Raw genomic sequence first — 57,671 nt, forward strand, 5'->3', positions numbered from 1 at the left:
ATCGTCCATGATGCGGCGTCCAGCGCCCTGAAGGCCGATCCTGCGGTACTCGAACGCTATCTTGGCGTCGCTGGCGCCGCAGCACACTAGATAATCCCTGGGAGTAAGACCATGCAGCGAACCAAAGCCCCGTTCCGTGCCGACGAGGTCGGCAGCCTGTTGCGGCCGCAGCGCATCAAGGAAGCGCGCGCCAAACTGGAGAAGGGTGAGATCACGGCCGAGGACCTGCGCAAGGCCGAGGACATGGAAATCGAAAAGGTCGTGCACAAGCAGGCCTCGCTCGGCCTCAAGCTCGCGACCGACGGCGAGTTCCGCCGCTCCTGGTGGCATTTCGATTTCCTCAAGGACCTGACCGGCTGCGAATTGTTTCATCCCGACCAGGGCATCCAGTTCGCCGGCGTCCAGACCAGGCATGAAGCCATCCGCGTCATCGGCAAGCTCGACTTCCCCGACGACCATCCGATGCTCGATCACTTCAGGTTCCTGAAGAAGCATTGCGACACCGCGCATGTCACCGCGAAGATGACGATCCCGTCGCCCGCGGTGCTGCATTTCCGCGGCGGCCGCAAGGCGATCTCCAAGGACGTCTATCCCGATCTCGAAGCGTTCTTCGAGGATCTCGGCAAGACCTACCGCAAGGCGGTGAAGGCGTTTTATGACGCCGGCTGCCGCTATCTGCAGTTCGACGACACCGTGTGGGCCTATCTGTGCTCCCAGGACGAGCTGCAGAAGGCGCGCGAGCGTGGCGACAATCCCGACGGCCTGCAGGAGATCTATGCCCGCGTCATCAACTACGCGCTGGCCGAGCGGCCGGCCGACATGATCGTCACCACCCATGTCTGCCGCGGCAATTTCCGCTCCACCTGGATTTCCTCCGGCGGCTACGAGCCCGTCGCGGAGACCATGCTGGCCGGCACCAATTACGACGGCTACTTCCTGGAATATGATTCCGACCGCGCCGGCGGCTTCGAGCCGCTGCGTTACCTGCCGAAGGGCAACAAGGTGGTCGTGGTCGGCGTCATCACCTCGAAGTTCGGCGAGCTCGAGAACAAGGAAGACATCAAGCGCCGGCTGTCGGAGGCCGCGAAATTCGCGCCGCTCGAGCAGCTCGCGGTATCGCCGCAATGCGGCTTCGCCTCGACCGAGGAAGGCAACATCCTGTCCGAGGAAGAACAGTGGGCCAAGCTGAAGCTCGCGGTCGATGTCGCCAACGAGGTGTGGGGGAAGTAGCTAAGCTGTCATTGCGAGCGCAGCGAAGCAATCCACAGAACCGCACAAGGGATGGATGGATTGCTTCGTCGCTTCGCTCCTCGCAATGACGGATACAGTACGGCTCCACCAACGGTGTCGTCCTCCGCGAAAGCGGGGGACCCAGTACGCCGCGGCTTCTCGGTTCTATCATCGGCGTCTCTGGGATACTGGATCGCCCGCCTTCGCGGGCGATGACACCTGAATATGTGTTAGCGTTCTCGCGGCGCATTGCGCCCGAGCTTTGCCAGAAACTTCCCGCCCACTTATCGAGAGGGCGCAGGGAAGACCGGGTGCGCGCTGCACCCGCGGTCCCGTGTGCGGTTTGCACTAAGTAGGCTGCACACGAGCATACAGGGCAGCGGAGAACACCCGGCCTTCCCTGCGCAATGGCTTTACGGCTTATGCCGTGCTCTCCCCGGAGACGAGTTCTTGGTTGACTCCGTCGCTGTCGTTTCCGCTCACGCTTCTCCGACAGCTTGACGCCGGCAACGGGCGCCAGGACCACACGGTTTTGCCGTACGCTTAGTCCACGCCGTCGTCAGACGTGAACAAGCGTCCACCGCATCCCGCCGCGCGTTCGTGACGTGCGCACGCCCCTCTTGTCGGGCGGGACGCGACGATTCAAACCGCTGATTTGCCCGACGAGGGAAGCGGAATTTTGCCCGTCGGGTTAATTTGTCGCATCTCCGTCCGCCGTCATTCCCCGATGCGCAATTGCGCATCTGAGGGCGTGCGAAGCACGAGCCCGGAATCCATCGGGCGACAGTCCATGCGGACAAATGGATTCCGGGCCCGCGCCAAGTGGCGCGTCCCGGAATGACGAGAGAGAGCCTACAGGCTCAGCCCCACGGGCCGCGCGAGGTCGAGGGGCGACCCCACGGACCGCGGCGTGGCGTGTTGCGACCGGCACCGACGGAAGCCGTGCCGCCCGCGCCCATTTCCGCGGCGAGCTGCTGCAACGCCGCGACGCGGTTCTCGGTCGAGGGGTGCGTCGTGAACAAATTGTCGACGCCGCGTCCCGACAGCGGGTTGATGATGAACATGTGCGCGGTCGCCGGATTGCGCTCGGCCTCCATGTTCGGCACCTGGTGCGCCGCGCCGGCAATCTTGGACAGCGCGGAAGCGAGCCACATCGGCTGACCCACGATGCGCGCGCCGAGATCGTCGGCGGCGTATTCGCGCGTCCGGCTGATCGCCATCTGCACCAGCATGGCGCCGAGCGGGGCCAGGATCATCATCGCGATCGAGCCGACGATGCCGGGACCGTGGTTGTTGTCGCGATTGCCGCCGAAGAACGCGCCGAACTGCGCCACCATCGAGATGGCGCCGGCAATGGTCGCGGTGATCGTCATCAGCAACGTGTCGTGATTCTTGATGTGCGCGAGTTCGTGCGCGATCACGCCGGCCAGTTCCTCGCGGCTGAGCGAGTGCATCAGGCCGGTGGTCACGGCAACCGCCGCGTTCTGCGGGTTACGGCCGGTGGCAAACGCGTTGGGCTGCGCCTCGTCCATCACGAAGACGCGCGGCATCGGCAGGCCGGCGCGCCCGGCAAGCTCGGCCACGAGGTTGTAGAGATCAGGCGCGGTTTGCCGGTCAACCTCATGGGCCCCGTACATCGACAGCACCATGCGGTCCGAATTCCAGTAGGCGAAAAGATTGGTCGCGGCGGCGATCACAAGCGCGATCATGGCGCCGGTGGCGCCGCCGAAGAGATAGCCGACACCCATGAAGAGGCCGGTAAGACCGGCCAGGAGAATGGCAGTCTTGAAATAGCTCATTGTCGTCTCCCTGCCTCCGCGGCCGCATGCCGTGGCAGACATGACAGGATGTATGGAGCCTACTGGCCTCCCTTCAAGAAGCCATGGTGCGTCGAGGCGCCGCGGATTACCCGGATGTAATCTGGCGGATAGCGGACGGAATCGATTGGTTAATGGCTTGAGCCTTCCAGCAGGTATTCTGGCGAATTAGTGATCCAGCCGAGGTTCCCTTGGTGGCCGGAACGTGAGAAAATGCACGGGTGAAAATATCGTTCCATCTTTCCCGGCTGCTGGCGATCTTGGTGATCGCAGGGCTCATGTTTGCGCCGCTTTCCCGGCCTGCGAATGCGGGCAGCGGGATGGCCATGGCTGCGCCGGTGGCGGCGGAGATGGCTGAAATGGCCGCCGACATGCCATGCTGCCCGGACAACTCCGTGCCCATGGATTGCGACCAGTGCCCGCTGATGGCGCTCTGCATGGTCACCAATTTTCACGCGCCATCGCCGGCCGGAATGATTGAAATTCGGCCCGTCACGGTCCGGCTGCTGGTGCCCGGCAGCGACCCCGAAGCCGACAGCCTCGGCCAACATCCCCCGCCAAGACCTCCCCGACTCCTGGTCCATTCGGCTTAACGCCTGATTTTGCGCGGCGCTTTGGTGCGCCGGTGATCCATGCCGCCAGAGCGGCAGATCCAGGACAATCGAGGATATAGAAAATGAAGACGTTCACCCACGCGCGCGCCTTGCGGGCCGCGCTGATCGCTGCCGCCATCGCCGGCGCAAGCACGGCCGCGCTCGCTGACATCAAGGACTACAAGTTCGAACTCGTCGATCAGACCGTCCAGGCCGGACCCGACAAGACCATCACCGTTCGGCTGATGAACACGAAAACCGGAAAGCCGGTACCGGATGCCGTCATCTTCGCCACCCGCCTGGACATGGCTCCGGACGGCATGCAGGAAATGGCGACCAAGCTCACGCCGGTGCCGGGTGCCGAGCCAGGTACCTACAAATTCAAGGCGACATTCGGCATGGCCGGCCGCTGGCAGCTTTCGCTCGGCGCGAAGGTCCAGGGCGAGACCGGTACCGTCGACAACAAGCTTGTCATCACGGCGCAGAAATGAACCGCGCCATCATCGCAAGCGCCACCGCCGTGTTGATCGCGGCGGCGGGTGCCGGGCTCGTCCTCGCCGGCGCGCAGGGACTGCCCGCGCGGACCATCGCCATGATCACGCGCGCTGCGGCCGACGAGAGCCGCGCGCCGATCTATTTTCAGGATCCGGACGGCAGCCCGTCGTACTCGCTGACGCCGAAAAAGACGCCCGACGGCCGCGACTATCGCGCCGTTCCCGCCGGGGCCGACGTCAGCTTCGATCCGGACGCCGCCGGCACGACGATTTCGGCCGCGCCATCAGCCGCTCCGGCCGATCGCAGGATCAAATACTACCGCAACCCGATGGGACTGCCGGACACCTCCCCCACCCCCAAGAAGGACTCGATGGGGATGGACTACATCGCCGTCTATGAGGGCGAAGACAGCGATGACGGCTCGGTAAAGCTGTCGCCGGGGAAAATCCAGCGCACCGGCGTCAGGTCGGAGCCCGCGGCGCCGCGCACCATCCGCAGCACGATCCACGCGCCGGGCACCATTCAGCTCGACGAACGCCGCGTCTCCGTGATCGCGATGCGGGCCGAAAGCTATATCCAGAAGGTCGCGAACGTCACCACCGGGAGCCACGTCGCCCAGGGCCAGCCCTTGATGGAAGTCTACAGTCCGGCGGTTTCGTCGGCGTCGGCCGAGTACATTTCAACCATCAACTCCAAGGCCATCGGGACCGACGCCACCTATGGCAAAGGTTCACGGCAGCGGCTGATGAATCTCGACGTGCCGGAAGCGGCCATCGCTGCGATGGAGAAGAGCCGGACGGTTCCGATCGGCATCGAATGGACTTCGCCACGTGACGGCATCGTGCTCGAACGCAACGCCATCGAGGGCGCGCGCGCGCAGCCGGGCGAAGTGCTGTTCCGGATCGCCGACCACAGGCAGCTCTGGGCGATCATCGACGTCGCCGAACGCGACATGGGGATGCTCGCGCTCGGGCAACCGGCGACCGTCAAGGCGCGCGGTTTTCCGGGCCGCACATTCACCGGGACGATCAGCGTCATCTATCCGCAGATCAACAAGGAGACGCGTACCGGGCGCTTGCGGATCGAGCTTGCCAATCCCGACCTGGTGCTGATCCACGACATGTATGTCGATGCCGAGATCGACATCGGCAGTTCCGCGCCGGTGCTGACAATCCCGGAGAGTGCCGTGATGGACACCGGCCGGCGCCAGGCGGTGTTCGTCGACAAGGGCGAAGGCCGCTTCGAACCCCGCGAAGTCAAGCTCGGCCATCGCGGCGACGGTTATGTGGAGGTGCGCGACGGCGTCAGCGAAGGCGAGCCGGTGGTGGTTTCGGCGAACTTCCTGATCGATGCGGAAAGCAATCTGAAGGCCGCGCTGAAAGGCTTTGCCGACGGAGCGCAGCAATGATCGCGCGCCTGATCGCGTGGTCGGCGCGCAATCTGCTGCTGGTGCTGTTCGGCGCCGGTTTCGCCACCGCCGCCGGCCTGTATGCGCTGGCGCATCTGCCGCTGGATGCCATTCCCGACCTCTCCGACACCCAGGTGATCGTCTATACCGAGTATCCCGGCCAGGCGCCGCAGGTGATCGAGGACCAGGTCACCTATCCCTTGACCACGGCGATGCTGACGGTGCCGCGTTCAAAGGTGGTGCGCGGGTTCTCGTTCTTCGGCGTATCGTTTGTCTACGTGATCTTCGAGGACGGTACCGACATCTACTGGGCGCGCTCGCGCGTGCTCGAATTCCTCAACAGCGCGGCCTCACGCCTGCCCGCGGGCGTGACGCCGACGATGGGACCGGACGCCACCGGCGTCGGCTGGGTCTACCAATACGCCGTCATGTCGAAAGAGCTGAACCTCGCCGACACCCGCGCGATCCAGGACTGGAATCTGAAATTCGCGCTGGCCAAGGCGGAAGGCGTCGCCGAGGTCGCCAGCGTCGGCGGCTTCGTCCGGCAATACAACGTGGTGCTCGATCCGCAGCGGATGCGCGACCTCGGCATCACCATGCCCAAGATGCGCGACGCGATCCGCGCCAGCAATGCCGACGTCGGCGGCCGCACCGTCGAATTGTCCGAATTCGAATACGTCATTCGCGGCAAGGGCTACATCAAGGGTATCAACGACCTCGGCAATATCGTGCTCAAGAGTAGTGGCGGCACGCCGGTGCTGCTCAAGGACATCGCCCGCGTCGAGCTCGGCCCGGACGAGCGGCGCGGCATCACCGAACTCAACGGTGAAGGCGAAGTCGCCAGCGGAATCGTGCTGCAGCGGTTTGGCGTCAATGCGCTGGACGTGATCCAGAACGTCAAGAAGCGGATTACCGAGATCGCCAGCAGCCTGCCGAAATCGGTCGAGATCGTCGCGGTCTATGACCGCTCGGAGCTGATCGTTGCTGCGATCGATACGCTCAAGCGCACCCTGTTCGAAGAGAGCGTAATCGTCGCGCTGGTGTGCATCGTGTTCCTGCTGCATGTCCGCAGCGCCCTGGTCGCGATCCTGATGCTGCCGGTGGGCGTGCTGATGGCGTTCGGCGCCATGAAGCTGCTTGGCCTCGGCTCCAACATCATGAGCCTCGGCGGCATCGCGATCGCGATCGGCGCCATGGTCGATGCTGCCATCGTGATGATCGAAAACGCGCACAAGCATCTGGAGCGCGCGGAGCCCGGACGATCGCGCATCGATGTGCTGATCGAGGCGGCGTCACAGGTGGGGCCCGCGCTGTTCTTCAGCCTGATGATCATCACCGTTTCGTTCATGCCGATATTTACGCTGGAATCCCAGGAAGGCCGGCTGTTCAGCCCGCTCGCCTTCACCAAGACCTTTGCGATGGCGGCGGCGGCCTTGCTGTCGGTAACGCTGGTGCCGGCGTTGATGGTGATCTTCGTGCGCGGCAAGATCATTCCCGAGCACAAGAACCCGATCAACCGTTTCCTGATCTGGGTCTACCGTCCCGTCATCAAGGCCGTGATGCGCGCCAAGGTGCTGGTGATCCTTCTGGCGGTGGCCGTGCTCGCCGTGACGATCTGGCCGGCGCGGCAGCTCGGCACCGAGTTCATGCCCAACCTCAACGAAGGCACTTTGCTCTACATGCCGACGACACTGCCCGGCATATCCGTCACCAAGGCCGGTGAATTGCTGCAGACCCAGGACCGGATCATCCGAAGCTTTCCGGAGGTGGCTTCCGTGTATGGCAAGGCCGGACGCGCCCTGACGGCGACCGATCCCGCCCCCTCCGAAATGTTCGAGACCGTGATCAATCTCAAGCCAAAGGCGGAATGGCGGGCCGGCGTCTCCGTGGAAAGCCTGACCGCCGAGATGGACCGGGCGCTGCAGTTTCCGGGCGTTTCCAACGCCTGGACCCAGCCGATCAAGGCGCGCATCGACATGCTGTCGACCGGCATCCGAACGCCTGTTGGCGTCAAGGTGATCGGCACTGACCTCAACGAGATCGACCGGCTCGCAAAACAGATCGAACAGGTGCTCAAGGCGGTGCCCGGCACGTCATCGGCCTATGCCGAACGCGGCATCGGTGGCTATTACCTCGACATCGTCCCCGACCGCGCGGCCCTGGCGCGCTACGGCATCATGGTGCAGGACGTCAACGACGTGATCGCGACCGCGCTTGGCGGCCAGACCGTCACCACGACGGTCGAGGGACGCCAGCGCTTCGGCGTCAACATGCGCTATCCCCGCGATCTGCGCGGCGACACGCAATCCATCATCCGTGACGTGCTGGTGCCGATGCCGGGCGGCGGCGCGGTGCCGCTCGGCGAAGTCGCCAAGGTGACGCCATCGCGTGGGCCGACCTCGATCCGTACCGAGAACGGGCAGCTCGCGGTCTACATCTACGTCGATATCCGCGACCGCGACATCGGCAGCTATGTCGCCGACGCGCAGGCCGCGGTGAAGGCCAGCATCGAGTTCCCGCCGGGCGCCTACGTGATGTGGAGCGGGAGTTACGAATACCTCGAACGCGCCACCGCGCGGCTGAAGATCGTGGTGCCGGTGACGCTGATGATCATCTTCCTGCTGCTCTATCTCAACTTCCGCTCGCTGACCGAAACCATGATCGTGATGCTGTCGCTGCCGTTCGCGCTGGTCGGCGGGCTCTGGCTGATGTGGTGGCTGGGTTTTAATCTATCGGTCGCCGTCGTCGTCGGCTTCATCGCGCTTGCCGGCGTCGCCGCCGAGACCGGCGTCGTGATGCTGATCTATCTCAACCAGGCGCTCGACGAGATCAGGGCGCGCCGGGCGGCCGAGGGCCGCGCGCTGACCAAGCAGGACCTTTACGATGCGATCATGGAGGGCGCGGTGGAGCGGGTGCGGCCGAAAATGATGACGGTCGTCGCCATCATGGCGGGGCTATTGCCGATCATGTGGAGCACCGGCACGGGTTCTGAAATCATGCAGCGCATCGCGGTGCCGATGATCGGCGGCATGATTTCATCGACGCTGCTGACCCTGATCGTGATTCCCGCGATCTATGCGCTGGTCAAAGGCGCGCGGCTGCAGCGGATGCTCCGCCCGGCGATGAATCTCAATGGCAAGCCGGGCGAGGCCGGAATATGATGTTGGCTCCCCGCAGCGCGGAGGAAGGACGCGATGGAAAGCGAAAGCCGCCAGGCGCACTGGGAGAAAGTCTACACCAGCAAAGGCGAGAACGAGGTCAGCTGGTTTCAGGAAAGCCCTGCCCCGTCGCTGGCGCTGATCGCCGAGATCGAGGCTGCGCCCCATCAGGCGATCGTCGACATCGGCGGCGGTGCGTCACGGCTGGTCGATCACCTCATCGATCGGGGATTTTGTGACGTCACCGTGCTCGATCTCTCCGCGGCGGCACTGGAGGCCGCCAGAGCCCGTCTCGGCCAACGCGCGGCGCGCGCGCACTGGATTGTGGCCGACGCCACCACATGGAGGCCGTCGCGGGCGTATGACATCTGGCATGACCGGGCGGCGTTTCACTTCCTGACCGAGGAGAGTGACCGCGCGGGCTACATCGCGCGGCTCAAGCAGGGTTTGAAGATCGGCGGCCACGCCATCATCGCGACCTTCGCGCTGGACGGACCCGAGAAATGCAGCGGCCTGCCGGTGATGCGCTACGATGCGGCGCGCCTTGCGCAGACGCTGGGACCGGGGTTCAGGCTGCTGCAAAGCCGGCAGAGCGACCATGCCACGCCCTGGGGATCGCAACAGCACTTTCAATTCAGCGTCTTTCAGCGCGTCGAGTAATTCTGACGGGACTTTGATGAACGCCCACCAGCGGGACTGTTAAGATTACGACGCACAGCAGGAGATATTCATGAAAGCCATTGCCACCGCCATCACCGTCCTCGCCCTCGCTTCGACCGCAGCAATGGCGCAGTCGCCCTATGCGGGGATGCAGGGCCGCTCGATCAAGGCGCTGTCCGCGCAGCAGATCGATGATCTCAGAGCCGGCAGGGGCATGGGCCTGGCGCTGGCGGCCGAACTGAACGGCTACCCCGGCCCGATGCACGTGCTGGAATTGTCCGACAAGCTGGCGCTGTCGGTGGCGCAGAAGCAGCGAATTCAAACACTGTTTGAAACAATGAAAGCGGAAGCGACGCCGATCGGTCTCAGCCTGATCGAGCAGGAAAGCGCGCTCGACCGGCAATTCGCCGACCGTTCGATCACATCAGACGCGCTGAGGGAAGCGACGACGAAGATCGGCCAAACGCAGGCGGAACTACGCAACGCGCATCTGAAATATCACCTCGAAACGGCGCAAATCCTGCTCCCCGATCAGATGAAGCAATATGCCCAATTGCGGGGATACGCATCCGATTCCCCGGCGCGGCATCACCGCATGCATTAGCGGCAGGGCGCTGCGCGCGGAGCCTCGTCCCGCTTGTGCAGGGACCGCGCAGGCGTCTAGATTGCGGCCCAACAGGCGCGTTCCAAAGATTATCCGCAGAATGGAAAACGCCGCATGGGAGGACCCTGATGAAACACGCCTACATCCCGCGAACGACGACCTACAATCTCAATCCGGGCGAAGAGCTCAATGATCTCCGGATGTCGGACGAGGTCCGTCCGCTCTACGAGCACGTCAAGAAGTTCATCCGCGAAACCGTCGACCCGATGTCGGTCGAATTCGCAAAGCTTGGCGAGAAAAAGACCGACCGCTGGAGCTTTACGCCGGAACAGCTTGCGTGCCTGCAGAAGGCCAAGGACAAGGCCAAGGAAGTAGGCTTGTGGAACTTCTTCCTGCCCGACGACGAGACCGGCCAGGGCCTCAAGAACCTCGACTACGCCTATATCGCGGTTGAGCTGGCGAAAAACCCGATGGCGTCGGAGACCATGAACTGCTCGGCGCCCGACACCGGCAACATGGAAGTGCTGGAGCGCGTCGGCACCAAGGCGCAGAAGGAGAAGTGGCTGAAGCCGCTGCTGGCAGGTGAAATCCGCTCGGCCTATGCGATGACCGAGCCGAACGTCGCCTCCTCCGACGCCAAGAACATCTCGACCTCGGCAAAGCTCGTCGGCGACGAATGGGTGATCAACGGCGAGAAGTACTACATCTCCGGCGCCGGCGATCCGCGCTGCAAGATCATGATCGTGATGGTGAAGACCAATCCGGACGCGCCGCCGAGCAAGCAGCAGTCGCAGATCCTGGTGCCGATCGATACCCCCGGCGTCGAAATCCTGGGCCCGATGCACGTGTTCGGCCACGACCACGCGCCGCGCGGCCACATGCACCTGCGCTTCAACAATTGCCGGGTGCCGAAGGAAAACATGCTGCTCGGCGAAGGCCGCGGCTTTGAGATCTCGCAGGTCCGCCTCGGGCCGGGCCGCATCCATCACTGCATGCGCACCATCGGCAAGGCGGAAAAGGCGCTCGACCTGATGGTGTCGCGCGGCCTCACCCGCGAGGCCTTCGGCAAGAAGATCGCCCATCTCGGCGGCAACCTTCAGATCATTGCCCAAGCGCGCTGCGAGATCGAGGCGATGCGCCTGATGGTGCTCAAGGCCGCCAAGGCGATGGACGTGCTCGGCAACAAGGAAGCGCGTATCTGGGTCAGCATGGTGAAGGCCATGGTGCCCGAGCGCACCTGCAGGATCATCGACCAGGCGATCCAGATGCACGGCGCCACAGGCATTTCGCAATGGAGCCAGCTCGGCGAAATGTACCAGGACGTCCGGCATCTGCGCTTCGCCGACGGTCCGGATGAGGTGCACTGGATGGTGGTCGGACGGCACGAACTGAGCATGCCGTAAGGTTGGTTGGACGCATCACTGGGAATCCCCGTGGGGCCGCCCCCACCCTGCCCTCCCCCGCAAGAGCGGGAGAGGGAGACGAGCACCGCGCGTGACGAGCAGTGAGCTCAATCTCGACCATTGTTATTCTCGATCGTTCGACAAACACCAGCGCGCCCCCTCTCCCGCCCTTGCGGGGGTCGAGACGAGCAAAGCTCGCTCTTGGGTTGGGGTGGGGGTGCCTCCGCAAATTCGCTCGCAGTGAGTCCCCACGCGCGCCCGACGCGTCAAACAGGAAACGCAGAATGGAATACGCGCCTGAAAACCTGCAACCGCGCGAGCGCTACAAGCTGCTCGCAGGTTTCGTGCTGCCGCGGCCGATCGCCTGGGTAACTTCAGTGGGCCCGACCGGCGTGGTCAACGCGGCGCCGTTCAGCTTCTTCAACGTGTTCTGCGAGGACCCGCCGCTGTGCATGTTCGCGGTCAATCTGCGGCCCGACGGACGCATCAAGGACACGCTGGTCAACATCCAGCGCACCGGCGAATTCGTCGTCAACCTCACCGACGAGCCGCTGGCGCGGGCAATGCACGATTCCAGCGGCGACTTTCCGCCCGATGTCGGCGAGCCCGGCTATCTCGGCTTGAAACTCGCGCCCTCGACCCGGGTCGCGGCGCCGCGGCTGGCTGACGCACCCTGGGCGATGGAGTGCAAGATCTGGAAGACCATCGACGTCAATGGCGACCGCACGCTGATCATGGGCGAAGGCATCAATTTCTACATCCGCGACGAATTGTGGGATACGCAGACCATGCGCGTGCACATGGAGCGCTACCACCCGATCGGCCGCATGTTCGCCGACCGCTATTGCCGCACCGACGACCGCGTCGTGTTCCCGCCGGCGCCGGAACTTCCGGCGAAGTAAAGCGTCATTTCGTAGGGTGGGTTAGCCGAAGGCGTAACCCACCGCCGATGCAAAGAACGAAGATGGTGGGTTACGCTGCGCTAACCCACCTCACGCACCGAATTTGGAGCGCGCATGACCGAGCATTTCCGCGACAACGAAACCAGCAACCGGTTTGAACTCGACGTCGACGGCGCCATCGCCTTCGTTACCTACCGCAAATCGCCCGATACCATCACGCTCGAACACACCGTGGTGTCGCCGGAACTCGGCGGCAAGGGCATCGGCTCAAAACTGGCGCGCGCGACCCTCGAAGCGGTGCGCGCGCAGGGACGCAAGCTCACCGTCGAATGCGAGTTCATCCAGGGCTACATGAAGAAGCATCCGCAAGATAACGATCTGCTGGGCGCTTCGTAGGGTGGGCAAAGGCGCGCTTGCGCCGTGCCCACCATCTTCATGCAAAGCGAGGCTGGAATGGTGGGCACGCTTCGCTTTGCCCACCCTACAAGCTACGCCACCGGCCGGTGCGCGCGCAGGAACGAGCGGATCTGGCGTACCGCCAGCGGTATCCGCTCCTTGGGCTCCTTCCACGGAAACATGCTGACTTCGGCGTTCGGCGCCAGCATCGCCGACTCCATCGCGACCGCATAGGGGTGCGCCGGGATATCGTCGGGCAGGATCAGTACCGGTGTCCGGCACTGGCGCACGAAGTCGCGCGTCACCGTGAAGACGAAGTCGGGATTGGTGCGGTACATTTTGGTCAGGAATTTATCTGTTGTCTCCGCGGTGATGTCGGGCCGCTGCTTCAGGAGCTCCGGCGCCCAGCCTTTGGTATTGTTGTCGTAGAACAGGTCGCGCATCTCGGGCCGTGAGCCTGACGGCTGCGCCAGCACGGCGGCGACGATGCGATCCGGCGCGCGCTTCAAGAGATTCCAGATCAAGGGGCCGCCGATGCAAAAACCCAGCACCATGAACTTGTCGATGCCGAGGTGATCCATCAGGCCGAGATGATCGTCGGTATGGGAATCCCAGGGCCGGTCGATTTCGAGCGGGCCGGAAGACCGCCCGGTATTGGCGTTGCGCAAATCGGCTGCGATGCAGCGGTATTCGCCCTTGAACTCCTCGAAGGAATCGAACGGCGGGTAACTGCCCGACAGGCCCGCGATCGTCGAGTTCAATCCGCCGCCGGCGATCATCAATAGCGGATAGCCGGAGCCCGCCTCCTCGTAATGGATGCGAACGGCGCCTTTTTCGAAAGTCGGCATGCGGTTTCCCCGGTTCGGATTTTTTTGATTGTAGGGTGGGCAAAGCGAAGCGTGCCCACCATTGCGCGTTCGAGCAAGAATGGTGGGCACGGCGCTAGGGCGCCTTTGCCCACCCTACAAGATTAGGTCTTCGCCGGCTCGCCGATCTTGTCCTGCGTCTTGGTGTCGAAATCGCTGGCCTCATGCCGCTCGTGCAGTTGGCTGGCCGGATCGCCCGAGATCCGGTTGACCATGCGGCCGCGCTTCACCGCCGGACGCTTTGCGATCTGATCGGTCCAGCGCTGCACGTTCTTGTATTCGTGCACCGACAGAAATTCGCCGGCGCCATACACCAGACCCTTCGCCAGCGCGCCGTACCATGGCCAGGTGGCCATGTCGGCGATCGTGTATTCGCTGCCGGCGAGATATTCATTGTCGGCCAGACGCCGGTCGAGCACGTCGAGCTGACGCTTCACCTCCATGGCGTAGCGGTCGATGGCGTATTCGATCTTGGTCGGCGCGTAGGCGTAGAAATGCCCGAAGCCGCCGCCCAGAAACGGCGCGCTGCCCATCTGCCAGAACAGCCATGACAGGCATTCCGCGCGCGCCTCGCCGCCGGCCGGCAGAAAGGCCCCGAACTTTTCAGCCAGATGCATCAGGATCGCGCCTGACTCGAACAGCCGGATCGGCGTCGGTCCGCTGCGGTCCATCAGCGCCGGAATCTTGGAGTTCGGATTAACGGCGACAAAGCCGCTGCCGAACTGGTTGCCGTCGATCTTGATCAGCCACGCGTCATACTCGGCGCCGCTGTGACCGGCGGCCAAGAGCTCCTCGAACATGACAGTGACTTTCACGCCGTTCGGCGTCGCCAGCGAATAGAGCTGAAACGGATGACGGCCGACCGGCAGTTCCTTGTCATGCGTGGAGCCTGCGATCGGCCGGTTGATGCTGGCGAAGCGGCCGCCGCTTTCCTTACTCCAGCTCCAGACTTTAGGCGGCACATAGGCGGTGGGGTCGGTAACAATTTCGTTCATTCGTGTTGGCTCCAGGCTTCTTGTCGGCCGTGTGATCGAGGCGATCTGCCGCGCGGCGGAATTACAATGCGTCTGTCTGGTATACCTTGGGGCTGCCGTCGCCAACCGCAAGATGCTGCATGGCAGCCCAACAATTCCCGTGGCGGTCCGCGTCAGGTCCATGTTACGGTTTCGCATCGGCACCGCAAGACAACAAAAATGCGGGCCTCTCAGGGGAGGAATGCACCATGCTGCAAGGCAAGTGGTTTTCTGCGCTCTTTGGGATTGTCTTCGCGATCGCCGGCGGCGGTCATGCGCTGGCACAGGGCACCATCAAGGTAGCCTACACCGACCCGCTTTCAGGACCGTTCGCGCAAGTCGGCGACGCCAACCTGAAACAGATGCAATACATCATCGACTACATCAACGCCAAGGGCGGCGCGCTCGGCAAGAAGTTCGAGCTGGTGCCGTTCGACAACAAGTCGCAGCCATCGGACGCGCTGATCGCGCTGAAGAGCGCGACCGACCAGAACATGCCCTTCATCATGCAGTGCAGCGGCTCCAACATCGCCGCCGCCTTGATCGACGGCGTCAACAAGCACAACGACCGCAACCCTGACAACCGCATCATCTATCTGAACTGCGGCGCTGTCGCCACCGAGCTGACCAACGAGCAATGCAGCTTCTGGCATTTCCGCTTCGACCTGCATGTCGGCATGAAGGCCGAGGTGATGGTTCGCGCGCTGCCCAAGGACGTCACCAAGGTCTATCTGATCAACCAGGACTATCTGTTCGGTCAATCCGTGCAGCGCGAGGTCAAGAACTACCTTGGCAAATTGCGGCCCGACGTTCAGGTCGTGGGTGACGAATTGATCCCGCTCGGCAAGATCAAGGATTTCTCGCCCTACCTGACCAAGATCAAGGCTTCGGGCGCGCAGGCGCTTTTGACCGGCAATTGGGGGCCGGACATGAACCTCCTGATCAAGGCCGGCGTCGATGCGGGCGCGGACCTGCGCTACTACACCTTCTATGCGCATCTGGCCGGCGGCCCGACCGCGATCGGCGTCGGCGGCGACAACCGCGTGCTGGCCGTGATGTCGTTCGGCGAAAACGTGGCGCCGGAGATCGGCAACAAGGAAGCCGAAGCGTTCACCAAGGGTTTTCGCGACAAGCACAAGTTCGACTTCTCCGCGGCCGGCTTCCGCACCATCTTCGAATATCTGCAGGCCGCGGTGACCAAGGCCAATTCGGTCGACCCGACCAAAATCGCGCTTGCGATGGAAGACCTGCAGGTCAAGGACTTCCTCGGCTTCGACACCAAGATGCGCAAGGAAGACCACCAGATCATCTCTGAGTACTTCGTCGGCATCTTCAAGAAGGGCGTCAAGTACGAGGCCGAAGGCACCGGGCTCGGCTGGGCCACTTCAGCGACGATTCTCGCCAAGGACGTCGATCAGCCCAACACCTGCAAGATGAAGCGTCCGAGCGCCTCCTGACCAACACGTTAGTCGCCTGCTTCCCTCCCCGGGGAGCAGGCGTCGCCTTTGCGATGGTCGGGTGCAATGGAAGTCTTTGTCGTCTCCCTCCTCAACGGTCTCGTCTACGGCATGCTGCTGTTCATGCTGGCGAGCGGGCTCACGCTCATCCTCAGCATGATGGGCGTGCTCAACTTCGCCCATGCCAGCGCCTACATGCTGGGCGCGTATTTCGCCTACACGATCAGCCAATATATCGGCTTCTGGCCGGCTTTGATCATTGCGCCGGTGCTCTGCGGCCTGATCGGCGCAGGCATTGAAATGTGGGGGCTACGGCGGGTCCATCAGAACGGCCACATCGCCGAACTGCTGTTCACCTTCGGCCTCGCGCTGCTGATCGAAAAGGGCGTGCAGATGACCTGGGGCCTGCTGCCGGTGCCCTATCGCGTTCCGGAGCTGCTCGATTTTCCACTGTTCAAGATCTACGGCACGCAATTCCCGGCCTACCGCGCCTTCATGCTGTTGATCTCGGCGTTGATGTTCGGCGCGATCTGGCTCGGCCTGACCCGCACGCGGATTGGCCTCGTGATCCAGGCCGCCCTCACCCATCCCGACATGGCCTCCGCGCTCGGCCATAACGTGCCGCGCATCTTTACGCTGGTGTTCGCCGCCGGCACCGCGCTGGCGGGCCTCGCCGGCGTGATCGGCGGCAACTACCAGGTCACCGAGCCTGCGATGGCCTTCACCATGGGACCGATCGTGTTCGTCGTGGTCGTGTTCGGCGGGCTGGGTTCGTTGTCCGGCTGCTTTATTGCATCCATTCTGATGGGGCTGATCCAGACCTTTGCCGTCGTGTTCGACGTCTCGCTGGCGGATCTGCTCGCAAAATTCGGCTTCGTGGTGACGTCGAGCACGCCGTTCGCCGAAATCCTTACCGTCACGCTGCCAAGAATCGGCGCGCTGCTGCCGTTCCTGATGATGGTGCTGATCCTGGTGTTTCGTCCCCGTGGCCTGATGGGGACACGCGATACATGAACATGCTTCGCCGCCACTGGCCCTGGCTTCTGGTCCTCGTCATCCTGCTGGCGTTCCCGTTCCTGTTCTACGACTGGACCAAGGGGCGCCATTCCGGCTTCGTGCTGACGCTGATGAGCGAGATCGGTGTGATGGCGATCTTTGCGCTGTCCTACAACATGCTGATGGGCCAGGCCGGCCTACTGTCGTTCGGCCACGCCGTGCTGTTCGGCTTAGGCGCCTACTGCGCCGCGCATGTCGTGAATATGGTGAAGGCCGGCACGATCTGGTTGCCAACGGAGCTGATCCCCCTGGCCGGCGGGCTCGGCGGGCTGTTCTTCGGCTATGTCTTTGGCTGGCTGGTGACCAAGCAGCGCGCCACCGCCTTTGCGATGATCACGATGGGGCTCGGCGAGCTGGTCTCGGCCGCCGCCTTGATGTTCATGGCCTTCTTCGGCGGCGAAGGCGGCATCACCATCGACCGCGTGATGGACACCAGCCTGGTCGGCGTCCGCTATACCTCGCCATGGCAGGTCTATTGCCTGGTGCTGGCCTGGGCCTTCATTGCCGCGGCCCTGATGCGGCTGCAAACCCAGACCGCGCTCGGCAAAATGGCCAACGCCACCCGCGACAATTTCGAGCGCGCCCAGTTCGTCGGCTACGATCCGCGCATGGTGCGGCTGATGCAGTTCACGCTGTCCGGCTTCTTCGCCGGGATCGGCGGCGGGCTCTACGTGCTGATCTACGAGATCGTCACCTTCGACACGGTGTCAGCGGCGAAATCGGCCAACGCGCTGCTCGCCGTTTACATCGGCGGCGCCGGCGGCTTCTTCGGACCGATCCTCGGCACCATCGTCGTGGTGCTGCTGCAGAGCGGCGTCAGCCTGCTCAGCAACGCCTGGCTGCTCTATGTCGGCGTGCTCTTCATCGTCATGGTGATGTATGCGCCGGGCGGGCTGATCGGGCTGATCTTCATGCATCTGCCGATCTGGCGCGCGGGACGGATGCGCGAGCTGTTGCTGCCCTATGCGCGGGCGTTTCCGCCGGCGCTTTTGGTCCTGCTCGGCTTCGTGTTCATGGTCGAACTGGCGTCCTTCACCACCATCGGCGCCGCCCAGGGCAAGCGATTCACCATCGGCGGCCAACTGATTGATACCACAGCGCCGATGCCGTGGGTGATCGCGATCGCAGCGCTGGTGCTCGGTGCGCTGTGGCTCCGCCATGAGGCGCGTGGCTTCCGCCAGCGCTGGGATGAACTGATGGAAGGCAGCAAGCGCGCCCAGGCGACGGCAGCTCCCAAGCCGCAGGAGGCCGTGGCATGAGCGTATCAGCCGTCGAACTCGTGGACGTGCGCAAGAATTTCGGACGCACCGAAATCATCCGCGGCGTCAACTTAAGCATTCCCCGCGGCGAACGCCACGCCATCATCGGCCCCAACGGCGCCGGCAAGACCACGCTGTTCAACCTGATCTCGGGACGGTTTCCGATCACCGCAGGCTCGATCACGGTCAACGGCCAGTCGACCGCCGACCTCGCGCCGCAGGAGATCAACCGGCTCGGCCTGTCACGCAGTTTCCAGATCACCTCGATCTTCCCGCGCATGACCGTGTTCGAGAACATCCGCTGCGGCCTCCTATGGTCGCAGGGCTATCGCTATTCGTTCTGGCGGCTGCTGGGCACGCAGAAGGAATTGAATCGCGCAACCGACCAGTTGCTGGAGCGGCTGAAGCTCGCCGACCGGCGCGATCTCCAGGCGGGCCTGCTCTCCTACGCCGAGCAGCGCGCGCTGGAGATCGGCATCACCATTGCCGGCGGCGCCGAGATCATCCTGCTCGACGAGCCGACCGCCGGCATGAGCCACAGCGAAACCGAAAGCGCGGTCGCGCTGATCCGGTCGGTGTCGGAAGGCAAGACGCTGATCATGGTCGAGCACGACATGAGCGTGGTGTTCGGGATCGCCGACCGCATCACCGTGCTGGTTTATGGCGAGGTCATCGCGTCGGATGCGCCGGCCGCGATCCGCGGCAACGCCGCCGTGCAGGAAGCCTATCTCGGAACGGTGGCGGCATGATGCTCGAGGTCCGCGATCTCCACGCCTTCTATGGCAAGAGCCATATCCTGCAGGGCGTCGACCTCAGCGTCGACCAGGGCGAGATCGTCAGCCTGCTCGGCCGCAACGGCGTCGGCCGCTCCACCGCCTGCAAGACCATCATGGGGCTGGTGCCGCCGGCCGGGCAGATCAATTTCAAGGGCCGCGCGATCGCGGGCCTGCGGCCCGACCAGATCGCCCATCTCGGCATCGGCTATGTGCCCGAAGACCGCCAGGTTTTTCCCGGCCTCACCGTGCGCCAAAATCTCGAACTCGGGCTGAAGCGCGCCGGCGTCGTCGGGCGCTGGAAATTCGAGGACGTGTTCAAGCTGTTTCCCAATCTTGGGGAACGGCAGGACAATCCCGCCGGCGTGCTGTCGGGCGGCGAGCAACAGATGCTGACGATGTGCCGCACGCTGATGGGCGATCCTGATCTGGTCATCATCGACGAGCCGACCGAGGGGCTCGCGCCAAAACTGGTCGAACAGGTCGGCACCCTGCTCGACGAAATCGCGCGCCGCGGCACCGCGATTCTTCTGGTGGAGCAGAAGCTCACCATCGCGCTGAAGATTTCCCGCCGCCTCTATGTGATGGGCCACGGCCGCATCGTGTTCGAGGGAACACCGGCGGAGCTCGCGGCCAACGCCGGTGTGCGCAAGGAGTGGCTGGAGGTTTAGGAGCTTCCCGCCGGCCGGACTATCCGAACAGCCAGGACTTCGGATTAGCGATCGGTTTATGCTCGATGCTGAGCAGGCCGCCCTTGACGATGCGGATGAGCGACCAGATGAACCACCAGGCAACAATCGGCAGGCCGATCAGCACCAGGGAAAATGGAATGCCGATCGGCGACGATATTGTCCGAGGCGATGGGTCGCTGGGTCTCGTAAGAAAGTGACATGGCTGCCTCTGTTGCCACTGAGATCGTGGAGCTCTGCGAACGCCCTTTGGTCGCGCCTGCCATGGCCCAGGTTCAGCAAATAAAGTCATAAGGCGCGGCAGAGTTGTACTCGGAGCAATGCCTTTGTGGCTGGCCCGGCCGGGATCAGCCATAATGGACGGGTCACCACAAGAGAGACCTTCCGGATGCTTGCCTCCCAACGCGCTTTGTTCGATATCCCGCGCGAGATCTGCTACCTGAATGCCGCCTCCTACAGCCCCTTGCCGATCCGGACTCAGGAAGCCGCGCGCGCGGCTGTGGGACGCAAGGGAATGCCCTGGAAGCTCCCGGCTTCCTTTGCCAACCAGCAGAACGAACGCGCGCGCGCGGCTGCTGCCCGGCTGATCAATGCCGATCCTTCCGATGTCGCTCTGACACCCTCGATCAGCTACGGCGTCGCGACGGCGGCAAAGCTTTTGACCATTCCCCGCGGCACGCGCGTGATCGTGCTGGAAAGCGATCACTCCTCCCCGGTGCTGGAATGGCACGCGCGGGCGGAGGCACAGGGGTTCACGGTCGAGACGGTCGGACAACCCGGCGACGGCGACTGGACATCCGCAGTGCTCGCCGTCATCGAACGATCGGGCGCGCCACAGGTTAGCCTCGCCTCGATCTCATCGGTGCACTGGTCGGACGGCGGGCTGGTCGACGTCGACAAGGTGAGTGCGGCGCTTAGGGCATGCGGCGCGATGTTCCTGATCGACGCCACGCAAGGCGTCGGTGTGCTGGCGATGGACGTGAAGCGCCTCGATCCGGATTTTGTGCTGTTCCCGACCTACAAATGGGTGCTTGGGCCTTACGGCCGCGCCTTTCTCTATGTTGCCAAACGCCATCAGAACGGCGTTCCGCTGGAACAGATTTCGGCCGCCCGCCGCGACGTGCGCGCCGAGAATTCGGTCTATTTCACCGATCTCAATTACGTGCCCGATGCGCGCCGCTTCGACATGGGCGAGCGCGACTATTTTATTTCGATGGAGATGGCGTCCATCGGCATGGAAATGCTGGCCGAATGGAGCGCCTCGGCCGTGGTGCAGCGCCTCGCGATGCTGACGGAGCGGATTGCAGAAGGCGTGCGCGGCATCGGCGTCAGCGTGCCGGATGCGCGGCTGCGCGCGCCGCATATTTTGAGCCTGGCGTTCAAGGGCGGGATGCCGGCGGGACTCGTCGAAGGTTTGGCAAGCGACGGCGTCTACGTCGCGCCGCGTCTGGGACGGCTGCGGATATCGCCGCATGTGTATAATGACGAGGCGGATGCGGATCGGTTTGTGGAGGTTTTGGGCAGGCGGTTGCGGGGATGATCCGCTGATCTACCCTCCGTCATGGCCGGGCTTGTCCCGGCCATCCACGTCTTTGCAACAACACAGAAAGCAAGGCGTGGATGCCCGGGACAAGCCCGGGCATGACGGATAAAACTCATGACGAAACCGCCATCTTCCTCGGCTGCTCCGCACCCGTCAGCGCAAAGCCCTCATACCCCTTCGCCGCAACGTCGTCGCAGATCTGACGGTACGGCCCGACGCCGCCGATATAGGGCATGAAGATCCGCGGCTTGCCGGGGACGTTGGCGCCCATGTACCAGGAATTGGCCTGCGGATAGAGCGTGGTGTAGGCGACCTCGTTGACGTGGGCGACCCAATTATCCTCGGCGTCCTTCTTGGCCTCCATGGCCTCAAAGCCGCGGTCGCGCATATAGCTCACGCAGCCGGTGATCCAATCGACATGCTGCTCGATCGAGACGATCATGTTCGACAGCACCGATGGGCTGCCGGGACCGGTGATGACGAAGAGATTGGGAAAGCCGGCGCTCATCAGGCCGAGATAGGTGCGCGGCCCCTCGGCCCATTTCTGGTTCAGCGTCTGTCCATTGCGGCCGCGAATATCGATTTTTGCGACCGACCCCGTCATCGCGTCGAAGCCGGTCGCCAGCACCAATGCATCTACTTCGTAGTCCTTGCCGCCGGTGCGCACGGCACTCGCCGTAATCTCCTCGATCGGATTGGACTTGATGTCGACCAGCGTCACGTTCGGACGGTTGAAGGTCGCAAAATACTCGGTATCGATGCAGATGCGTTTTGAACCGATCGGATGATTGTTCGGCTGCAGCAATTTTGCCTTCTCGGGATCCTTGACGATTTCGGCAATCTTCTCGCGGACGAAGTCGGCGGCGGTGTCGTTGGCGGTCTGGTCCAGCGCCAGGTTGTTGTAGACGGACATGAAGGTAAGCCCGCCGCGGGTCCAGCGCGCTTCGTATTTCGAGCGACGCTCGTTGTCGCCGTCATCGAGCGCGCCGCGGTCGGGCATCTCGGTATAGATGCCGTTGCGCGATTCCGTGCGCGCAAACTGCCTGACTTCCGGATATTTGGCGCGGAACGCCTGCCGCTCCTCCTCGGTCAACATGGCGTTGCGGGCGGGAATCGAGAAGTTCGCGGTGCGCTGAAACACCGTGAGGTGGCTGGCCTGCTCGGCGATCACAGGCACTGACTGGATGCCCGACGATCCCGTGCCGATAACGCCGACGCGCTGGCCGGTGAAATCGACGATTTCATGCGGCCAGTGGCCGGTGTGATAGACCTTGCCTTCAAAGCGATCGAGGCCCTTGATCTCCGGCATCCGTGCGTTCGACAGGCAGCCGGTGGCGAGCACGACGAATTTTGCGGTCACAATCTTGCCGTCGGAGAGCGCGACCGACCACAGATTGGTGCGTTCATCGAACTCGGCGCGTTCGACTGTTGTGTTGAACTGGATGTCGGGACGGAGACCAAAACGGTCGGCGACGTGGTTGGCGTATTTCAAAATCTCCGGCTGCGGCGCGTAGCGTTCGCTCCAGTCCCATTCCTGCTGCAGCTCTTCGGAGAACGAATAGGAATACTGCATGCTCTCGACATCGCAGCGCGCGCCGGGATAGCGGTTCCAGTACCAGGTGCCGCCGACGCCATCGCCCTGCTCATAGACGCGCGCTGAAAACCCCTGCCCGCGCAGTTTATGCAGCATGTACATGCCGGCAAAGCCTGCACCGACCACGACGACGTCGTAGCTCTCGGAAGCTTTTCCGGAAACGGATGGCGATGCGGACATGAAAACTCCCTTGCGAATTCTTGATTTGCCGGACAGCATTCTCTCGATAGCGCCAAAGCGCAAGACACAAATCGGCGGCCTTGCTTTGCATATTTTGTGACGTGGAATGTTCGCTGCCCCTCATGGTGAGGAGCGCGTCTTCGCGCGTCTCGAACCATGAGGCCCCAGACGGGCCTGCATCCTTCGAGACGCGGCGAAGACGCCGCTCCTCAGGATGAGGTCGAAGAGCGCTTGGCATCCCAGCCCCTGATGGGCTAGCGTCGGGTCAGCACGGCAAACAAAAACCAACAACGAGCGGCGTCAAAGCCGCCCCAAGGAACGGATACGACCATGAAATCGCCGATCTGCGACATGCTGGGAATAGAGTTTCCGCTGCTGGCCTTCAGCCATTGCCGCGACGTGGTGGCGGCCGTCAGCCGTGCCGGCGGATTTGGCGTGCTGGGCGCGACCCGCTTCTTGCCGGAGACGCTGGAGCAGGAACTGAAATGGATCGACGACCACGTCGACGGCAAGCCCTACGGCATCGATGTGCTGATCCCGGAAAACATTTCGACCGCCGGCGAGAAGAACCTCACCTGGAAAAGCCTGGAGAAGCGAGTTTCGCAAGAGCACCGTGATTTCACCCGCAACCTCCTGAAGAAATACAACATCGAACTCACGACCGAGAGTGTCGCCGACAACCAGCCGCAGCCGTTTGACGCCGAGATCGCGCTGGAGTTGCTCGACGTTTCCTTCCGCCATCCGATCAGGCTGATCGCCAACGCGCTCGGCGTGCCGCCGAAGGCGATGATCGAGATGGGCCGCAAGCACGACGTGCCGGTCGCGGCCCTCATCGGCTCCAAGGAGCACGCGCTTCGGCAGGTCGCAGCCGGCGTCGATATTTTGGTGGCGCAGGGCACGGAAGCCGGCGGCCATTGCGGCGAAGTTTCGACCATGGTGCTGGTGCCGGAGGTGATCAAGGCGATCAAGCCGATCCGCAACGTGCCGGTGCTGGCGGCGGGCGGCATCATGACCGGACACCAGATGGCCGCTTGCATGGCGATGGGCGCGGCCGGGGCCTGGACCGGTTCGGTGTGGCTCGCGACGGTGGAGTCCGAGACCTCCGAAATTTTCCGCGAGAAGATGATCGCGGCGTCCTCGCGCGACGCGATCCGCTCCAAGGGCCGCACCGGCAAGCCCGCCCGGCAGTTGCGCTCGGTATGGACCGATGCCTGGGACCGCGGGCCGGACAGCCCCGGCGCGCTGCCGATGCCGCTGCAAAGCATCATCAGCCGCGACGCCTTCAACTCGATCGACCGCGCCGCGGCTGCCGGCAACGTCCAGGCGCGCGACCTCGTCAGCTATTTCGTCGGCCAGGGCGTCGGCCTGATCGACAGCGTCAAATCCGCCGGCGCGGTGGTGCAGGAATTCAAGGAAGATTTTGTCGACGCGGTCGAGCATATGAACGCGTTGATGGAGGAGTGATATCTATTCCTCATGGTGAGGAGCGCGTCTTCGCGCGTCTCGAACCATGAGGCCCGTGGCCCATCCTTCGAGACGCCGCTGCGCGGCTCCTCAGGATGAGGTCGGAGTTCGTGTCCCGAAAAGCAAAGCAAGAAAAAATGCCAACATCCCTCCCCGAAGACCGCATTCCCGTCATCGTCGGCGTCGGCGAAATCGTCGACCGGCCGAAGGACATTGCCGCCGGGCTCGAACCGCTCGCGCTGCTGGAACAGGCGCTGAAGCGCGCGGAGGCGGACAGCGGCGCTAACCTGCTCGGCGAACTCGGCTCGATCGACGTGGTCAATTTCCTGAGCTGGCGCTACCGCGATCCGGAGAAACAACTCGCCGAGCGGCTCGGCGCCACGCCGGCGCATTGCTATTACGGCCCGGTCGGCGGCGAGAGCCCGATCCGCTATCTGCATGAAGCCGCCAAACGCATCGCGCGCGGCGAATGCAGCGTCGCGGCGGTGTGCGGCGCCGAGGCGCAGTCGACCGCGACCAAAGCACAGCGGGCAAATATAGACCTGCCATGGACGCCATTCGCCCATGACGTCGAGGAACCGAAGCGCGGCGCAGCGTTCCAGAAGCCGATGGCGGTGACGCTCGGCGTGTTCCGTCCCATCACCGTCTATCCCTTGTATGAGTCCGCGACGTCAGCGCATTGGGGCCAGACGCCGCGCGAGGCGCTGGCCGAATCCGGACAACTGTGGTCGACCTATGCGCGCGTGGCGTCGGAGAATCCCAACTCCTGGCTGAAGAAAAACTTCACGCCGGACGAGATCACAACGCCGACGCCGGAAAACCGGCTGATCGCCTGGCCCTACACCAAGCTGATGGTGGCCAACCCGACCGTCAACATGGGCGGCGCGATCCTGATGACGTCGCTGGCAAAGGCGCGCGCCGCCGGCTTGCCCGAGGATCGGCTGATCTATCCGTTAGGCGGCGCGTCGGCGGAAGAGCCGCGCGATTATCTGCTGCGCGACCAGTTCTTCGAGAGCCATCCGCAGAATGCCGTGCTCAACGCCGTGATGGACCTCGTCGAGGGCGACGGCAAAAAATTCGACGCGATCGAATTGTATAGCTGCTTTCCCTGCGTGCCGAAGATGGCGCGGCGGACGCTCGGCCTCGGCCCGGACGTCAGGCCAACCGTCACCGGCGGCCTCACCTTCTTCGGCGCGCCGCTCAACACCTATATGACGCATGCGGCTTGCGCGATGGTGCGCAAGCTGCGCGAGGGCGGAACGCTCGGCCTGCTCTACGGCCAGGGCGGCTTTGTCACCAAGCATCATGGCCTGGTGCTGTCGCGGCAGGCGCCGAGAGAGGCTCTGGCGCAGGACACCAACGAGCAGGCCGAGGCCGACCGCCGTAAGGGCGCCGTGCCCGAATTCGTCACGGAAGCCACCGGCAAGGGCAAGGTCGAGAGCTTTACCGTGATCTATGGCGGCAAGGGCGACGTCGAGCACGGCGTGGTGATGATGCGCACGGCGGGCGATGCACGGGCGCTGGCGCGGGTGCCGGCGAGCGACAGCGCGACGCTCGCGTACCTGCGCAACATGGACCGCACGCCGGTCGGTTCGGTTGGGGAGATCGTCACCGCCGGGGATGGCGTGCTGGAGTGGCGGGTGGGGTGACTCTTTCTGCTCCCTCGCCCCGCTCTTCGCGGGGAGAGGGTCGGGGTGAGGGGCTCTCTCCGCGAGCAATGACTGCTGAGGGACCTGTACCCCCTCACCCGGCGCTACGCGCCGACCTCTCCCCGCAAGCGGGGCGAGGTTAGGGAAGAGCCCTACCCCTTCACGTCCTGCTTTTCCGACGCCGTCGTGGGCTTGCCCTTGGCAGCGGCGCCGACGACGCGGACCGGATCGCCGTCGGCGATGCCGTCGGGTGGCGCGGTGATGATGCGGTCGTCGGGGGTGACGCCCGAGGCGAGTTCGATCTCCTTGCCGAGATCGCGGGCGATGGTGACGGTCTTGAACAGCACCTTGTCGTCGGGGCCGACGGTCGCGACCCGCAAACCGTCCTTGTTGAAAATGAGAGCGCTGGAGGGAATATGCAACGGCACGGCGTCGCGTTCCAGCGGCAGGCGTACATTGGCGTAGGCGCCGGGCATCAGTTCGCCGCCGGCATTGTCGAGCGCCAGCTGCATGCGCGTCGTCCCCGAGGAGACATCGACCGACTGCGAGGATGCTTCCACCGTCGCCGCAAAAGTCCGATTCGGATATTCCGGCATCGTCAGCACGGCTTTCGCACCGATCCTGACGGCGGGAACGTAGCTCTGGGGCACGTTGACATAGACGCGCAGCTTGGTGATGTCTGACACCACGAACATCGCAGGCCCCGAACCGCCGCCGGCATTGATCAGCGCACCGACATCGGTTTCGCGCGCGGTGACCACCCCATCGAACGGCACGGTGATCTTCTTGTAACCTGCCAGCGCCTCCAGCCGCTCGACATTGGCGGTGCCGGAATTGACGGCGGCTTTCTTGTTGGCGAGGTCGGCGGTGCGCTCGTCGATTTCTTGCATCGAGACGAAGTTCGAGGCGAGCAGCGTCTTGCGCCGGTTCAGCGTGGCCTCCGACAGCCGCGCGCTCGACTGCTGGCTCACGAGATCGGCCCTAGCCTGCAGCAATTGCTGGTCGAGGTCGGGCGCCTCGATCTCGGCGATCACCTGGCCTGCCTTGACCTTGGCGCCGATATCGGCGCTCCAGCTTTTCAGATAGCCGCTGACGCGCGCGAATATCGGCGCGCGCGAATAGGCTTCGAGCCGGCCCGGCAGATCGATGGTGGGGTTGAGTGCGCGGGCATTGGGGAACGCGACGGCGACGCTCGGAACCGCCTGATTGTCGGTCCATTCGCGCAGCTTCGAGCCGGATTCCTCGCGCGCCCGGATGCCGGTGGCGACGATCAGCCCCGCCCCGATCAATGCCACGACCCCGAATAGGCCCAATTTCCGGCGCGATACCGGCGGGCGTTGTTCAGTGGACATGCGACGTCTCCGGTGCGGCGTCGGCGATGACGCCCTGTTTCTTGTGTACCATACTGAATACCACGGGAACAAACATCAGGGTGGCGATGGTGGCGAAGATCAGGCCGCCGATCACCGCCCGCCCGAGCGGCGCGTTCTGTTCGCCGCCCTCGCCGAGCCCGAGCGCCATCGGCGTCATGCCGATGATCATCGCGAGCGCCGTCATCAGGACCGGGCGGAAGCGGACGAAGCCGGCTTCCAGCGCCGCCGCGATGGGATCGCCGAGTTCCTCGTAACGCTCGCGCGCAAAGCTGATCACCAGCACGCTGTTGGCGGTGGCAACGCCCATGCACATGATGGCGCCGGTCAGCGCCGGCACCGACAGCGTGGTCTGCGTCGTGAACAGCATCCAGACGATGCCGGCAAGGGCCGCGGGCAACGCCGTAATGATCACGAACGGATCGGACCAGGACTGGAAGTTCACCACGATCAGGAAATAGATCAGCACCACGGCGGCGAGCAGCCCGAACAGCAAGCCCGAAAACGCGCTGTTCATGGTCTGCACCTGGCCGAGCAGCACCACCGAACTTCCTTTTGGCACATCCTTTGCCGTCTCCGCCATCGCGGTCCGGACGTCGGCGGCAACCGCGCCGAGGTCGCGGCCCTGCGGCGTCGCGTAGATCTGCACCATCGACTGGATGTCGTATTGCGAGACGACGGCACTGGAGGCCGAGCGCTTCACGTCCGCGATGCCGCCCAGGATCGGCGCCTGCGGATTGCCGGTCGCCGTAATGGGTAGCGCCTGCAGGGCGCTGAGCGAGTCCATCTTGTATTGCGGCGTCTGCATCACGATCGAATAGGACACGCCATTGTCGGGGTTGAGGTAGAAGGTCGGCGCGACCTGCGAACTGCCGGCGAGATTGACCACGAGACTGTTGGTGACGTCGCGCTCTGTCAGACCGACATATTGCGCCCGGGTGCGGTCGACATCGATGTTGAAGGTCGGAGCATTGGGCGATTGCTGGATGCGCGCGTCCGCGATGCCGGGAATGCGGCGAATCTTGCTCAGCAGCTTGTTGGCATAGTCGAAGTTCGCCTTCATGTCCGCGCCGCGGATCTGCAGATCGATCGGCGCCGGCGCGCCGAAGTTCAAGATCTGGCTGACGATGTCGGCGGGCAGGAACGAAAAGTTCATGCCGGGAAACAGCCGCGGCAACTGTTCGCGCAAGATCTGGACGTACTCGTCCGTGGGCCGGTGGCCTTCCCTGAGCTTGATCTGGATGTCGCCGTCGGCCGGTCCGATCACGCCGGTGTTGTTGTAGGTCATGTTGATGCCGGAGATCGGCATGCCGATATTGTCGGTGAGCGTTTCGATCTCGCCGGGCGGAATGATCTTGCGGATCGCCTTCTGCACGTCGGCGAGCTGGTTGGCGGTCTCCTCGACGCGGGTGCCGACCTGGGTGCGGACATGCATCAGGATGTTGCCGGCATCGACCGCCGGAAAGAAGTTGCGGCCGAGATACGGCACCAGCAGGAACGAAAGCGCGACCACGGCGAGAAAGCCGGTGACGAACAGCGGCCGCCGTCCCAGCGCCATCGACAACAGATCGTGGTAGCCGGCGCGAATCCGCTCGAACCGCGCCTCGAAGGCGCGCTGGAAGCGCACCAGCGGGTTGCGCGTCGGCGGCCGCCCGCCCTCATGATGGACATGCGGCTGGAGCAGATACTTCGCCATCGTCGGCACCAGCGTGCGCGACAGCAGGAACGACCAGATCATCGCGAACATGACGGCTTCGGCCATCGGCACGAACAGGAATCGCGCCACGCCCTGCAAAAAGAACATCGGCACGAACACGATGCAGATGCACAGCAAAGAGACAAAGGCCGGCGTCACGATCTGGTTGGCGCCGTCCAGAATGGATTGCTCGACCGGCTTGCCCCGCTCCAGATGGTAGTTGATGTTCTCGATGGTCACGGTGGCGTCGTCGACGAGGATACCGACCGCCAGCGCCAGCCCGCCGAGCGTCATGATGTTGAGCGTCTCGCCGATCGCCGACAAACAGATGATGGCGCCCAGCACTGACAGCGGAATCGAGACGGCGATGATGACGGTCGAGCGCCAGCTGCCGAGAAACAACAGGATCATGACGCTGGTCAGCAGCGCGGCGATCACGCCTTCAACGGCAACGCCCTCGATGGCGCCGCGCACGAACACCGACTGGTCGCCGATGAAGCCGATCTTCAGCGCGTCAGGCAGTGAACCCTTGACCTCGGTCACCTTCTGCTTGATGCCGGCGATGATATCGAGCGTCGAAGTCGCGCCCGCCTTCAGCACCATCATCAGCACCGAACGGTTGCCGTCGACGTGCACGATGTTGGTCTGCGGCGGATTGCCGTCGCGCACGGATGCGACGTCGCGGACATAGACCATCGCGCCGTTCACCGCCTTGATCGGCAGGTCGCCGAGTTCTTCCATTCGAAGCGGCGAGTTGTTGAGCTGGATGGTGTATTCGAACTGGCCGATCTTCTGGGTGCCGACCGGCGTGATCAGGTTCTGCGCGGCGAGCGCGTTGGCGACGTCCTGCCCGGACAGGCCGCGGGCCTGCAGCGCGGCAGGATTGAGGTCGATCTGGACCTGCCGCTGCTTGCCGCCGAACGGATAGGGAATGGCCGCGCCCGGCACGGTGACGAGCGGGGTACGCAACTGGTTGATGCCGATATCGGCGAGGTTTTGTTCGGTCAGCCCCTCGCCGGACAGTGCCACCTGGATGATCGGAACGGTGGAGGCGCTGTAATTGAGGATCAGCGGCGGGGTCGCGCCGGGCGGCAACTGCCTGATCATCGTCTGCGAGATCGCCGTCACCTGGGCGTTGGCGGTGCGGATGTCGACGCCCGGCTGGAAGAAGATCTTGACGATCCCGATGCCGGTATAGGAATTGGCGACGATGTGCTCGATGTCGTTGACGGTCGTGGTCAGCGCCCGCTGAAACGGCGTGATGATACGCCCGGACATCTGGTCCGGCGGCAGGCCGGTATAGTTCCAGACCACGCCGATGACGGGGATGCGGATGTCCGGGAAGATGTCGGTTGGCGTGCGCAGCGCGGCCAGCGGTCCGATGATCAGCAACAGGATCGCGAGCACAACGAAAGTATAGGGTCGGCTCAGCGCAATACGGACCAGAGCAATCATCTAGGAGGCAATCCCGAGGCCTGTGAGAGGCTGAGAACCGGCATTCCAAAAAGGGCCAGTTCAACCGCGCTGATTTAGCCGAACCGGGGCCAAATAGCCAACGCGGGCAGCGCAGCCGTCCTTCACTTCCTTGGCATAGCTGGTGGCCCCGGCTCGGGCCGGGCAGCACGCCGCCCAGCCGGATGGCGGGGTTGAGATACGGTAGAAGTACGGACCCCACCGTTCCGCAAACGCAGGCAACCAAATGCAAAAAGCCCGGCCCCTTGCGGAGGCCGGGCTTTCGTATCGTCATCCTGTCTTTGTCAGGCCGCGCGCACCGAGTCGAGGAACTTGCCGACCTCTTGCTTGAGGCGGTTGCTGTCGCCCGACAGCGATTGCGCGGCGGAGAGAACCTGCGTGGAGGCGGAGCCGGTCTCGGAGGCGCCGCGCTGCACGTCGGTGATGTTGGAGGACACCTGCTGGGTGCCGTGGGCGGCCTGCTGCACGTTGCGGGAGATTTCCTGCGTCGCAGCACCCTGCTCTTCCACGGCCGCGGCAATGGTCGAGGAGATCTCCGACAGCTTTTCGATGGTGCCGCTGATTTCCTTGATCGCGTTCACGGAGTCCTGGGTCGCCGCCTGGATGCCTGATATCTGCTGGCCGATCTCGCCGGTGGCCTTGGAGGTCTGCTCGGCCAGCGCCTTCACTTCCGACGCCACGACCGCGAAGCCACGGCCGGCATCGCCGGCGCGCGCGGCTTCGATGGTGGCGTTGAGCGCCAGGAGATTGGTCTGCTCGGCGATGGTGTTGATCAGTTCGACGACGTCGCCGATCCGGCTCGCCGCCTTCGACAATTGGCTGACGCGGTCGTTGGTGGTGCGGGCCTGGTCGACGGCCGCCGTGGCCATCCGCGCCGATTCCTGGACCTGACGGCTGATCTCGTTGACCGAGGAGGACAACTCTTCGGTCGCTGATGCCACCGACTGCACGTTGGTGGAGGCTTCCTCGGAGGCCGCAGCCACCATCGTGGTCAGTTCCTGGGCGCGCTCGGCGTTCGACGTCAACGTGCCGGCGGAGGCTTCCAGTTCGGTCGAGGCCGACGACACGGTCTCGACGATCTCGCCGACCGCCGTCTCGAAAGTATCGGCGAGCTTGATCATGTCGTCCTTGCGCTGCCGGGCGGCGATCTGGTCCTGCGTGATCTTGGCCTCGGCTTCGTCGCGGGCCTTCTGCTCGGCATTCTCCCTGATGATCGTGACCGTCTTGGCGAGGTCGCCGATTTCGTCGCCACGCCTCGCGCCGGGAATCACGACGTCGAGGTTGCCGCCGGCCATCTCACCCAGCGCACCGTTCAGGCGCATCATCGGACGAGAGATTCCAAGGAAGGAAAACACCATCGATGCGAACAGCGCGAGAATCACCACGATACCCATGGCGAGGCTGACCTTGCTGGCCTGATCGGTCTCGGCGGCAGCTTCTTCCTTCGATGTGGCGTAGTTCTTTCTCGACATGTCGACGAGGCTATCCATCAGCGTGCCCGCCTCCTGGGCAAACTTGACGGTGCGGTTGGCGACAATGTCCGCCTTCAATTCCTCGATCTTGACCACTTCGTCATTGGCGGCCAGGAAGCGTTTAACGATCGAATCCAGCGAACTGACCACTACCAGCAAATCGCGGTCATCGGCTTCGCCCCGCAACAGGTTGAAATTGGCCTTGAGCGCCGCCTGGGTCTTCGCGATCTGGGCGATCAGGCTGACATCGCCGGTGGCGCCCAGCCGCCAGACCATGGCCCGCAGCGCGTTGACCTTGGCGTCGGCCATATGCAGCAGCTTTTCGATCTCGAGCTTGTTGTCGAGTTTTGCCAGCGCGGGTGACGCCAGTTGGGTCTCGATCGCCTTGGTCCATTCAGCCGAAATCGCCGAGCGCTTGTCGATCACCGCGAGGAGATTGAGCTGCGTCTTCGCCAGCTCATCGACGCCGGTCGTGTAGGAATTCATCAGCGACCTGATTTTCTCCAGGCGCTGCTTGATATCCGGTATCGCCGCAATTGCCTGCGCGTCATCCAACGCCTTGGTTTCAGTGGCCTTCAATCGATTGAGGTCGGCCGCGTTCCTTTCGACGTCCGCAGCCTTCGTCGACAGGCGGATATTGCGCGCGGCAAGCTCGATCTGCCGTCCGTTCAGGTTGGCTGATATCGCGGCGTCGATGACGCGCTGCGAGCGGTCGGCACGGCTGTTTGCCGCCTCGATCGCCCGTTCCGACATCATCTGGTTGGCCACCATGCCGCCCGCCAGCAATATGCCGACCGCGCCAGCCAGCCCCAGTTTATACCCGATGCGATTGAGCTTGATCATTGTCAGCGAACCCCAAATTTCCCCAAAACGCGCTGTCGGCGAACAGCGCGCGCGCCGTAAAGATGGTGCTCTTGTAAAGAACACTGGTTAATTTTAGCTCAGTAGAGGCTACCGAGCAGCCCAACCGGATTTCGCTGCAGGGTTGCAGAACGCAAAAGCCCGGCTCCCTTGGGAGCCGGGCTCTTCGCCGGTAATCGGCCGGGTTCAGGCTGCCCGGACCGAATCCAGGAACTTGCCGACTTCGAGCTTGAGGCGGTTGCTGTCGCCGGACAGCGACTGCGCCGCCGACAGCACCTGCGAGGAGGCCGAGCCGGTCTCGCTCGCGCCGCGCTGCACGTCGGTGATGTTGGCGGAGACCTGTTGGGTGCCTTGCGCCGCCTGCTGCACGTTGCGCGAGATTTCCTGCGTCGCGGCACCCTGCTCTTCCACCGCGGCGGCGATGGTCGACGAGATCTCCGACAGCCGCTCGATGGTGCCGCTGATTTCCTGGATTGCGTTGACCGACTCCAGGGTCGCGGCCTGGATGCCTGATATCTGCTGGCCGATTTCGCCGGTGGCTTTCGCAGTCTGCTCGGCCAGCGCCTTCACTTCCGACGCCACGACGGCGAAGCCGCGGCCGGCTTCGCCGGCGCGCGCCTCGATGGTGGCATTGAGCGCCAGCAAGTTGGTCTGGCCTGCGATGGTGTTGATCAGTTCGACGACGTCGCCGATCCGGCTCGCCGCCTTCGACAATTCGCTGACCCGGTCGTTGGTGACGCGGGTCTGGCCGACGGCGTCGGTCGCCATGCGCGCCGATTCCTGCACCTGGCGGCTGATCTCGTTGACCGACGACGACAGTTCCTCGGTCGCCGACGCCACCGACTGCACATTGGTGGAAGCTTCCTCGGAGGCCGCCGCCACCGCTGTCGTCAGCGACTGCGAACGCTCGGCGGTCGCCGACAGCGTGCCGGCCGAGGCTTCGAGCTGCGTCGAAGCTGACGACACGGTCTGGACGATCTCGCCGATGACAGATTCGAAATTGCGAGTGATGCCGTCGACCCGGCGGCCGCGCTCGATCTTGGCTTCGGCGTCGAGGGCCGCGGCCTCGTCGGCGGCCTTCTTCGCGATCAGCGCCTGCTTGAACACCTGCAAGGTGTCTGCCATGGCGCCGATTTCGGTCTTCTCGCCCTGATGCGGAACTTCCGCGCTGAGGTCGCCCTTGCCCAGCGCCTGCATCGGGGTGACGATGGAAGCGATGCCGGTTGAGACGTCGCGAACCAGATAGATGCTGACGGCAATGCCGACGATGACGGCGGCGCCGAGGATCGCCGCCAGCATCATGAAGGCGGACGCGTAGCTGTCAGCCGCACTCTGGGCAGCCTTGTCGGCTCCGGCGTTGTTGAGGTCGATGCTCTTCTTCAGGACGGCGTCGGCCTCGAGCCCGATCTTGTTGACCGTCTTCGAGTTCATTTCATGCGCCTCAGCCGGGACCTTGCCGACGGAGTTGCGCGACAGCGCCATTACTTCCTCGGTGCCCTTCTTGTATTTATCCCAGAGGTCGGACCATTCCTTGTAGAGCGCACGCTCCTCCGGGGAGGCGATCATCGGCTCGTAGAGCGCGCGGGTCTTGTTGTTGCTCTCGACCACGCTCGCCAGGGTTTTTTCCTGGGCCTGCTTTCCTTCCAGCGTCCCGACCAGCATGTGCTCGCGGATCACGTTGCGGTAGGTGATGACGCCGGCGCGCAGGTCGCCAAGCACGCGAACGCTCGGCATCCAGTTGGTCGTGATATCCACGGTGTCGGCGTTCATCGCCCGCATGTTGCGGACCGCCAGCAGGCCCATGCCCGTCATCGCGACCAGCAGGAAGGCAACGACGGTAATGATTTTGGCGCGGATCGAGTACTTCGCGAGCATTGGTTTGGAATCTCTTGGTTTTGGGCGCGGAGACGCGCCGATTGCGACGAGGCGGTGCAAAGATGCCTGGCACGCAGCAGAAACTTATTCGTTCTCAGGTTGTGTTAATTTGGCGCACCGTAGAAATACGGTACGCGACAGAAGTCTTTGAGAAATGAATGGCGTAGGACGATCAGCGCATCAGCTTGAGCGCGTCGGAAAAGAATTCGGCGCCGCCGAAATTGCCCGATTTCAGGGCAAGCAGCATCTCGCCGTTTTTCGCACCCACCGCGCGCAGAACCGGCACGCCTGCAGCGATTTCTGCGCCAACGAGGAAGCCGGGAATCCCCAGGCGATCGACCACCGCGCCTGAAGTTTCACCACCTGCGACGACCAACCGGCGCACGCCGGACTGCACCAATCCGTCCGCGATGTCGGCCATCGCCTGCTCGATGGCATGTCCGGCTGCATCGCGGCCATGCCGGGATTGCAGGGCTGCGACCTGATCCGGCGTCGAGCTGCTGGCGATCAGAAGCGGGCCGTCACCGATCCGCTCCTTCGCCCATGCCAGCGCACGCCGCGCTTCATCCGGGCCCGCAACGATGCGGTCGGGATCGAGATGAAGCACCGGCATCGCCTTTTCGGCATTGGCAATCTGCTGCAGCGTTGCCTGCGAACAACTGCCGGCGAGGCACGCCGCCGGTCCACCGACCGGCGCATCGGTGTCCGCCTTTGTCACGTTGGATTTGACCTTGCCGGACGCGACCAACGCCCGCGCGAGGCCGAGCCCGATGCCGGAGGCGCCGACCGACAGTCGATGATCCAGCGCGACATTGCCGATGGTTTCCAGATCGCGGTCGAACACCGCGTCGATGATGGCCGCGCCAATGCCTTTGCCGGCGAGATCGGCAAGTCGCGCGCGCACAGAAGCTTCCCCGCGCGCGAGCGTTGCAAGATCGACCAGTCCGACTTTCGTCCGGCTCTGGCGCGCCAGCACCCGCACCAGATTGGAATCATGCATCGGGTTGAGCGGATGATCCTTCAGCGGGCTTTCGTTCAGCGGCACGGCGCCGACGAACAGATTGCCCTGATAGACGGTGCGGCCGGTTTCCGGAAAGGCCGGCGTCACCAGCACGATGGCGTCGCCGGAATCGCCGCGCAGCGCATCCATCACAGGACCGATATTGCCGGCGTCGGTGGAATCGAAGGTCGAGCAGATCTTGAACAGCACATGATCAGCGCCGCGGCCGCGCAGCCATTTCTCCGCCGACCGCGATCTGGTGACGGCCAGGCCCGCCTCGATCGAGCGGCTCTTCAGCGAGACCACGACCGCGTCGACTTCCGGCAGCGCGAGATCGCCTGCGGGCACGCCGATGGTCTGCACCGTGCGCAGGCCGCAGCGCGTCAGCGTGTTGGCGAGATCGGAGGCGCCGGTGTAGTCGTCGGCGATGCAGCCCAAAGACAATTTCACGATTTTGCTCCGGCGTAGGGTTTGAACCAGCCGAGGCCGTCGGTGGTGTTGCCGCGCGGGTTATATTCGCAGCCGACAAAGCCGCCATAGCCGAGCCGGTCGAGCTCAGCGAACAGGAACGGATAGTTCAACTCCTCGCCATCGGGTTCGTTGCGCGAGGGGATGCTGGCGATCTGGATGTGGCCGATGATTGGCATCATCTCGCGCAGCCGCATGGTGACGTCGCCATGGATGATCTGGCAGTGGTAGATGTCGAATTGCAGTTTCAGGTTGGGAATCTTCAACTCGGTGATGAGATCGCGTGCGAACAGGAAGTCGTTGAGGAAGTAACCCGGCACGTTGCGCGCATTGATCGGCTCGATCACCACGTCAAGGCCATGGGGCGCGAAGAACTCGGCCGTCCACGCCACTGACTTATAGAAGGCTTCCACCGCTTTGCGGTCGCCGCGGTCGGCAATCCCCGCCATCAGATGCAGCCGCTTGACGCCGGTCGCCTGCGCATAGGGCAGCGCCGTCTGCAGGCTGTTCTTGAGATCGTCGAAACGCTCCGGCAGCGCCGCAAAACCCTTTTCGCCGGCATTCCAGTCGCCCGGCGGCAGGTTGAACAGCGCCTGCGTCAGGCCGGCGCCCGTGAGCCGCTTGCCGACTTCTTCGGCCGGATGATCGTAGGGAAACAGGAATTCGACGGCGGTAAAGCCCGCTTTCGCGGCAGCATCGAAGCGATCGAGGAACGGGACCTCGTTGAACATCATCGTGAGATTGGCGGCAAAGCGGGGCATGTGCTGTCCTCTTCCTGCTTGATTACTTCGGCTCGCCCGGCAGATGCGTGCCGGTGACGCGGGCATACATCCGCGCCACCGAGGCGTCGTCGTCGCGGCCCATGCCGGAAGCCGCCGTCATCAGGAACATCTGCAACGCGGCGGCGGCGACCGGCACCGGGAATTTCGCCGTGCGCGCCATGTCCTGGATGATGCCGAGGTCTTTCACGAAAATCTCCACCGCACTGCGCGGCGCATAATCGCCATCGAGCACATGCGGCATGCGGTTCTCGAACATCCAGGAATTGCCGGCGGAGGCCGTGATCACTTCATAGACTTTCTTGATGTCGAGGCCCTGCTTGGCAGCAAATGTAATCGCCTCCGAGGCCGCGGCGATATGCACGCCGGCCAATAGCTGGTTGATCATCTTGAACGCGGCACCCTGCCCCGCGGCATCGCCGAGTTCATAGAGTTTGGCGGCCATCGCATCCAGCGCCGGGCGCGCCTTGGCGAACGCGGCTGAACTGCCCGAGGCCAGGATGGTGAGTTCGCCCTGCGCCGCGCGCTGCGCACCGCCGGAGATCGGCGCGTCGAGATAAAGCCGTCCCGTCGCCTCCAGCTGTTTGGCCAGCCGCCGCGCCACATCGGGGTCCATGGTGGCGGAGGAGATGAAGACAGCGCCCTGCCCCAAGGTTTCGGCGACACCGTCAGCGCCAAACAGGATGGTTTCGGTTTGCGCCGCATTGACGACGACGCTGACGACGATATCGGCCGCCTTGGCGGCTTCCGCCGGGGTTTTGGCGCCGTGGCCGCCATCGGCGACGAACCGCGCGACGGACTCGGGCGAGACATCGCACCCCGTCACCTCGAACCCGGCGCGGCGCAGCGAGGTGGCCATGCCAAAGCCCATCGAGCCCAGCCCGATGACGGCGACGCGCGGTTTTGCGGATTCTGGCATTGTGGCGTTCCCTTGGGTTTCTCTGAGCCACGGTCCCTTGCGGCTTTGCCTCTGGGTATCACGGCTTGGCCGCGCTGCCAAAGCGTGAGAAAAGGCCGGAGGAACAGGATTTATCCATGAGCGAAACCAGAATTCGCGAGGAAATCTGCCGTCTCGGCCGCTCGCTGTTCGAGCGCGGGCTGACGCCGGGCTCCTCGGGCAATATCAGCGTCAGGCTCGACGATGGCGGCTGGCTGGTGACCCCGACCAACGCCTCGCTCGGCTCGCTCGATCCTAACAGGCTGTCGCGGTTAGGGCCCGACGGCCAACTCGTCTCCGGCGACGCCCCGACCAAGGAAGTGCCGCTGCACACCGCCCTCTATCAAACCCGCAGCGCGGCGCGCGCCGTGGTGCACCTGCATTCGACCCATTCGGTTGCGCTCTCGATGCTGCCGGAGATCGATCCCCGCGCCGCATTGCCGCCGATGACGCCCTATTATCTGATGAAATGCGGCCAGACCGCGCTGGTGCCGTATTTCCGGCCCGGCGATCCGGCGGTGGCGGACGCCATCAAGGGACTGGCCGGGAAATATTCTTCCGTGCTGCTCGCCAATCACGGCCCGGTGGTATCCGGCGACACGCTGGAAGCGGCGGTGTTCGCGATCGAGGAACTGGAAGAGACGGCGAAACTGTATCTGCTGCTGCGCGGGTTGAACCCGCGATATCTGTCGCCGGAACAGGTGGCGGATCTGACTAAGACGTTTGGATTGACGCTACCGGACCACAGCCACTGATAATGCGCGGAGGATGCTCATGTTCAAATTCATTGGTTTCGCTTTCGGACTTCTGTTCCTGATCGGCCTGTCGGATTCGACAGCGCTGGCGCAAGAGACGGCGCAGAGCATGCTGGCGGTACAGATTCGCTCGCAGGGCTATACCTGCGACAAGGCGCTCGGCGCCGTAAGGGACGCCAAGCGTTCGAAGCCGGACTACGAGGTGTGGGTTCTCAGGTGTAGCAACGCGACCTACCGCGTAGGCCGGTGGCCGGACATGGCGGCGAAGGTCGAGGTCATCCGGTAGCTGCCGTAGCCCGGATGAGCAAAGCGACATCCGGGTATGGTCCCGCATATCGCTCCGCTCTTGCGGGCTACAGCTCCTGCCATAGCATCACGAATAGTGACGTTGCGTTCCCCCGGATGCTGCGCAGCGCGAAGCGGTGCGCTGCTGATCCGGGGTCCATCGTGTGATACCGCCATGGGTCCCGGCTCTGCGGAGCAGCGTTCCACGCTGCACCGCGTCCGGGACACGAGATCATCACAATCCCAGATACGCCTTCCGCACATCCGGATTGGTTCTGATGTCGGCCGCGCTGCCCTGCATCAGCACGCGGCCGGTTTGCAGGATGTAGGCGCGGTCGGCGATTTCGAGGCACTCGGCCATCCGCTGCTCGACGATCAAGACGGTCATGCCGGTGTCGCGGATGCGTTTCACCGCCTGGAAGATTTCATCGACCAGTTTAGGCATGATGCCCTGCGAGGGCTCGTCCAGCATCAACAGCCGCGGCCGCGTCATCAGCGCGCGGCCGATCGCCAGCATCTGCTGCTCGCCGCCGGACAGCGTTTCGGCGCGCTGATCCAGCCGCTCCGACAGCCGCGGGAACAGCTTGAAGACCAGATCCAGCGGCGCCTCGCGGTCGGCTTCGCCGCGATAGAGGTAACTGCCGAGCCTTAAGTTGTCGCGCACCGAGAGCCTGGGAAACAGCCGGCGGTTTTCCGGCACATAGGCGATGCCGCGCGAGGTAATGACATGCTGCGCCAGGCCGTCGATCCGCTCGCCGTCGAAGGTGACGGTGCCGGAGCGCGGACGTTCGGCACCGGCGATCGATTTCAGCAGCGTCGACTTGCCGGCCCCGTTGGCGCCGGCGACGCAGACGACCTCGCCCTTGGCGACCTCGATCGTGACAGCTGAGATCGCGACCAGCCCCTGATAGGCGGTGGTGACTTCATGCACCGACAGCATGACGATCCCCCAAATAGGCGGTAATGACTTTCGGATCGCGAACGACGTCGTTTGGCTTGCCCTCGACCAGCACCTTGCCGAGATCGAGCACGATGGCGCGGTCGACCAGCGGCATCACGATTTCCATGACGTGCTCGACCATCAGAATGGTAACGCCGGTGTCACGCACCTTGCGCACCAGTTCGACGCCGGTCTGGGCCTCGAGCGGGGTCAGGCCGGTCAGGCATTCGTCGAGCAGCAACAGTTTCGGTTCGGTTGCCAGTGCGCGCGCCACCTCGAGGCGGCGTTTTTCCGACGGGACCAGATCGCTGGCGAGCACATTGGCGCGCGCGCCGAGGCCGCAAAAATCCAGCACCTCATGGGCTTTCTGCCGCGCCACGCGCATCACGGTGTTTCTAACCAGCGCGCCGACAATGACGTTGTCGATCACGGTCATGGTCTCGAAGCTTTTCACAACCTGAAAGGTCCGGGCGACGCCGCGCACGCAGCGCTCGGCGGCCGGCAGCGCGGTGACGTCTTCGCCGTCGAACCAGATCGAGCCTTGCGTGGGCGGCAGCACGCCCGCGATCAGATTGAACAGCGTCGATTTGCCGGCGCCGTTCGGCCCGATCAGGCCGACGATTTCGCCGCGCTCGACCGAGATCGAGACGTCGCTGTTGGCGACGAGCCCGCCGAAGCGCTGCCAGACGCCGCGGGTTTCCAGCAAGGGCGTGCTCATCGCGTCGCCTCCTTGCGCTTGGGTGCGAACAGCGAGACCAGGCCTTGCGGCCGCGCCAGCGAGATCGCGATGATCAAGCCGCCATAGACGATCAGGTCGACGCCGCGGCCGGAGCCGCCGGCGTAGGACCGCGTCAGTTCCGTGACCGGAATCAGGATGACGGCCCCCAGCATCGGCCCCCACAGCGTGCCGATGCCACCCAGCACCGCGGGCAGCGCCATCAGCAGCGAGATGTGAAAGCCCATGATGCTCTCGGGATCGATATAGGAAACGAACTGCGCATAGAAGCTGCCGCCGACCGCGACCAGAAACGCCGACACCGCGGCAGCGCCCATCTTGGAATTGAACACCACGACACCAAGGCTTTCAGCGGCGTCCGGATTGTCCTTCACCGCGCGCCACCAATAGCCCCATTTCGAATCCTCCAGCCACCAGGTGACGAACCAGGCGACGCAGGCCAGCGCCAGCGCAAAGTAGAAATACGGCAGCTTGCTGCGCGCGAACTGGAATTTGAGCCAGCTGTCGCCGCGCACGGGAATCTCGATGCCCAGTGCCGCGCCCGCCCAATCCCAGTTGTGGAACAGCAGGAGCCCGATCTCGGCAATGACGATGGTCGCGATCGCGAAGTAATGCCCGCGCAGGCGGAAGCAGGGATAGCCCAGCCCCATCGCGATGAGAGCCGATATCAGGCCGCCGCCGAGCATACCGAACCACGGCAGGACGCCGAACTTGGTGAACAGCAGCGTCGTGGTGTAGGCGCCGATCCCGAAATAGAGCGCGTGACCGAGCGAGATCTGTCCGCAATAGCCGGAGAGGATATTCCAGCTCTGCGACAGCGCCGCCCACATCAGCGTCAGCACCATGATGTTCTGGACGTAGGAGTCCTTGACGAACAGCGGCACCACGGCCGCGATGGCGGCGAGGCAGAATGCGACGATCAGGTCGCGGCGGCGGCGTTTTGCGAAATCCGTATCCATCACATCGATCCGAACAGGCCGCGCGGCCGCACGAACACGACCAGGAGATAGACCGCATAGATGCCGACCGACTTCAGTGACGGCGGCAGGAGAAGCGCGGTGGAGGCTTCGACCAGGCCGACGATGATGCCGCCGGCAAAGGCGCCGAACACGCTGCCGAAGCCGCCCAGCGCAACCGTGACATACGCAATCAGCGCAAACGACGCGCCGACGTCGGGATAGATGTAGAAGAAGATCGACATGATGGCGCCGGCCAGGCCGACCAGCGCCGCACCGAGGCCCCAGCCCAGCGCGAACACGCGATTCTTGTCGATACCGACCAGCGCCACCGCGCCGGCGTCCTCGCGGGTGGCTTCGAGCGCACGGCCGAAGTCGGTTCGGTTGATGAAGTAATAGAGCCCGCCGAAGGCCAGCATCGCCACCGCCGCGCCGATCAGTTGCGGCTGCGGCAGGAAGATGCCGCCGATCGAGACGGTTTTGCCGCCGAACCAGGAATGGGTGACGCTGCGGTAATCCGGCGTGAAGAAGAACTGCGCCACGCCGCGCATCACGATCGCAAGGCCGAAGGTGGAGAAGATCTGCACCATGCCGGCATTGGCCTTGGCCCTGACCGCGAAGCGTACGATCAGGAGATAGACCACGGCGCCAAAGACGAACAACGCCGCCGCGACCAGCGGCGCCGCCAGCAATGGATCGATCGCGAAGAACGCGAACAGGAAGAACGACGCGTACATCGCGATCATCAGGAACTCGCCATGGGCGAAATTCACGACGTCCATCAGGCCGAAGATCAGCGCGAGGCCGACCGCAATCAGCCCGTAGAGCAGCCCCATCAAAAGGCCGCTCGCCAGGCTCTGGATAATGGTCTCGGCTGTCATGTCCCCCGCCCCCGTATCCGATCGTTACTTCATCGGCCAGACGGCCTCGGCGACCGCGCCTTGCGGCGGGGAGATGGTGACGAACTTGCCGCCGATATACTGCAACAGCACCGGATCGGCGTCGTTGTTCTGGCCGAGCTCGTCGAACTTCACGCGCTTCCACGGCATGATGGTCTGCTCGCCCGGGATTTCGGTCGCGGCCAGCGCCGCGCGGATCTTTTCACCATCGGTCGACTTGGCGCGATTGATGGCGTCCGCCAGCACGATCAGGCCCATGAACTCGCGCGAGGTGTTGTCGTTCAGGTCCTTGCCCGACTTCGCCTTGAACAAATCGTTGATCTTGCCGACCATCGGCCGCTTGGCCGCGAGATCGAGCGAGAAGCTGCCGCGGGTGATGACGCCTTCGAGCTTGTCGCCGACGGCGTCGTACAGCGCTTTCTCGGAGAAGCCCGCGGCCTGCGCCACGATGGCTTTCGGCTTGTAGCCGAGTTCAGCCATGGTCTTGACCAGCATGATGCCGTCGGTGGTGTAGCTCGAGGGCATCAGCACGTCGGCATTCGCCGACTTGAGCTGCTGGACCTCGGCCGACAACGACGGCGAATTGGAGCGGTACTTGATGTCGGCAACGATCTTGTAGCCGCGCTCATTCGCAAGCTTGATCTGCGCGTTCGCGGAGTCGGTTCCGAAGATCGTGTCCTCGTGGAACAGGGCCAGCGTCTCGATCTTGGTGCCCTTCTTCTTCAAGGCGTCGTAGAAGTCGAACATCGCCTTGGTGAACATTTCGTCGTGGGGCGCGGCGCGGAAGAAGAATTTCAGGCCGCGGGTATGCAGGCTCGGCGACGAGTTGTCAGCCGAGACAAACGGGGTCTGATAGCGCTCGCAGATCTGGCTGATGGTGACCGCCACCGAGCTCTGGTAGCTGCCGATGATGGCGCAGACTTTCTCCTGCGTAATCAAGCGCTCGGCTTCGGCACGGCCCTTCTGGGGATCGCCCTGATGGTCGGCGAACACGAGCCGAATCTTGGTGCCGCCGAGCCCGGGCAATCCGACTTCCTTTGCCAGCGGCAGATCGAAATCATGGTTGTTGTTGATGATGTCGGTGGCGGTGACATAGGCATGCTGCGCGTCGACGCCGATCTGCGCATTGGCGCCGGACATCGGATAGGTGACGCCAATCACCACTTCGGACGTTTGCGCGCGGGCCGCGATCGGCGCGAGAGCGGCGGCAGCGGTGGCTCCAAGCAATACATTGCGGCGCGTGATCGTCATTGCAAATCCCCTTTTTAACGGCTGACATCGATGAAGCGGTTAGCGGTTATGGTAAAGCCTCAATGATCGGCACCATCTGCATCAAAGCACGGCAAGCGCCTTGTTCTGCAAATCGGTCACCAGCATCAGTCCAGGCGCGTGCGTGATCGCAAACGGCAGTTTGGCGGCCGCGATGACCGATTGCGGCGTCACACCGCAGGCCCAGAACACCGGAATTTCGTCGTCCCCGACCGGCACCGCATCGCCGTAATCAGGCTTGTTGATGTCGGCAATCCCGATCGCATGCGGATGACCGAGATGAACCGGCGCTCCGTGCACGGACGGAAAGCGCGAGGTGATCTGCACGGCGCGGATCGCATCCGCCGGCTTGAACGGCCTCATCGATACCACCATGGGACCCGCGAACGGGCCCGCCGCGCCGCAGGCGATGCTGGTGCGGTACATCGGCACGCGCAGCTTACGCTCGATGTGGCGGATCGGCAGGCCGTCCGCCAGCAACGCTTCCTCGAATGAATAGGAGCATCCGATCACGAATGCCACCAGGTCGTCGCGCCAGTGCGCGGTAATGTCGGTCGGCTCTTCCACCACTTCGCCGTCGCGCCAGACGCGGTAGCGCGGCAGGTCGGTGCGAATGTCGAGGTCGAGGCCGAGCGAGGGAATTCTGAAATCACCGACGTCGGACATGCCGATGATCGGGCACGGTTTGGGATTGAGCTGGCAGAACCGGTGAAACGCGGCCGCCAGCTTTTCCGGCAGGATCACCAGATTGCCCTGCACGAAGCCGTTGGCGACGCCGGCCGTGGTGGCGGCCATGCCGGTACGGCAGGCATGCCGGGCGGCGACGCTGGGCGATAAATTCGCCGTATCGAGACCGGGTCGTTCCGTCTTTGCCAAGCTGGTCATCGTTGCAACAGCTCCAATCGGGTCGACATCTACTCCCGCATATGGCTATGATAATGTCTAATCGTGATTTTTAATCAAGATCGATAAAATTAATTTATCGATGTGCAGGCAGAGGGTGCATGGTTGATTTCAAGGCAATCGAGACCTTCATGTGGGTGGTGACGCTCGGCAGCTTCCGCGGTGCTGCGCACAAGCTCAATACCACCCAGCCCGCCATCTCACAGCGGATCGCCCAGCTCGAGCGCGAGGTGGGCGTGAGATTGTTACAGCGCGAGCGCCGCATGGTGATGCCGACACCGAACGGCCGGCAATTGCTGGTCTATGCCGAGAAACTGATCGGGCTGCGCTCGGAAATGCTCGCCGTGGTCGGCGACCACTCGGCGATGCGCGGCGTGCTGCGGCTCGGCGTCGCAGAGACCATCGTCCACACTTTCCTGACGCAGCTGATCAAGAGCGTCAATCACACCTATCCCAACCTCTCGCTCGAGATCGAAGTCGACATCACCTCGAATTTGCGCAACCGGCTGCTGGCGCAGGAGATCGAGCTGGCGTTCCTGCTCGGACCGGTGACCGGGCCAACCATCAGCAACCGGGTGCTGTGCGACTATTCGGTCGGATTCCTTGCCAGTCCTTCGCTCGGGCTAGGCAAGGAACGGCTGTCGGTGCATGACCTCGCCAAGTTTCCCATCATCACCTTTCCGCGCAAGACGCCGCCTTACGAGATCGTCCGCTCGCTGTTCAACCGGCCCGACCTGCCGCCGATGCGCCTGCACGCCAGCGCCTCGCTGGGTACGGTCAAACATATGGCGATCGAAGGCCTCGGCATTGCGGTCATTCCGACAGCGATTGTCGAAAGCGAAATCGCGGATGGAAGGCTGCAATTGCTGTCGACCAACCTGCAGATGCCACTGTTGACGTTTTCGGCGAGCTGGCTGGCTTCTCCGGACACCATCGCGGTCGAACGGGTGGCTGAACTGGCGGCCTCGCTCGCGCAGGGCGGTGTCGTTGTTGACGCGCCGCTGCAGGCGCGTCATTGAAGCGGATCGGGTGAGCATCAATCAAGACCGGAATGGCTGAATGACCAAGATCGCATCCAACCTGCAAATCGATTCCGCCCGGCTGTGGGACACCATTCATGAAACCGCCAAATTCGGCGCAACGCCGAAAGGCGGCGTGCGGCGGCTGACGCTCGGACCCGAGGACAAGCAGGTCCGCGACTGGTTCCGGAAAGCCTGCGAAGCCGCCGGCCTCGAATGTCACGTCGACGCGCTCGGCTCGATGTTCGGCCTGCGCAAGGGGCGCGACATGTCGAAGGCGCCGATCGGGGTCGGTTCCCACCTCGACACCCAGCCGACCGGCGGAAAGTTCGACGGCATACTCGGCACGCTCGCCGCGCTTGAAGTGGTTCGCACCCTCAACGATGCCGGTATCGAGACCGAGACGCCGATCTGCATCTGCAACTGGACCAACGAGGAAGGCTCGCGTTTTGCGCCGGCGATGATGGCGTCGGCCGCCTATGTCGGTGATTTCACCACCGACGACATTCTGTCGCGGAAGGATGCCGAGGGCGTCACGGTGGCGGAGGCGCTGGACAGCATCGGGTATCGCGGCGAGAGCCCGGTCGGCCGGCAGAAATTCTCCAGCTTCGTCGAACTGCATATCGAGCAAGGCCCGATCCTCGAGGCCGAGAACAAGACCATCGGCGTGGTCGATTCCGGCCAGGGCGTGCTGTGGTACGACGGCAAGATCACCGGGTTCGAGAGCCATGCCGGCTCGACGCCGATGCCGCTGCGGCGCGACGCACTGGCGACGCTGTCGGAAATCGTGCTGGCGATGGAAGCGACCGCAAAAAAACATGGCCCGAAGGCGGTCGGTACCATCGGCGAGGCCGTGATATCCAATCCCTCGCGCAACGTCATTCCCGGCGAAATCGCTTTCACGATGGATTGCCGCAGCGCGGACGCCGCGATCATGGACGCGCTGGACAGGGATTTGCGCGCGGCGATCACCGAGATCGCGGCCCGGCGCAAGGTCGACGTCAAGCTCGATCTGGTCTGGCGCAAGCCCCCGACCCATTTCGATCCGAAACTGGTCGACGCCGTCGAGAACGCCGCCACGGCGCTCGGCTATTCTCATCGCCGCATCACCTCCGGCGCAGGCCACGATGCCTGCAACCTCAACACGGTGATGCCGGCGGCGATGGTGTTCGTGCCCTGCAAGGACGGTATCAGCCACAATGAACTGGAAGACGCCACGCAGGCCGATTGTACGGCGGGTGCCAACGTCCTGATGCATACCGTGCTGGCGCTTGCCGGCGTGGCGTCATAAAATAATCAAAACCGGAGGGACTGCCGTGCGCGGTGTTTTTGTCGATGCCAATGAATCGCTGGCCGTGATCTTCGAGCGGCTGCAAAAGCCCGGGGATCCCGAGGTGCTTATCCACCGGGATCCCGACATCACCTCGGAGCAATATCCAAAGCTCCTCGACGGTGCCGAAATCGCCATCGTCGACCACACGGCGCTGCCGACCGAAATTGCGAAGAAGTGCACCGGGCTGAAGCACGTGGTGTTCCTCGGCACCGGCGCGCGCAGCTACATGAACCCGGAAGAACTTGCTGAGCTCGGCATCGAGGTGCACCTGATCAAGGGCTATGGCGACACGGCGGTGGCCGAATGCGCCATCGCGCTGATGTGGGAAGGCGCGCGCGGCCTCGCCAGCATGGATCGCGGGATCCGCGCCGGCAACTGGCTGCGCGATGACGCCATGCAGCTGACCGGCAAGACGTTGGGCCTGATCGGCTTCGGCGGCATCGCCGCCGAAGTCGCGCGGATCGCGCTCGGCAGCGGCATGCGCGTGATCGCCTGGAACCGATCGCCCAAGAAGCATCCGAAGGTCGAGTTCGTCGAACTAGATGAGCTCCTGACCGAGAGCGACGTCATCTCGATCCACCTGCTGCTCAACGACGAGACGCGCGGGTTGATTTCGCGTGCCTGTATCGAGGCGATGAAGCTCGGCGTCATCCTTGTCAACACCGCGCGCGGCGCCATCGTCGACGAGGAAGCGATGATCGAGGCCCTGAAATCAGGCCAGATCCGCCATGCCGGCCTCGACGTCTTCAACATCGAGCCGCTGCCGGCCGATCATCCGCTGACCAAGCTGCCCAACGTCACGCTGTCGGCGCATTCCGCATTCCGCACGCCCGAGGCGAGCGAGAATCTGATCGGGGCGGCGCTGGAGCACTGCCGGCGGATCGCGAAGGGGAAGTAGGCGTTTTTCTTCCCCTTCTCCCCTTGTGGGAGTGCGGGGCCCTGTGTAACCGATTGAGATATCGGGCAAAACGAAAATCCCTGTCCGTACAGTGCCTTGTACGAGGTTCCTTGCCGCAGCGGTCCGATGGCCCGTGGGCGCCGGCGCGGGTTGGCCTTGCCTGTGGCCCCCGGCGCAGGGGCGGGCTTAGTGCGGCCTTTCCCTTGACGGCTGACGCCCCCGCTTGCCATGCGCAGGCGGTGCCTGATCGCCTGACGATGGCTTGCAATCGCAACGGTTTGGCACGCGCTGACAATCACGATGCGATTGGGATATTCTAGTTAGTAGCCAGCGCGCCTTGCGCGGCTCTCGCGAAGCAAAAGCCCGGTCATGAATGATCCTGATCAACTTTCGTTTTTCGAAGACCTAGCTTCACCGACTGCGATTGAAGTTCCTGTATTGAAAGTGTTTGACGGTGATGGGTTCCTCACCAAGATCGCCCTTTGTCAACTGACGGATAATCAAAAAGATCACCTGGAGTTCGAAGCCACAATTCGATTTGGCTTTGTCGATGCTCCAGAGCTTGAGCAAAGAGGTGGTCGTGAAGCGAGAGAGTTTCTCACTGCTTTGATCGGAGGGCGAAAAGTTTGGATTGATATCCTGACCAAGATGGATACAGGCAAATCGCTTGATCGGCATGGGCGGATTGTCGCTGTTCCATATTTGGGTGATCGATATCCGGCTTCTATGGTCAGCAATCGTTCGTTATATCTGACAGGAAATATTGAGATTGAGATGTTGCTGAATGGTTGGGCTTGGGTTCTCGAAAGATACGGGCCTGATGAGATATATTTTGAAGCTTTGGAAGTTGCTCAGAAGAACAAGCGGGGAATTTGGGCGTACGAGGATAATGTTCACCCTTGGACCTTTAAGCGTCAGAAATACATCGATCGCCGTTTATCCGCAAAAGAACCGAAAACTGTTGAAAAATGTCCAGCGGAAAGCTGTGTTGGAAGTGTAGTGAAGCGCAACGGGAAGTTCGGAATGTTCTATGGATGCTCAAACTATCCGAATTGTACGTACTCACGTTCAATATAGAAATATTTGGGCCGCGATGACGCTGGCGCGGTCGTGTTGATGACGCAGGTAAAGCAGCAACCGCAGCCCGATGGCCGCAGCGAAGTGATCGCCCTCGCGGCTCTTGGGCACGGCACATCAACCTGATCGCTTTGCCCGATTGCCATTCTCGATTTGCCGATCTTCTCCGCGTCATACCACTTCATCGCCTGTGCGACGGCGGTGGCGACGATGGCCGGGTCGCCCTGCGTGTCCATGTCTTCGTGTGAGATGATTTCAAGGCGCTTGCAGACCGTGCTGTGGAACGCCTTCGATGTGCACCAACTCGACGGCGAACTCCATCGCTTCGCGCTTAGGTCCGTGGACCAAAGACAAACCCCTCATCCGACGCGGACTGCGTCCGCGCCACCTTCTCCCGCAAGGGGAGAAGGGAAGAGCAATCAATCCACCATATCCGCGACCGCTTTGCCGCAGGCGGTCGTGTCGGCGTTGCCGCCGAGATCGCGGGTGCGCAGCGTGCGTTCGCCGAGCGTGCGCTCGATGGCGCCGACGATCGATTGCGCCGCTTCCTTCTCGCCGAGATGCTCCAGCATCATCGCGCCGGACCAGATCATGCCGATCGGATTGGCGATGCCCTGCCCGGCAATATCAGGCGCCGAGCCGTGCACCGGCTCGAACACCGACGGGAAATTTCCTTCCGGATTGATATTGCCCGACGGCGCGATGCCGATGGTGCCGGTGCAGGCCGGGCCGAGATCGGAAAGAATATCGCCGAAAAGATTGGAGCCGACCACGACGTCGAACCAGTCCGGATGCAGCACGAAATTCGCGGTGAGGATGTCGATGTGGTACTTGTCCCACTTCACCTTGGGATAGTTCTTCGCCATCGCCTCCACGCGCTCGTCCCAATAGGGCATCGTGATCGAGATGCCGTTGGATTTGGTCGCCGAGGTCAGATGCTGCTTCGGGCGTGACGCTGCGAGATCGAATGCGAATTTGAGAATGCGATCGACGCCGACGCGCGTCATCACCGTCTGCTGGGTGACGAATTCACGGTCGGTATCCGGGAACATGCGTCCGCCGACGGAAGAATATTCGCCCTCGGTGTTTTCACGTACCACCCAGAAATCGATATCGCCGGGCTTGCGGTTGGCGAGCGGCGACGGCACGCCGGGCATCAGCCGCACCGGGCGCAGATTGACGTACTGGTCGAACTCCCTGCGGAACTTGATCAGCGAGCCCCACAAGGAAATGTGATCGGGGATTTTCGCCGGCCAGCCGACCGCGCCGAAGTAGATCGCGTCGTGCTTGCCGATCCTGGCCTTCCAGTCCTCCGGCATCATCTCGCCGTGCTTTTCGTAATAGTCCCAGGAGGCGAAGTCGAAATGGTCGAAATGCACGGCCACGCCGTGCTTTTTCGCGGCCGCCTCAAGAACGCGCAGGCCCTCCGGCACCACTTCCTTGCCGATGCCGTCGCCGGGAATGACCGCGATCCGATAGGTTTTTTTGCTCATCCTTGAAATCCTTGGGTGGCTTGCTCTTTGGGTCGTGCGCCATGCCCCAGACACGGCCTGTTGATGGCCTTGCAATGGACCAAACGGCGCGCGGGTGCAACGCTGCAGTGCAATGTTGACCGCTGATGGGCCGACCGCCTACCAATTTCGCAGATCACTCCCCCGATACCCCTCATGAAGCGAGAATTCCCATGGATCTGCATTTGCGCGGCAAGCGCGTCCTGATCACCGGCGCCTCCAAGGGCATTGGCGCGGCCGCGGCCGAGGCCTTCGCCGAGGAAGGCTGCGACATCAGGCTGGCCGCCCGCAACGGCGAGCAATTGAAGGCGCTGGCCGATCGGCTGCGCTCGGCCCACCAGATCGACGCCTCGGTGCATGTCGTCGACCTGCGCAACCCGGCCGACATCGAGAAGCTGGTGAAGGATACGTCTGATATCGACATCCTCGTCAACAATGCCGGCGATATTCCGGGCGGCTCGATCGACAAGATCAACGAGGCGACCTGGCGTCACGCCTGGGAACTGAAAGTCTTCGGCTACATCAACCTCACCCGCGCGGTCTACGCGCAGATGAAAGCGCGCGGCCACGGCGTCATCGTCAACGACATCGGTGCGGCCGGCGAAAAATTCGACGCGAATTATATCTGCGGCAGCGCGGGCAATGCGGCCCTGATGGCGTTCACGCGCGCGTTGGGCGGCAAGAGCCTCGCCGACAACATCCGCGTGGTCGGCATCAATCCCGGCCCCGTCGGCACCGACCGCCACGTCACGCTCTTGAAGACCCGCGCGAAAAGCCAGTTCGGCGACGAGAACCGCTACAAGGAATTCCAGAAGGGCCTGCCGCTCGGCCGCCCCGCCCACGCGCGCGAGATCGGCGACCTGATGGCGTTTTTGGCGTCGGACCGTTCGGGGTACACGTCCGGCGTGATTTATACGGTGGACGGCGGGATCAGTGCGGGGTGGGGGTAGAGGCTGACTGTTCGCGCGGCGAGTTCGCATCTCTACTCCTCATGGTGAGGAGGCGCGTGAGCGCCGTCTCGAACCATGTGGCCACAGCTGTGGCCTCGCCCTTCGAGACGCGCTTCGCGCCCTCAGGGTGAGGATCACGCCGTCCGTTCAAACAACTGCCTTATCAGCGTCGTGATCCTTCCCGTCGGCGACAGCATCTCGTGCATGATCGAAAAATGGTCGGCGCCGGGAATTTCCTCATAGGTCACCGGCAAGCCATGCCTGACGCGGTGGCCGGCGAAGTCGGCGGACTGCTTGCGCAGCAGCGGCAGTTCGGCGCTGCCGACCACCAGCGACAGCGGCTTGAGCGGACCGCCTGCCATCATCATCGGCGAGTTGCGGCGCGACGTCGCCTCATCGGCCTTCAGTTTCTCGTTGAGATAGCTGTGCCTGATCGGCTCGAGGTCATAGATGCCTGATATTGCCATCCCGCCCCTCACTTTGGGGTGCGACAACGCCATCGAGGTGAGATGGCCACCGGCAGACCAGCCGGACACCACGATGCCGTCACCGGCCGCACCGAGCACCGGCAACTGTCCGGTAAGATAATTGATGCCGGAATGGATTTCGGCCACGATCTGGTCGAGCGTCGCATCGGGCGCCAGCGTGTAGCCGATCAGCGCCACATTGATGCCATGCGCCATCGGACCTTCGGCGAACACCGTGAACACCTCCTTGGCGCGCGCCTGCCAATAGCCGCCATGGATAAACAGCAGCGTCGGCGCATTGTCGGCGGCTTTCAGAAAGTCGATCCGGTTGCGCTCGCGCGGCCCGTAGCGCAGGCCGATATGATCAGGAAAGCGCTGGCGCATCGCGCCGGAGCGTTGCTCCCAGCCGGCAACCATCTCGGTGCTGCCGCTGACAGCCTCACTATTGTTGAGGCCGCGGTCGAGCTCCTGGCGGCTCATCGTCCGCCAGTCCAGCACAGAGAACAATGCCGACATTCCAAATCTCCTATGCTGCCACGACGTGAGCGCGTTTCCACTTTGCCGGAAAATGTTCTACAGCACCATCGGGCTTCAAGAAACGACGGGAGAGAGTGGTGGCGGATCAAGGTCTGGTACGGGAAACGGCGTGTGCGGTTGTCAGCAAGCTGAAATCGGGTGAAGTCACGCCACTCGATCTGCTCGACGTGCTGGAAAAGCGGATCGCCGAAGTCGACGGCCCCGTCAACGCGCTGCCGACGCTGTGCTTCGACCGCGCCCGCGACCGCGCCCGGGCGCTGATGAAAAAGCCGGTCGGCGAGCGCGGCCTGCTCGCAGGCCTGCCGATCCCGATCAAGGACCTCACCGCGGTCGAGGGTGTGCTGACCACGCAGGGCTCGCCGATCTACAAGGATAACATCCCGGCGAAATCGGACATTCTGGTCGAGCATCTCGAAAACAACGGCGGCGTGATCTACGCCAAATCAAACACGCCGGAATTCGGCGCCGGCGCCAACACGTTCAACGAAGTGTTCGGTGCGACGCGCAATCCCTGGGATACTTCCCGCTCCGCCGCCGGCTCCTCGGGCGGTGCGGCGGTGGCGCTCGCGACCGGAACAGCCTGGCTCGCCCACGGCTCCGACATGGGCGGCAGCTTACGCAACCCCGCGAGCTTCTGCGGCATCGTCGGGCTGCGGCCGAGCATCGGTCGCGTCGCGCACACGCTCGCGGCCGCGATCGACCGCAATCTCGGCGTCCAGGGTCCGATGGCGCGCAATGTCGAGGACGTCGCCTTGCTGCTCGACGCGATGAGCGGCGAACACCCCGGCGATCCCCTGTCGCTGCCGGTGCTGCCGAATTCGTTCCTGTCCGCCGTGCGCGCCGGCGGCAAGCCGAAGCGCATCGCCTATTCGCCCGATCTCGGTATCACGCCTGTCGATCCCGAGGTTGCGGCCGTCACCCGCAAGGCGGCGCAGCGTTTTGCCGAACTCGGGGTCATCGTCGAGGAAGCCCATCCGGACCTCCGCGAAGCCCATGAATGTTTCCACGTGCTGCGCGCGTTCGACTTCGCGCTGAGCAAGGCGCAGCTGCTGCGCACCAAGCGCGACCAGCTCAAGCCCGAAGTGATCTGGAACATCGAGGAAGGCCTCAAGCTGACCGTCGAGCAGCTCGAGCGCGCCGAAGCGCAGCGCGTCGCGATGACCGCGCGCACGCTGGAATTCTTCGACAAGTACGACCTGCTGCTGGCGCCCGCCACCATCGTGGCGCCGTTTCCGGTCGAGAACCGTTACGTCGCCGAATGCGACGGCAAGAAGTTCGACAATTATGTCGAGTGGCTCGGCATCGTCTATGCGATCACGCTGGTGTGTTGCCCCGCGTTGTCGCTGCCGTGCGGTTTTACGGCCTCGGGCCTGCCGGTCGGACTGCAAATGGTGGCCCCGCCGCGCGGCGAGGCAAAACTTCTCGCCGGCGCCAGGCTGCTGGAAGACATTCTGGGCGTGCGCGGCACCACACCGATCGAGCCCCGCGCGCCGAAGTAATAGTGCGCGGGTGAATCGTTATTCCTCATGGTGAGGAGCGCGTCTTCGCGCGTCTCGAACCATGAGGCCACAGACGGGCCTGCATCCTTCGAGACGGCGCTTCGCGCCTCCTCAGGATGAGGTTCGATAGGTTTGGGCGCTGCCGGAGGGAACCGTGCGCAGCCATCGGCAGTTACCGGTGCTGTTCGGAAGGACACACTGAACCGGGATAGCCGGGGTTACAGTTACGTACTTGGAGACCAAGCATGACAGATCAAGTCATCAAATCCACTGGCGACCATCTCGACATCGCCGACGTGGAGCGGCGGATCAAGGCGATCTTCATCGGCTCGATCGGCAATCTCGTCGAATGGTACGATTTCTACGCCTACACTGCGTTTGCGCTGTACTTTGCGCCGGCGTTCTTCCCCAACAGCGATCCCGTGGTGCAGCAGCTCAACGCCGCCGTGCTGTTCGCCGCGACCTTCCTGATGCGGCCGCTCGGCGGCTGGCTGTTCGGCACCATCGCCGACCGCTACGGACGGCGGCTGTCGCTGACGCTGTCGGTGGTCTGCATGTGTTTTGGATCGCTGATCATCGCTGTCACGCCGACCTACGCCTCGATCGGCATCCTGGCACCCTGCATCCTCGCACTGGCGCGCATCATCGAGGGCCTCAGCCTTGGCGGCGAATACGGCGCCAGCGCCACTTACCTCAGCGAGGTCGCCGATCCCAAACACCGCGGATTCTATTCGAGCTTCCAATACGTCACGTTGATCGGCGGCCAGCTCACCGCGATCATAGTGCTGCTATTGCTGCAGAAGGTCTTTTTGACGCCGGAAGAACTAAGGGATTGGGGCTGGCGAATCCCCTTTGTGATCGGCGCCCTGCTCGCGATCTTCGCCGCCGTGATGCGGCGGGGCCTGCACGAGACCGAGGCGTTCGAGGAGGCCAAGAAGATCAGCAAGCCTTCCGGCTCGATCACCGGCCTCTTGAAATACCCGCGCGAGCTGTTGCTGGTGGTCGGCCTCACCGCCGGCGGCACCGCGGCGTTCTACACCTTCACCACCTACATGCAGACATTTGTAAAACTGTCGGTCGGGCTCACCGAGGACCAGACCACGTTCGTGATCTTCGGCTCGCTGATCTTCGCGACGCTGCTGCAACCGATCTATGGCGCGTTGTCCGATCGCATCGGCCGCAAGCCGCTGCTGATCTTCTTCGGCGTCGTAGGCACGTTGGCGACGGTTCCGATCCTGACCACGCTGAAAGAGACCAAGTCGCCATTCACGGCGTTCCTGCTGATCTGCGCCGCCTGGATCTTCGTCGCCGGCTACACCTCGATCAACGCGATCGTGAAGGCGGAGCTGTTCCCGACCAATGTCCGCGCGCTCGGCGTTGGGCTACCCTATGCGATCACGGTCTCCGTGTTCGGCGGTACCGCGCCCGCGGTCGCGCTCTACTTCAAAACCCTCGGGCATGAGGACTGGTTCTATTACTATCTCAGCGGCATGATCTTTCTCTCGCTGATCATCTATGCGACGATGCGCGACACCAAACATGAATCGGCGATGCATCGTCACGAATGACAGGTCCTGACATGACCGACGACCCCGAGCCGCCGCCGGAGAGCAAGCTGACGCGCAGCAAGGAACGCTGGGCGCGTGAGGGAAAGTTCCTCACCGGGAAGATCACCCGCCCCGAGGACCAGCGCCTGCCGCCGGGCCAGCATCTGACGCGCGACTGGCCGGTGCTCGACCTCGGCCTAACGCCGAATATTTCGCGCGAGCGCTGGCGGCTCGACGTCTACGGCGCGGTCGAAAACCCCCTGTTTTGGAATTTTGCCGAGTTCAGCGCGCAGCCGCAGACGCAATTCCTGTCCGACATTCATTGCGTCACCACCTGGTCGCGCTACGACAATCAATGGGAGGGGCTTTCGACCCGCGACCTGCTGGCGGCGTGCCGGCCGCGCGACGAGGCAGCGTTCGTGGTGCTGCATTCGCATGACGGCTACACCACCAACCTTGCGCTGGAGGATTTCGCCGCCGAAGACGCCCTGCTCGCCCACAGCTGGTCCGGCCAGCCGCTGGAGCAGGACCATGGCGGCCCGGTGCGGCTGGTGGTGCCGCATCTCTATTTCTGGAAGAGCGCCAAATGGCTGCAGAGCATCGAATTCCTCGATAAGGATGCGCCGGGCTATTGGGAAGTCCGCGGCTATCACAACCGCGGTGATCCTTGGGCGGAGCAGCGTTATTCCGGCGATTGAAACGAACTGGCTTTCTTGAAGATAGTGGCTTCATCCTTCGAGACGGCGCTTTGCGCCTCCTCAGGATGAGGTCTACTAGCTCAGGATGAGGTCTTAGATCCTCATGGTGAGGAGCGCGGCAACGCCGCGCGTCTCGAACCATGTGGCCGTGAAGATTGCCCACCATTAAGGGAGAACGCCCGTGCCGACCGAACGCTTTCAGTTTACCGGTGAAGGCGGCCATCAGCTTGCCGCGGCGCTGGACAAGCCCGACGGGGCGATCCAGGCCTATGCGTTGTTCGCTCATTGCTTCACCTGCGGCAAGGATGTGCTGGCGGCCAAACGCATCGCGACCGCGCTAAACGCGCGCGGCATCGCGGTGCTGCGGTTCGACTTCACGGGCTTAGGCTCCAGCGAAGGCGATTTCGCCAACTCGACCTTTACGTCTAACGTCGCCGACCTCGTTCACGCAGCCGACCATCTGCGCGACACCCGGCAGGCGCCGACGATCCTGATCGGCCACAGCCTCGGCGGTGCCGCCATTCTCGCTGCCGCCGGGCAAGTTCCCGATGCCAGGGCGGTCGTCACCATCGCCGCGCCTTCTGATCCCGCCCACGTCACACATTTCTTCAAGGATCGGATCGAGGACATCCGCGCGCAGGGTAAGGTGGAAGTGCAGCTCGCCGGACGCCCCTTTCATATCAAGCGTGAGTTCCTCGACGACATCGCCGAGCATGGCCTGATGGCGCATGTCGCCAAATTGCACAAGGCGCTGCTGATCATGCATGCGCCGACCGACGACACTGTCGGGATCGACAACGCGACGAATATTTTCGTCGCTGCAAAACATCCGAAGAGTTTCGTGTCGCTGTCCGGCGCCGATCATCTGCTCAGCAACAAGCGCGATTCCACTTATGTCGCCGACGTCATCGCCGCCTGGGCCGAACGCTATGTCGATCCGCTTCCAGCCCAACCGGCCGCCGAACTCGGCGAGGCACCGCGCAATGTGGTAGTGCGCGAGACCCGCGCCGGCAAGTTCCAGCAGACGGTCACCACAGGACCGCACCAGATGCTGGCCGATGAACCCGTCGCCGCCGGCGGCCAGGACTCAGGGCCCGGGCCGTATGACTTCGTGCTGGCGGGTCTTGGCGCCTGCACCTCAATGACGATGCGGATGTATGCCGACCGCAAATCGCTGCCGCTCGATCGCGTCACGGTGACGCTGCAACACAAGAAGATCCATGCGGAAGACTGCGCCGAATGCGAAACCCGC

General features: G+C 63.4%; 50 protein-coding genes (2 of these 50 running past the window's edge). 29 read left to right on the top strand and 21 right to left on the bottom strand.

Features of this window, described 5'->3' with window-relative positions:
- Nucleotides 1–90: the final stretch of an ABC transporter ATP-binding protein gene (locus JQ641_RS18860; RefSeq protein ID WP_211997483.1), read on the top strand. Its footprint begins 627 nt before the window's first position; the window shows 90 of its 717 coding nt (coding positions 628–717); its start codon lies beyond the left edge, outside the window; its stop codon occupies nt 88–90.
- Nucleotides 91–111: 21 nt separating this feature from the next.
- Complete coding sequence (locus JQ641_RS18865; RefSeq protein WP_211997484.1) at nt 112–1,230, top strand: cobalamin-independent methionine synthase II family protein; 1,119 nt, start codon at nt 112–114, stop codon at nt 1,228–1,230.
- An 860-nt stretch (nt 1,231–2,090) separates the two neighbouring features.
- Here JQ641_RS18865 and htpX read toward each other — a convergent pair.
- Both htpX and JQ641_RS18875 read right to left on the bottom strand, forming a co-directional pair.
- Nucleotides 2,091–3,029 (bottom strand): zinc metalloprotease HtpX, encoded by a 939-nt coding sequence (gene htpX, locus JQ641_RS18870; protein ID WP_211997485.1) that lies wholly within the window; start codon nt 3,027–3,029, stop codon nt 2,091–2,093.
- Between the two features lie 106 nt (nt 3,030–3,135).
- Complete coding sequence (locus JQ641_RS18875; protein WP_211997486.1) at nt 3,136–3,492, bottom strand: hypothetical protein; 357 nt, start codon at nt 3,490–3,492, stop codon at nt 3,136–3,138.
- A 231-nt stretch (nt 3,493–3,723) separates the two neighbouring features.
- Here JQ641_RS18875 and JQ641_RS18880 point away from each other — a divergent pair, with 231 nt between their 5' ends.
- The 8 genes from JQ641_RS18880 to JQ641_RS18915 all read left to right on the top strand — a co-directional run bounded on the left by JQ641_RS18880 (nt 3,724) and on the right by JQ641_RS18915 (nt 12,666).
- Entirely contained in the window at nt 3,724–4,131 is a 408-nt protein-coding gene (locus tag JQ641_RS18880; RefSeq protein ID WP_211997487.1) for a FixH family protein, read from the top strand.
- Nucleotides 4,128–5,543, top strand: a complete 1,416-nt coding sequence (locus tag JQ641_RS18885) for an efflux RND transporter periplasmic adaptor subunit (RefSeq protein ID WP_211997488.1) — start codon at nt 4,128–4,130, stop codon at nt 5,541–5,543. Before JQ641_RS18880 ends, JQ641_RS18885 begins: the two co-directional genes overlap by 4 nt.
- Nucleotides 5,540–8,704, top strand: a complete 3,165-nt coding sequence (locus tag JQ641_RS18890; protein ID WP_211997489.1) for an efflux RND transporter permease subunit — start codon at nt 5,540–5,542, stop codon at nt 8,702–8,704. Before JQ641_RS18885 ends, JQ641_RS18890 begins: the two co-directional genes overlap by 4 nt.
- A 33-nt stretch (nt 8,705–8,737) precedes the next feature.
- Entirely contained in the window at nt 8,738–9,361 is a 624-nt protein-coding gene (locus tag JQ641_RS18895; RefSeq protein WP_211997490.1) for a class I SAM-dependent methyltransferase, read from the top strand.
- A 70-nt stretch (nt 9,362–9,431) separates the two neighbouring features.
- A complete protein-coding gene (locus JQ641_RS18900) occupies nt 9,432–9,965 on the top strand; it encodes a Spy/CpxP family protein refolding chaperone (RefSeq protein ID WP_211997491.1) in 534 nt (177 codons plus the stop codon).
- A 125-nt stretch (nt 9,966–10,090) separates the two neighbouring features.
- Complete coding sequence (locus JQ641_RS18905) at nt 10,091–11,368, top strand: acyl-CoA dehydrogenase family protein (RefSeq protein ID WP_211997593.1); 1,278 nt, start codon at nt 10,091–10,093, stop codon at nt 11,366–11,368.
- Nucleotides 11,369–11,652: 284 nt separating this feature from the next.
- Nucleotides 11,653–12,270, top strand: a complete 618-nt coding sequence (locus tag JQ641_RS18910) for a flavin reductase family protein (protein ID WP_211997492.1) — start codon at nt 11,653–11,655, stop codon at nt 12,268–12,270.
- A 114-nt stretch (nt 12,271–12,384) separates the two neighbouring features.
- Nucleotides 12,385–12,666: a GNAT family N-acetyltransferase gene (locus tag JQ641_RS18915; protein ID WP_211997493.1), complete on the top strand. Its 282-nt coding sequence runs from the start codon at nt 12,385–12,387 to the stop codon at nt 12,664–12,666.
- A gap of 92 nt (nt 12,667–12,758) precedes the next feature.
- Here JQ641_RS18915 and JQ641_RS18920 read toward each other — a convergent pair whose 3' ends face one another.
- Nucleotides 12,759–13,514: an alpha/beta fold hydrolase gene (locus JQ641_RS18920; RefSeq protein WP_211997494.1), complete on the bottom strand. Its 756-nt coding sequence runs from the start codon at nt 13,512–13,514 to the stop codon at nt 12,759–12,761.
- A gap of 122 nt (nt 13,515–13,636) precedes the next feature.
- Nucleotides 13,637–14,527, bottom strand: a complete 891-nt coding sequence (yghU, locus tag JQ641_RS18925; protein ID WP_211997495.1) for a glutathione-dependent disulfide-bond oxidoreductase — start codon at nt 14,525–14,527, stop codon at nt 13,637–13,639.
- 227 nt (nt 14,528–14,754) lie between these two features.
- Between yghU and JQ641_RS18930 the strand changes: the two genes are divergently transcribed.
- The 5 genes from JQ641_RS18930 (at nt 14,755) to JQ641_RS18950 (ending at nt 19,761) form a co-directional block, all read left to right on the top strand.
- Nucleotides 14,755–16,002: a branched-chain amino acid ABC transporter substrate-binding protein gene (locus JQ641_RS18930; protein WP_211997496.1), complete on the top strand. Its 1,248-nt coding sequence runs from the start codon at nt 14,755–14,757 to the stop codon at nt 16,000–16,002.
- 66 nt (nt 16,003–16,068) lie between these two features.
- A complete protein-coding gene (locus JQ641_RS18935) occupies nt 16,069–17,016 on the top strand; it encodes a branched-chain amino acid ABC transporter permease (RefSeq protein ID WP_211997497.1) in 948 nt (315 codons plus the stop codon).
- The gene (locus tag JQ641_RS18940) at nt 17,013–18,317 is read left to right on the top strand and encodes a branched-chain amino acid ABC transporter permease (protein ID WP_211997498.1); all 1,305 of its coding nucleotides are present in this window, start codon (nt 17,013–17,015) and stop codon (nt 18,315–18,317) included. The genes JQ641_RS18935 and JQ641_RS18940 overlap by 4 nt, the downstream gene beginning before the upstream one ends.
- The gene (locus tag JQ641_RS18945) at nt 18,314–19,066 is read left to right on the top strand and encodes an ABC transporter ATP-binding protein (protein WP_211997499.1); all 753 of its coding nucleotides are present in this window, start codon (nt 18,314–18,316) and stop codon (nt 19,064–19,066) included. Before JQ641_RS18940 ends, JQ641_RS18945 begins: the two co-directional genes overlap by 4 nt.
- The gene (locus JQ641_RS18950; RefSeq protein ID WP_211997594.1) at nt 19,066–19,761 is read left to right on the top strand and encodes an ABC transporter ATP-binding protein; all 696 of its coding nucleotides are present in this window, start codon (nt 19,066–19,068) and stop codon (nt 19,759–19,761) included. Before JQ641_RS18945 ends, JQ641_RS18950 begins: the two co-directional genes overlap by 1 nt.
- 19 nt (nt 19,762–19,780) lie before the next feature.
- Here JQ641_RS18950 and JQ641_RS38490 read toward each other — a convergent pair whose 3' ends face one another.
- Nucleotides 19,781–19,906 (bottom strand): hypothetical protein, encoded by a 126-nt coding sequence (locus tag JQ641_RS38490; protein WP_283815207.1) that lies wholly within the window; start codon nt 19,904–19,906, stop codon nt 19,781–19,783.
- Between the two features lie 261 nt (nt 19,907–20,167).
- Here JQ641_RS38490 and JQ641_RS18955 point away from each other — a divergent pair, with 261 nt between their 5' ends.
- Nucleotides 20,168–21,319 carry an aminotransferase class V-fold PLP-dependent enzyme gene (locus JQ641_RS18955; RefSeq protein WP_211997500.1) on the top strand — a complete coding sequence of 384 codons (1,152 nt, stop codon included), beginning with the start codon at nt 20,168–20,170 and terminating at the stop codon, nt 21,317–21,319.
- Between the two features lie 115 nt (nt 21,320–21,434).
- On the opposite strand, the gene JQ641_RS18960 is transcribed toward JQ641_RS18955, so the two are convergent.
- Nucleotides 21,435–23,096, bottom strand: coding sequence for a flavin-containing monooxygenase (locus JQ641_RS18960; protein WP_211997501.1), 1,662 nt, complete (start codon nt 23,094–23,096; stop codon nt 21,435–21,437).
- A gap of 330 nt (nt 23,097–23,426) precedes the next feature.
- Here JQ641_RS18960 and JQ641_RS18965 point away from each other — a divergent pair, with 330 nt between their 5' ends.
- Together JQ641_RS18965 and JQ641_RS18970 are read left to right on the top strand one after the other, a co-directional pair.
- Entirely contained in the window at nt 23,427–24,560 is a 1,134-nt protein-coding gene (locus tag JQ641_RS18965; protein WP_211997502.1) for a nitronate monooxygenase, read from the top strand.
- A gap of 137 nt (nt 24,561–24,697) precedes the next feature.
- Nucleotides 24,698–26,209, top strand: a complete 1,512-nt coding sequence (locus JQ641_RS18970) for an acetyl-CoA acetyltransferase (RefSeq protein WP_211997503.1) — start codon at nt 24,698–24,700, stop codon at nt 26,207–26,209.
- 152 nt (nt 26,210–26,361) lie between these two features.
- Here the strand turns inward: JQ641_RS18970 and JQ641_RS18975 are convergent, their stop codons facing one another.
- The 7 genes from JQ641_RS18975 to ltnD form a co-directional block, all read right to left on the bottom strand.
- Nucleotides 26,362–27,561: an efflux RND transporter periplasmic adaptor subunit gene (locus tag JQ641_RS18975; RefSeq protein WP_211997504.1), complete on the bottom strand. Its 1,200-nt coding sequence runs from the start codon at nt 27,559–27,561 to the stop codon at nt 26,362–26,364.
- The gene (locus tag JQ641_RS18980; protein WP_211997505.1) at nt 27,551–30,730 is read right to left on the bottom strand and encodes an efflux RND transporter permease subunit; all 3,180 of its coding nucleotides are present in this window, start codon (nt 30,728–30,730) and stop codon (nt 27,551–27,553) included. The genes JQ641_RS18975 and JQ641_RS18980 overlap by 11 nt, the downstream gene beginning before the upstream one ends.
- Before the next feature lie 302 nt (nt 30,731–31,032).
- On the bottom strand, nt 31,033–33,060 hold the full coding sequence (locus JQ641_RS18985) for a methyl-accepting chemotaxis protein (protein ID WP_211997595.1): 2,028 nt from the start codon (nt 33,058–33,060) through the stop codon (nt 31,033–31,035).
- A gap of 207 nt (nt 33,061–33,267) precedes the next feature.
- Nucleotides 33,268–34,956, bottom strand: a complete 1,689-nt coding sequence (locus JQ641_RS18990; protein ID WP_211997506.1) for a methyl-accepting chemotaxis protein — start codon at nt 34,954–34,956, stop codon at nt 33,268–33,270.
- Between the two features lie 172 nt (nt 34,957–35,128).
- Nucleotides 35,129–36,406, bottom strand: a complete 1,278-nt coding sequence (otnK, locus tag JQ641_RS18995) for a 3-oxo-tetronate kinase (protein ID WP_211997507.1) — start codon at nt 36,404–36,406, stop codon at nt 35,129–35,131.
- Complete coding sequence (otnI, locus tag JQ641_RS19000) at nt 36,403–37,185, bottom strand: 2-oxo-tetronate isomerase (RefSeq protein ID WP_211997508.1); 783 nt, start codon at nt 37,183–37,185, stop codon at nt 36,403–36,405. Before otnI ends, otnK begins: the two co-directional genes overlap by 4 nt.
- 22 nt (nt 37,186–37,207) lie before the next feature.
- Nucleotides 37,208–38,203, bottom strand: a complete 996-nt coding sequence (ltnD, locus tag JQ641_RS19005) for an L-threonate dehydrogenase (RefSeq protein WP_249150536.1) — start codon at nt 38,201–38,203, stop codon at nt 37,208–37,210.
- 35 nt (nt 38,204–38,238) lie between these two features.
- Between ltnD and otnC the strand changes: the two genes are divergently transcribed.
- Together otnC and JQ641_RS19015 are read left to right on the top strand one after the other, a co-directional pair.
- Nucleotides 38,239–38,895, top strand: coding sequence for a 3-oxo-tetronate 4-phosphate decarboxylase (gene otnC, locus JQ641_RS19010; protein WP_211997509.1), 657 nt, complete (start codon nt 38,239–38,241; stop codon nt 38,893–38,895).
- Between the two features lie 19 nt (nt 38,896–38,914).
- Nucleotides 38,915–39,181, top strand: coding sequence for a hypothetical protein (locus tag JQ641_RS19015; protein WP_211997510.1), 267 nt, complete (start codon nt 38,915–38,917; stop codon nt 39,179–39,181).
- Nucleotides 39,182–39,415: 234 nt separating this feature from the next.
- On the opposite strand, the gene JQ641_RS19020 is transcribed toward JQ641_RS19015, so the two are convergent.
- The 6 genes from JQ641_RS19020 to JQ641_RS19045 all read right to left on the bottom strand — a co-directional run bounded on the left by JQ641_RS19020 (nt 39,416) and on the right by JQ641_RS19045 (nt 44,865).
- Nucleotides 39,416–40,120, bottom strand: a complete 705-nt coding sequence (locus tag JQ641_RS19020) for an ABC transporter ATP-binding protein (RefSeq protein WP_211997511.1) — start codon at nt 40,118–40,120, stop codon at nt 39,416–39,418.
- Nucleotides 40,104–40,838, bottom strand: coding sequence for an ABC transporter ATP-binding protein (locus tag JQ641_RS19025; protein ID WP_211997512.1), 735 nt, complete (start codon nt 40,836–40,838; stop codon nt 40,104–40,106). The genes JQ641_RS19020 and JQ641_RS19025 overlap by 17 nt, the downstream gene beginning before the upstream one ends.
- Nucleotides 40,835–41,815 carry a branched-chain amino acid ABC transporter permease gene (locus JQ641_RS19030; protein ID WP_192737285.1) on the bottom strand — a complete coding sequence of 327 codons (981 nt, stop codon included), beginning with the start codon at nt 41,813–41,815 and terminating at the stop codon, nt 40,835–40,837. The genes JQ641_RS19025 and JQ641_RS19030 overlap by 4 nt, the downstream gene beginning before the upstream one ends.
- Nucleotides 41,815–42,693: a branched-chain amino acid ABC transporter permease gene (locus JQ641_RS19035; protein ID WP_192737284.1), complete on the bottom strand. Its 879-nt coding sequence runs from the start codon at nt 42,691–42,693 to the stop codon at nt 41,815–41,817. Before JQ641_RS19035 ends, JQ641_RS19030 begins: the two co-directional genes overlap by 1 nt.
- A gap of 24 nt (nt 42,694–42,717) precedes the next feature.
- Nucleotides 42,718–43,962, bottom strand: coding sequence for an ABC transporter substrate-binding protein (locus tag JQ641_RS19040; protein ID WP_211997513.1), 1,245 nt, complete (start codon nt 43,960–43,962; stop codon nt 42,718–42,720).
- Nucleotides 43,963–44,043: 81 nt separating this feature from the next.
- On the bottom strand, nt 44,044–44,865 hold the full coding sequence (locus JQ641_RS19045; protein ID WP_211997514.1) for a putative hydro-lyase: 822 nt from the start codon (nt 44,863–44,865) through the stop codon (nt 44,044–44,046).
- 119 nt (nt 44,866–44,984) lie between these two features.
- Between JQ641_RS19045 and JQ641_RS19050 the strand changes: the two genes are divergently transcribed.
- The 4 genes from JQ641_RS19050 (at nt 44,985) to JQ641_RS19065 (ending at nt 49,210) form a co-directional block, all read left to right on the top strand.
- Entirely contained in the window at nt 44,985–45,902 is a 918-nt protein-coding gene (locus tag JQ641_RS19050; RefSeq protein WP_211997515.1) for a LysR family transcriptional regulator, read from the top strand.
- Nucleotides 45,903–45,942: 40 nt separating this feature from the next.
- Nucleotides 45,943–47,193, top strand: a complete 1,251-nt coding sequence (locus tag JQ641_RS19055) for a Zn-dependent hydrolase (protein ID WP_211997516.1) — start codon at nt 45,943–45,945, stop codon at nt 47,191–47,193.
- A gap of 25 nt (nt 47,194–47,218) precedes the next feature.
- The gene (locus tag JQ641_RS19060) at nt 47,219–48,133 is read left to right on the top strand and encodes an NAD(P)-dependent oxidoreductase (RefSeq protein WP_211997517.1); all 915 of its coding nucleotides are present in this window, start codon (nt 47,219–47,221) and stop codon (nt 48,131–48,133) included.
- A 369-nt stretch (nt 48,134–48,502) separates the two neighbouring features.
- Nucleotides 48,503–49,210, top strand: coding sequence for a topoisomerase DNA-binding C4 zinc finger domain-containing protein (locus JQ641_RS19065; RefSeq protein ID WP_211997596.1), 708 nt, complete (start codon nt 48,503–48,505; stop codon nt 49,208–49,210).
- A gap of 419 nt (nt 49,211–49,629) precedes the next feature.
- On the opposite strand, the gene JQ641_RS19070 is transcribed toward JQ641_RS19065, so the two are convergent.
- On the bottom strand, nt 49,630–50,703 hold the full coding sequence (locus JQ641_RS19070) for a tartrate dehydrogenase (RefSeq protein WP_211997518.1): 1,074 nt from the start codon (nt 50,701–50,703) through the stop codon (nt 49,630–49,632).
- A gap of 191 nt (nt 50,704–50,894) precedes the next feature.
- Here JQ641_RS19070 and JQ641_RS19075 point away from each other — a divergent pair, with 191 nt between their 5' ends.
- Nucleotides 50,895–51,671, top strand: a complete 777-nt coding sequence (locus tag JQ641_RS19075) for an SDR family oxidoreductase (protein WP_211997519.1) — start codon at nt 50,895–50,897, stop codon at nt 51,669–51,671.
- A gap of 134 nt (nt 51,672–51,805) precedes the next feature.
- On the opposite strand, the gene JQ641_RS19080 is transcribed toward JQ641_RS19075, so the two are convergent.
- A complete protein-coding gene (locus JQ641_RS19080) occupies nt 51,806–52,654 on the bottom strand; it encodes an alpha/beta hydrolase (protein WP_211997520.1) in 849 nt (282 codons plus the stop codon).
- Between the two features lie 98 nt (nt 52,655–52,752).
- Here JQ641_RS19080 and JQ641_RS19085 point away from each other — a divergent pair, with 98 nt between their 5' ends.
- The 4 genes from JQ641_RS19085 to JQ641_RS19100 form a co-directional block, all read left to right on the top strand.
- Nucleotides 52,753–54,174 carry an amidase gene (locus JQ641_RS19085; protein ID WP_211997521.1) on the top strand — a complete coding sequence of 474 codons (1,422 nt, stop codon included), beginning with the start codon at nt 52,753–52,755 and terminating at the stop codon, nt 54,172–54,174.
- Between the two features lie 245 nt (nt 54,175–54,419).
- Nucleotides 54,420–55,742 carry an MFS transporter gene (locus tag JQ641_RS19090; RefSeq protein WP_211997522.1) on the top strand — a complete coding sequence of 441 codons (1,323 nt, stop codon included), beginning with the start codon at nt 54,420–54,422 and terminating at the stop codon, nt 55,740–55,742.
- A gap of 11 nt (nt 55,743–55,753) precedes the next feature.
- Nucleotides 55,754–56,419: a sulfite oxidase-like oxidoreductase gene (locus JQ641_RS19095; RefSeq protein ID WP_211997523.1), complete on the top strand. Its 666-nt coding sequence runs from the start codon at nt 55,754–55,756 to the stop codon at nt 56,417–56,419.
- 181 nt (nt 56,420–56,600) lie between these two features.
- Nucleotides 56,601–57,671 carry the 5' portion of a bifunctional alpha/beta hydrolase/OsmC family protein gene (locus JQ641_RS19100; protein WP_211997524.1) on the top strand. It continues 153 nt past the right edge of the window, so 1,071 of the gene's 1,224 nt are visible here — the first part of the coding sequence; its start codon is at nt 56,601–56,603; the stop codon falls past the right edge of the window.

The sequence above is a fragment of the Bradyrhizobium sp. JYMT SZCCT0180 genome (assembly GCF_018130165.1).
Lineage (GTDB): Bacteria > Pseudomonadota > Alphaproteobacteria > Rhizobiales > Xanthobacteraceae > Bradyrhizobium.

Coding starts and splice junctions, on each gene's coding strand:
- JQ641_RS18955 (WP_211997500.1), top strand. CDS start 20,168: ATGCTTGCCTCCCAACGCGCTTTGTTCGATATCCCGCGCGAGATCTGC.
- JQ641_RS18880 (WP_211997487.1), top strand. CDS start 3,724: ATGAAGACGTTCACCCACGCGCGCGCCTTGCGGGCCGCGCTGATCGCT.
- JQ641_RS19090 (WP_211997522.1), top strand. CDS start 54,420: ATGACAGATCAAGTCATCAAATCCACTGGCGACCATCTCGACATCGCC.
- JQ641_RS18900 (WP_211997491.1), top strand. CDS start 9,432: ATGAAAGCCATTGCCACCGCCATCACCGTCCTCGCCCTCGCTTCGACC.
- JQ641_RS18980 (WP_211997505.1), bottom strand. CDS start 30,730: ATGATTGCTCTGGTCCGTATTGCGCTGAGCCGACCCTATACTTTCGTT.
- JQ641_RS19055 (WP_211997516.1), top strand. CDS start 45,943: ATGACCAAGATCGCATCCAACCTGCAAATCGATTCCGCCCGGCTGTGG.
- JQ641_RS19030 (WP_192737285.1), bottom strand. CDS start 41,815: ATGGATACGGATTTCGCAAAACGCCGCCGCCGCGACCTGATCGTCGCA.
- JQ641_RS19020 (WP_211997511.1), bottom strand. CDS start 40,120: ATGCTGTCGGTGCATGAAGTCACCACCGCCTATCAGGGGCTGGTCGCG.
- JQ641_RS19050 (WP_211997515.1), top strand. CDS start 44,985: ATGGTTGATTTCAAGGCAATCGAGACCTTCATGTGGGTGGTGACGCTC.
- JQ641_RS18890 (WP_211997489.1), top strand. CDS start 5,540: ATGATCGCGCGCCTGATCGCGTGGTCGGCGCGCAATCTGCTGCTGGTG.
- JQ641_RS18965 (WP_211997502.1), top strand. CDS start 23,427: ATGAAATCGCCGATCTGCGACATGCTGGGAATAGAGTTTCCGCTGCTG.
- JQ641_RS19040 (WP_211997513.1), bottom strand. CDS start 43,962: ATGACGATCACGCGCCGCAATGTATTGCTTGGAGCCACCGCTGCCGCC.
- JQ641_RS18960 (WP_211997501.1), bottom strand. CDS start 23,096: ATGTCCGCATCGCCATCCGTTTCCGGAAAAGCTTCCGAGAGCTACGAC.
- JQ641_RS19025 (WP_211997512.1), bottom strand. CDS start 40,838: ATGAGCACGCCCTTGCTGGAAACCCGCGGCGTCTGGCAGCGCTTCGGC.
- JQ641_RS18895 (WP_211997490.1), top strand. CDS start 8,738: ATGGAAAGCGAAAGCCGCCAGGCGCACTGGGAGAAAGTCTACACCAGC.
- JQ641_RS19045 (WP_211997514.1), bottom strand. CDS start 44,865: ATGACCAGCTTGGCAAAGACGGAACGACCCGGTCTCGATACGGCGAAT.
- JQ641_RS18940 (WP_211997498.1), top strand. CDS start 17,013: ATGAACATGCTTCGCCGCCACTGGCCCTGGCTTCTGGTCCTCGTCATC.
- JQ641_RS18930 (WP_211997496.1), top strand. CDS start 14,755: ATGCTGCAAGGCAAGTGGTTTTCTGCGCTCTTTGGGATTGTCTTCGCG.
- JQ641_RS18970 (WP_211997503.1), top strand. CDS start 24,698: ATGCCAACATCCCTCCCCGAAGACCGCATTCCCGTCATCGTCGGCGTC.
- JQ641_RS18910 (WP_211997492.1), top strand. CDS start 11,653: ATGGAATACGCGCCTGAAAACCTGCAACCGCGCGAGCGCTACAAGCTG.
- JQ641_RS18950 (WP_211997594.1), top strand. CDS start 19,066: ATGCTCGAGGTCCGCGATCTCCACGCCTTCTATGGCAAGAGCCATATC.
- JQ641_RS18915 (WP_211997493.1), top strand. CDS start 12,385: ATGACCGAGCATTTCCGCGACAACGAAACCAGCAACCGGTTTGAACTC.
- htpX (WP_211997485.1), bottom strand. CDS start 3,029: ATGAGCTATTTCAAGACTGCCATTCTCCTGGCCGGTCTTACCGGCCTC.
- JQ641_RS19080 (WP_211997520.1), bottom strand. CDS start 52,654: ATGTCGGCATTGTTCTCTGTGCTGGACTGGCGGACGATGAGCCGCCAG.
- JQ641_RS18935 (WP_211997497.1), top strand. CDS start 16,069: ATGGAAGTCTTTGTCGTCTCCCTCCTCAACGGTCTCGTCTACGGCATG.
- JQ641_RS19095 (WP_211997523.1), top strand. CDS start 55,754: ATGACCGACGACCCCGAGCCGCCGCCGGAGAGCAAGCTGACGCGCAGC.
- JQ641_RS19065 (WP_211997596.1), top strand. CDS start 48,503: ATGAATGATCCTGATCAACTTTCGTTTTTCGAAGACCTAGCTTCACCG.
- JQ641_RS19035 (WP_192737284.1), bottom strand. CDS start 42,693: ATGACAGCCGAGACCATTATCCAGAGCCTGGCGAGCGGCCTTTTGATG.
- JQ641_RS19015 (WP_211997510.1), top strand. CDS start 38,915: ATGTTCAAATTCATTGGTTTCGCTTTCGGACTTCTGTTCCTGATCGGC.
- JQ641_RS19070 (WP_211997518.1), bottom strand. CDS start 50,703: ATGAGCAAAAAAACCTATCGGATCGCGGTCATTCCCGGCGACGGCATC.
- JQ641_RS18920 (WP_211997494.1), bottom strand. CDS start 13,514: ATGCCGACTTTCGAAAAAGGCGCCGTTCGCATCCATTACGAGGAGGCG.
- otnC (WP_211997509.1), top strand. CDS start 38,239: ATGAGCGAAACCAGAATTCGCGAGGAAATCTGCCGTCTCGGCCGCTCG.
- JQ641_RS19075 (WP_211997519.1), top strand. CDS start 50,895: ATGGATCTGCATTTGCGCGGCAAGCGCGTCCTGATCACCGGCGCCTCC.
- otnI (WP_211997508.1), bottom strand. CDS start 37,185: ATGCCCCGCTTTGCCGCCAATCTCACGATGATGTTCAACGAGGTCCCG.
- JQ641_RS18990 (WP_211997506.1), bottom strand. CDS start 34,956: ATGCTCGCGAAGTACTCGATCCGCGCCAAAATCATTACCGTCGTTGCC.
- yghU (WP_211997495.1), bottom strand. CDS start 14,527: ATGAACGAAATTGTTACCGACCCCACCGCCTATGTGCCGCCTAAAGTC.
- JQ641_RS18885 (WP_211997488.1), top strand. CDS start 4,128: ATGAACCGCGCCATCATCGCAAGCGCCACCGCCGTGTTGATCGCGGCG.
- JQ641_RS18975 (WP_211997504.1), bottom strand. CDS start 27,561: ATGTCCACTGAACAACGCCCGCCGGTATCGCGCCGGAAATTGGGCCTA.
- JQ641_RS18865 (WP_211997484.1), top strand. CDS start 112: ATGCAGCGAACCAAAGCCCCGTTCCGTGCCGACGAGGTCGGCAGCCTG.
- JQ641_RS18945 (WP_211997499.1), top strand. CDS start 18,314: ATGAGCGTATCAGCCGTCGAACTCGTGGACGTGCGCAAGAATTTCGGA.